The sequence below is a fragment of the Thalassoglobus neptunius genome, assembly GCF_007859735.1.
GTDB lineage: Bacteria > Planctomycetota > Planctomycetia > Planctomycetales > Planctomycetaceae > Thalassoglobus > Thalassoglobus neptunius.
Genome location: NZ_SIHI01000027.1, coordinates 1 through 45,016, shown reverse-complemented (window position 1 = coordinate 45,016; position 45,016 = coordinate 1). Strand labels below are relative to the sequence as shown.

The following is a 45,016-nucleotide window of genomic DNA, read 5'->3' as shown; positions in this document are numbered from 1 at the left end:
TGATGCGACATGCCCGGACTCCGTTCCGAGATGACAAAGGAACTTGTGTGACAACAATGCCTTACGTCATCACAACATTTCCATCAAGACGTCTTTTGATACAACACTAAAAAGGTTAACGGCGTTGCGGGCCACCCTGCGAATGCGGGAAGGGCTTTGGCTGGGCGATGACAAGCTGGCTCAGCCCGGCATGAGCAACATCAATCCGCTAGATCAGCCCAAAGCGAAGAGCGAGAAGCCCAAGCCCCGACCGTCACGCCCTTGAAAACGCTCAAGGCGAAGCCAGCGGCGAAGGCGAAAGCGTTGAAGGGAATGCCCGGCATCGCGAGAGCGACGCCGGGGGCGTGACGGTAGCTTCTTACGAATGGAAAATGTCTTCCTCAAGCGGCACCGCAAGTGACCAGTCGAACGGGAAAACTTCGTCCTTCGGCAGGTCCAGCTTTTCCAAGGCGTCGGGTTCGTCATGCCGATACCACTGATCGGCGATTTTCCAGAACACGGAAACGAGCGATCCGCCCGCATTCGTGTCCACTCGAAATACAGACTCCAATTTCCGTCCGCCATGAAGGGTAGTCTCACCAGCGACCCAATAAACGCCAGATTCCTTGGCAATCACGGATGGCGTCAAAACTTCGGCTTTGTCCTGCCCAGCAACTTCCTTGTAGACCCACGATTTCTGACCGCTGAGAAACTGCAAGTCTTGGCGTAGTTCGGTATCGGTAATCATTGAACGGTGTCCCATATACTTCACCATCAGTAGGGATTGAAGGTTCCGGGGCGTGGGTTGATCGACGGCACTCGCCCACCGGGTCGGTAGTAGCGATGTGTGTTCTTATGCAAATCCACACCCTGCAACACCATGTTGTCGATGGTGTCTGTGCCGCCATCGAACAACGCTTTCTTATGATGGATAGCGTAACCGGGAGGGACTTCACCCCGACTCAGCCATTGCTTCATTGACTTCGGGACGTTGGGGTTGTCAGCAAGTCCACGTAGAAATGCTCCCCTAGTCGCCGAATCACGAGCGACAGAAGGTCTTAGCCCTCTGACGAGTTGGCCGTTCTCAAGATGAAACGGCGGAAGATCAGCAGCACGACCGGGGTTTCGAGCGACATCAATCCGACCACCCACATCCCGGTAGTGGTAACCATCGGGAAGGTCGGGCAGATTTCTTGCTGGGGCAACAAAGTTTTCCGCTGCCCATCGTAAGCTAACTCACCGCAACTCCCGATGGCTTCACTGGCTTCCGCCGACATTTGCCGATGCAATCTCCCTTTCCTGAACCAAATCCCCTGATGCGTGTTTCTGTTTAAGTTTGCCCTTCGCCCTGATGCGGTTGCCATCGGCATCAGCGTCGGCTGAATGCGATGGCGAATCGCTCAAGGCGACCGCTGCGAGCAAACAAACAAAGGTCGGGCATGGTGCCCTGTTTTTTGTTCAAAGCTCACGATTCGCATTCTATCACGATTGCCCCTCGAAGGGGAGCGGAATGACCGGGTGTCTTGATTCGGTCCCATCGGTCCTGACAATGGTCCCCACCCGACCAGAACGAAAGGAGGGAAAACCGTGAGTGAACTGGAACTGAACGCCGAAGCGGACGACCAAAAACTATTGGCTCAAGTCATCGACTATTACCGCCGCACGCTCAAAGACTGCCCCGATGCGATGGAGTTCCTGCGAAAGCGGGGCATGGTCGCCAGCGAAGCCCTTGACCAGTTTCGGATTGGCTACGCCAACCGCACGCTGGGCTTGAAGCTGCCGGGAAAACATCTCAAGAGCGGCAAACAAATCCGGGGACGGCTGGAAGCGTTGAACATATTCCGCCCCAAGAGCGGACACGAACAGTTCAATGGCTGCGTCGTGTTCCCGATTCAGTCGCCCGATGGCACCGGTCGCATCGTGGACATCTACGGACGCAAAACCGGTTCGCATCTTCGCAAGGGGACGCCGCTCGATATGTTCATGGCGAGCGAACGCCAAGGCGTCTGGAACATCGAAGGCTTGGGCTTGAAGGATGAAACCATTCTGACCGCCAACCTATTCGATGCCCTCACGCTCTGGACGCACGGCTACTGCAATGTCACCTGCATGTTCGGTGATGACGCTCTGACCGAAGACCATTTCACGGCGTTTAGAGAATACGGCATCAAGCGAGTCATGACGACCAGCGAAGCGGTCAGCCCCAAGATTCTGGAAGCGGGGATGGACTGCTTTTTGCTCCGACTTCCGCACGGCTTCGATGCCTGCGGTTATGCAGCGAAGTTCGACGATCCCGCTGCGGCGTTGGGAGCGATGATCCGCAAAGCCGATTGGCTGGGCAAAGGCAAAAGAAGTAGCGTCCAACCAGCAAAGCCAGTGATACCCGAAACCGAAGTTGACGCTGGGTGGCCCGGCCGAGATCGGCTGGGTTGCGTAGCGACAAGATGCTTCACCGTCTGTTTTCCAACTCGATCCGACGACGAAATCATCATCCGTTTCCAGTCTCGGTGTCCGGGTGCCATGCTTTATCAATTGCGCCGGTTTTGCGGCATTGAGTCCGAAAGTCGACAAACCCGGTTGATCGACAATTTGCTTCCTGGAAAAGCGCGACGTATGATTGAACGACTGTCGATGCAGTCAGCTTGAGAAACAACCACTTCATGAATGTCACTCGAAGCAGCATTTATGGATGTGACTGAGATGCGTTGACGGAGTCATCATGGCACGTATTGCACTGATCACTGGATCTGCCGGATTGATTGGGGCGGAAGCGGTTCGCTTTTTCGCCGACCAGGGATTTCAGGTTGTCGGAATCGACAACAACCTTCGCAAGGAATTCTTCGGCGAAGATGCCTCCACGGACTGGAGCAGAAAAAGTCTTGAAGAAGAGATTCCGGGCTACGAGCATCACGATGTCGACATCCGTCATGCTGATCGACTCAGGCCGATTTTTGCCGACTTCGGAACTGACATCGAAGTTGTGATTCATACCGCTGCTCAACCTTCTCACGACTGGGCAGCCAGCGACCCGATGACCGACTTTTCGGTGAACGCAACAGGGACGCTCACCTTGCTGGAACTCGTTCGGCAATACACTCCTCAAGCATCGTTCGTTTTCACCTCGACAAACAAAGTGTACGGAGACACTCCGAACAGACTGCCGCTGCGAGAACTCGACACACGCTGGGAGCTTGAAGAAGAGCATCCGTTTTTTCCGCACGGGATCGACGAATGCATGTCCGTCGATCAGACCAAACACTCGCTGTTCGGAGTTTCAAAACTCGCTGCTGATTCATTGGTGCAGGAGTATGGCCGCTACTTCGGAATGAACACCGTTTGTTTTCGGGGAGGCTGCCTGACTGGACCGGGACATTCCGGAACGCAACTTCACGGCTTTCTGTCGTATCTCGCGAAGTGTTGTCTGACCGGAAAGCAATACACAATTTTCGGGTACAAAGGAAAACAGGTTCGAGACAACATCCACTCTCTCGATCTAGTGAAGATGTTCTGGGAATACCATCAGAATCCGATTCCAGGCGCCGTTTACAATGCCGGAGGAGGACGCTTCAGTAACTGTTCCATGCTGGAAGCGATTCACAAGTGTGAACAGATCGTTGATCGCAAAATGAACTTCGTTTACTCGGACGACAACCGCATCGGAGACCACATCTGGTACATCTCCGACACGCGAAGATTTCAAAGCGATTACCCCAACTGGCAACAACAATATTCAATTGATGACATCATCGAGGAGATCTGCGAAGCAGCGATGGTCAGTGTCGGGTAGCCTTTAATCCGCAGAATGTGCCATCGCTTCTAAACTCACTCACTGGTTCTGACGCACTCGCATGAACAGACAGAACTCAAGAATTCATCAACTCGTTTGAACGAGCGAACAGGATCGAGCAACTTGCTCCAGTAGTTTTCGACATGAAACTCTCCATCGTCATTCCGGCCTACAACGAAGAACAGAACATCGGTCGATGCCTCGAAGAATTGCAGGCGGTCGTCCGCGACAAGCATCAACTCGAATACGAAATCATTGTCGTCAACGACAACAGCACCGATGGAACTCCTGAAGCTGTTCAGGCTGCGATGCTCTCGGATCACAATATCCGTTTAGTCAATCGGACTCCTCCGGGAGGATTTGGACGAGCTGTCCGGTCGGGAATCGACGCGGTCACGGGTGAAGTTGTCGTCGTCTACATGGCCGATCTTTCGGATGACCCGGAAGACGTGATCGCTTATTACCGGAAAATAGAAGAAGGCTACGACTGCGTCTTCGGCTCCCGATTCATCAAAGGCGGATCTGTCGAGAAGTACCCGCGACTGAAACTCATTGTAAATCGCATCGTCAACACGTGCATTCGCATCCTGTTTCGAACGAAGTTCAACGACCTGACGAACGCATTCAAGGCGTATCACATTTCGGTGATCCGCGATTGCGGGCCGTATCGCGCCAGCCATTTCAACATCACACTCGAACTCTCGTTGTCTGCACTCATTCGAGAGTACCGGATCACACAGATTCCGATTCGCTGGTACGGGCGGACCTGGGGCTCGTCGAATCTCCGGCTTCAAGAGATGGGACGACGGTATCTTTGCACCGTGTTGACCTTCTTCTTCCAACGATTTCTCATCAAAGATGATCTGCTCGCGGAAAAGTGTCCCAAGTTGACTTCGGAAATGCGGCGCAGCTCAGACATCCCGCTCGATCTGATCCTTGGAACAATCTCCGAGGAACTTGCCAGCCGGACGACTTCCGTCGATCGAACCACTTCAACGACCGCAGCTTCGACTCCAACACTCGGTTGAAATTGTGTTCACGCGATCGATGCCGAAGCTGTGCGCGAGAGTTTCTGCGTCGGTAGTGCTGCGACGTCAACGTGAAGAAGCTTTAGCTCGAAGCGTCGAGTTCTTCAAAGACAGCTTTCATGAGCAGCGGCCAAACAGACGTGGCATCGCAATGGACTTCGGCAAATCGTCCTCCTTCTGACGGAGGCAAGAACTTGCCCCAACTGACACCTTCCGTATATGTGCACCCCGACAGACCTCCCCAGTGGACAGGTTCCGGGCAGATTCGAATCGCGGAGCGGAATCGCGGAGCTGGGAATTTCGTCCCGACCCGATCGTTGGTGATGTCGACATACGGAGCGACTTGTTGAGCCCAGTTCCGTGGCACACCTCCGCCGATTGTAAAAATCCCGAGACGTTTGGCTCTTCCTGCGAGGCGTGCATATTCCTGAAGGTCGAGAAACGGATTGAATATCGGAACCGAGTTGAATGCTTCTTCGTGCGAGAGTTGCGATGCATCACGATCAGCGAGAGCTTTGCGCATCGCCCAGGTTGACACATCCAGCCCGACTTCACTGTCGGTAAAGGCGGGAATGAAAACGGGCACCTCTTTTTGAAAGGCACTCCGCAGGATCCCACGTCCTTCACCCAAGGTGTCCAGCTTTCGCCCGAGTTCGCGACAGAGTCGAGCGGAAGACCAGCATCCCTCTGGCGGAGGCGTTTCGGTGAGCACAGCTCGGACGAGCCGTTCGACATCGTTGAGATTCGATTCCATCTCCAACGTGTCGTAAACCCTGTTGTAGCCTTGCTCAAAGAGCACGGTGTCGTTTTTCGTCGGATCGTATTCGTAATGACTCAGCCCGATTGATTCCGTGAGGCCGTGCGCCATCAGGGCTCCGGTCGAAACCACAGCGTCGACTAAACCCCGGTCGATCATCTCACAAATGACTGTCCCCATTTTGGCAACTGTCATCGCTCCCGAGAGTGTCATCACAACGACACAGTCTGGATCGCGGGCCATTTCCAGAAAGATATCGAGAGCGTGCCCAAGTTGACGCCCGGCGAAGGCAGTTTTCGACATTCCCCGGAGAAGGTCGGCAAAGCTGTCAACATTCCCTAAATCCAATGACTCCAGAGGTTTGAGTCCATCATCGCGTCCGTCGTGTAATTCTCGGTGACTCATGGCAGCGTAGCTCCAGGGATTGAACAAAGTGCAAACCTTGGGATTCCGGGCAAAGTTTGCGGATTTTCACGGATTGAACTCATGTATCGATGAGACGATGACGATCACAAGTGTGTGTCTGAACGGATTCCATTTCAAGGGTTTGTTCACACTCACTTCCGGAACGTCGCCTTGACAGTAAGTTGCTGTTGCACATACAGTTGAGTCATTATCAACCTGTATAGCCCAGCGATGAGCGTCATCGGTCAGCCGGGAGTGGAGAGTCGTGACAAAAAAAGAAATCGTCAAGACAATCTCTGAAGAGTGTGGTCTGACTCAACTGAAAACTAAAGAGATCGTTCAGAAGACTTTTGAAGCGATCATCGACACTCTCGTCACGGAGGGACGCATCGAACTGCGTAACTTCGGGGTGTTTGAGGTGAAAAAGCGTGCTGCACGAAAGGCACGTAATCCTCGATCCGGCGAGCGAGTAGATGTTCCCGAAAAGTTTGTCGTGACTTTCAAACCGGGAAAGGAGATGGAGGAGAGAGTCCTGTTGCTCCAGGAGCAATCGGCTCAAGCTGCACAACAGAGTTCCACACCAGAGAATTCCGCAGCTGAGCAAAACGCACCACAACAGCCTCAACTGAATCCTCCACCTGCACAACAGGGTCCTCCAGTTTCGCCGATTGAGAATTCACAGCCGACGCACACACCAACACATACTCAACCTTCGAATTCCTATCCTCCGCCTGGAGGTTAACTTCAGCATCGTTGCGACGATCCTGAGTTGATGGGAACTCGATTGATAGTGGCAGATTGAACCCTGCCAATTCCCGATGACGATGACAGGATTGTCGCCACCTCCCCCTCACTGGAGTTCGGTGTCGACAATTGGCACTCCCCGTAGCCTCAAGATGAGTCATGCGGAGTCAAGGAGGATACCGATGCGGAAACTATTACTGCTTCTTGCTTTAACGGCCACTTTGACGGCTTCGTCCGGCTGCGTCGTTCCGATCTGGAGTGCCACTCCAGACGTCAGAACGAAACAACTGATTTACCAATCAGAAAACTATCGTCACATCCCGAACATCTGGGAACGAATCTGGTTTCTTGATATGCCAGATACCGGCACCCCATACCGAACTCACGGCGGTGTGATCTAAAGCATTTGAATATGCTTTGCCTGCCCGCGAGGCGGATCGACAAGACGATTCTCAAATGTGCTCTTGAGCACTCCTGGAAGTCGCCCTTGCAGATTCTCGCTGGTCGTCAGGACGAAACTCAAAGCACACAGCTCGAGCCAACTCACCGGCGAGAGCAATCGGCTTGAGTTCTGACCTGCATGAACACCGCGACCTGGTTCATCCTCCTTGCTTCAAACTCACGTTGTTTCCGCGAGAGTGAAGCTTCGGCGATCCTGCGTACAACGGCCTCCGCCAGTCACAATGTGCACTGGCGAGGCCTTGTGGCTGCAGAATTTCTGTCATTCATCGAATGCGGCCAGAGGTCTCAAGCGCTCTGCTGCGCGACCACTTCTTCCTGACTCTCTTCTCTTCGGACGAGTCACTCAACGCTCAAGATCTCTTAGGGCCGTTCGGATCTCTTGCCCACCAACTCGGTGACTCCATGAGGGCAATCACTTACCCCGACCGACGCTGACACCGACGACCTTCGCGGAACATCATCTCATCTCTGAAGTCGTGAGACAGATCCCTGCTGGAAGGCATTCGCCGTATCGGGAAACGAGACTCTTCGATTCTTTACCGATCCTAGTTCGGTCTGACTCGAAGAGAATGTCTGCCGTCTTCATGGGCATCGCTGGAGATTCGTCGCTGAGTCCTGTACCCTCACAGTACAAACGCTGTAATTCGAGTGATCATTTCCCTATCCCCAGCTCTACTTCACATCAAAGAGAGAGACGATGATCAAGTTGCACTTGACCAGGAATGCGCTTGCACGGAACGCTCGCTTACTTCTCACAATTACCTCATTGGCAGTCTTCTTCGCAGGAAATCGCGAAGCGTCGGCGGAGCAGAATCTGACTTCTCTGCTGAGCAAGCTGCCTGATAGCACGAACTCAATTATCGCTGTTGACGCGGATCGACTGAGAAACAGTCCCCTCGGAAAACAGGAAAACTGGGAATCTGCCAACGAAGCGGCATATGTGAACTCTCCGTTCTTGATGCCGCCTGAGAGTGACCTGTTCATCCTCGCTTCGCAGATTAACCCGGATGCCGATTTCCGCCAGAACTGGGAAATCGCAATCATGAGCTTGAGCGAGCCAATCACGACTCGTTCAATTGCTCGCTCCGAAGGTGGACAAATTGATGACATTTCCGGTGTCCCTTCTGTTCTGGCCCCGAGCAACTCCTACTTTCTGAATTTCGCCGACGATCTCCTCGCTGTCGTTTCTCCAGCGAATCGTCAGTCTGTGAGCCGTTGGGCAGACGCGATCAAAGCGGGCACCACTGGTGATCTCAACTCGTATCTCACCGATTCCGCGAACCAATTGCTTGGAGATTCACAAATCGTCCTCGTGATGGACCTCGAAAACGCAGTCAATCCTTTCCGACTTAAGCAGAACCTTTCACAGTCAGAGTTTGTGAAAGGGAACGCAGAGAAAGAAGCGAAGTGGCAGCAACTGATTCAAACGCTCAAGGGAATCGCACTGACCGTCCAGGTAGACACTGCCATTCACGGTAAGCTGCACATCGACTTCGGGACCAGCCCTTCCGTTCTTGGAAGCGATGCCAAAGCCGCTGTTACGACTGCCTTGAACAACTTCGGACTCGGTCTCGAAAGCATGTCTGACTGGACTCTCGATCAGAGCGGAAATCAGCTTCGCCTCGAAGGAGAGCTGACGAAATCTGATCTGCGACAAATCATGAGTCTCATTGAGCACCCAAGTGCCAACTTCTCATTGTTGAAAGATGAGCAACCCGCCGGAGAAAACGAAGGCGACAAAGTTGCCGAAGCTTCCAAGCAGTACTTCCAATCGGTCGACACCTTGTTGAACGACCTTGAGCACGCGTTCCGCACGAATCGTGATGCACGTGACTCGTACCCTCGAACGTACATGCAGCGATACGCCAAGCGAATTGACAACCTGCCGATTCTGAACGTCGACAACGACCTGATCAACTATGGCTTGAAAGTCGCGGAAACTCTTCGCAGCGTTTCTGTCACACAGGGACGGGCCAATATCGAAGGTGGTGTTGCGACAAGTGGAGTCACTTCCGGATTCACCAGCAACGGCTACGGATACGGGGTCAGTTATAGTTCGGCCCGCTACGCACAGCAGAGAAAGAACTATCTCAACCGACAAGCTCAGGCTGGGGCCAAAGAAACCCGGTTCAGCTCATGGGCTGATATTCAGGACGCCACTGCCCAGATCCGCGTTGAGATGACAAAAAAGTACAAGACTGAGTTCTAGACCAGTTCGACACCTTCTCTACGAACCAGACAAGAGGTGTTCATGATTGGTTCCTCGTGCCCGTGATCGCACGTAAAGTGAGGCGAACTGAAATTCCAAATCGCAAAGAGCCCCGAACATCTCCATGTGTTCGTGGCTCTTTCTCACTTCCCGTTGGCGAATCGGGATGAATGCGTAGCGGCTGGCACAGCTCGACGCCGCTCACAGGAATCCGATTCGCGGAATCAACGCCCTCCTTTTCCATCTTCCTTCCGTCTTTCGTACTCACGTTCTGATACACACTCCGATGACACATCCTGATCTTTCGCAGAGTTTTGTTCAGAGTTCCGCGATTGCCCCCGGCCGAGTCGTTTGGGAATTCGTACCGCCACTGACATCGCCTTCAACTGCGGTCATCTTCCTCGATGGGGAAATCTACCTTCAAAGCGTCAACGCGGTTGAATCTGTCCGTCAGCTCCAGCTTGATTCAAATCTCCCGGATTTCGCGGCTTTCTTTGTATCCAATCATGGACAGACAGCTCGAAGCGAAGACTTTGTCTGCAACCCGGAATACGCAGCTTTTCTGACTCAGGATCTCATTCCTGACATCTTACAGCGACACGAGTCGATCGATCCGCAACAGTTAATTCTCGTCGGACTCAGCCTGTCAGGACTGGCGGCACTCCACACCAGTCTTCTGTATCCTGACTGGTTTCAGGCGACCGTTTGCCAATCGCCATCGATGTGGTGGAAGAACGAAGCGTTCCTCGAACGAATCACCCCGGCGACCAATCGGCACGGCAAATACTGGATCAGTGTGGGAGATCAGGAAACGCAGGAAGATGTTGATCACTCCTCAGCGAATCTCCACCAGATGTCCAGTCAGCTTGATAGCTGTCGTCGAACTGCTGACAAGCTGACGGAATTCGGCTACCGTGTTCACTTTGAGATTTTTTCCGGAGGACACGATGGCCCGAGTTGGTCCGAGGATCTGCTGCGAGCGCTTCCATGGGCATTGTCTGAGCCAGAATGACCCTCTGAACCGTTTTTTGCGGTGACGGGTCTCTCTTCAGTCAGATGAGTTGCGAATGGCCGCCCGAGACGCCAGTTTTGGTGGCTGTTGATTGCAACGCCGACACTCTTTAGAACTCGTCCCAGAACCTCCTTTGACTCGATGAACGTTCCTGACCGTCTCGGCGGTGACGTTCTCGGAAACTCGACCAGTATCGCCCCGGGGAACTCGTTGTCGCTGAACGATTTTTCGGTTGAAACATTGTCCTGAGCACCCGTTTGTCTTGCCCCGTGTGAGATCGCGAAGACCATTAAAAAAATTCCTATGTCTGAACTCCCAAAGCTTTACGATCCCCAATCCGCTCAGAACTCCTGGTTTCCTTACTGGGAGCAACGCGGCGACTTTAACGCTGATCCGACTCCGGACAAGGAATCGCACACAATCATGATTCCGCTTCCCAACGTCACGGGGGCGCTGCACATGGGACATGCATTGAACGGCACCTGTCAGGATCTCATCACACGATGGAGACGAATGCAGGGATTTGAAGCACTCTGGATGCCGGGCACCGATCATGCCGGGATCGCAACACAGGCTGTCGTCGAACGCAGAATGCTCGAAGAAGAAGGCCTCACCCGGCACGATGTCGGCCGCGAGGCACTTGTCAATCGCATCTGGCGTTGGAAAGACGCTTACGAGAAACGCATTATCTCGCAGCAGAAATCACTCGGGGCAAGCTGCGACTGGAGACGGCTGCGATTTACCCTCGACGAAGTCTGCGCGAAGGCAGTCCGACGAACATTCTTCAAGATGTTTCGCGATGGACTCATCTATCGCGGGAAGCGGCTCGTCAACTGGGACGTTCACCTTCAAACCGCTGTTGCCGATGATGAAGTCTTCGAAGAAGAGATCGACGGCTACTTCTGGACATTCAACTACCCTGTTGTCGATGCCCAAGGGAATCCAACCGGCGAGTTGATCCATTACTCGACGACCCGCCCCGAGACCATGCTCGGCGACACCGCTGTCTGTGTGCACCCGACCGATGAGCGGTACACGTCACTCATCGGGAAACACGTCAAAATTCCGCTCAATGGCCGCGTGATTCCAATCATCGCTGACGCACTTCTGGCGGACAAAGAGAAAGGAACCGGAGCGGTCAAAGTGACCCCCGCTCATGATCCCAACGACTACGCCTGTTACCTGCGGAATCCAGAAATCGGGGTGATCAACATCCTCAATTCCGACGGAACCCTCAATGAAAACGGCGGAGAGTGGGAAGGAATCGATCGGCTCGAAGCTCGTCATCACGTCATCGAACGGATGGGCGAACTCGGTCATTACGAAGGTGTTGAAGATCGCAAAATCCCTCTCAAGCACAGCGACCGATCCAAGACACCGGTTGAACCGTACCTGTCGGATCAGTGGTTCGTGCGGATGACCGACGATGAAGATGGCAAACCGGGACTGGCTCAAAAAGCCATCGACGCGGTTGAAGATGGACGCGTCCGCTTCTTCCCGTCTCGCTACACTAAAACATACACCGACTGGCTGGCCGAAAAGCGAGACTGGTGCATCAGCCGCCAATTGTGGTGGGGTCACCGTATCCCCGTCTGGTCGGCAGTTGAAACACCCGAGACTCGCGCGATTGTCGAGACGTTCGGAGAGTTTTCGGACGATGGCAACGTCCCACTCAAGAGTGAGTTTTCAGAGTTCCTTTACTGCGCCACTTTCACAGATGGAAATGATGGGACCAATCGTATTCTCTTCTGCGTCGATGAAGGTCATGAAGACATTGAACAAAAGCTTCAAGCAGCCGGTTTCGAACAGGACTCGGACGTTCTTGACACGTGGTTCTCGTCAGCGTTGTGGCCGCATGCGACTCTCGGATGGCCCGATCGGCAACACAATCCGCCGATGGATGAGAATGAAATCGCCAAGCAGACAAATTTAGCCCCGGATGAATCATCCGGGGTTAAATCCGAATCATCCGGGGCTAAACCTGAGTCATCCGGGGCCAACTCGAACGGGGGCAATAACGCTGTCCTCGACTACTTTTATCCGGGCAGTGTTCTCATCACGTCGCGAGATATCATCACGCTGTGGGTCGCGCGAATGGTTCTCACCGGCCTCTACAACATGGATGATATTCCGTTTCGCCATGTGCATGTTCATCCGAAAATCCTTGACGGATTCGGACAGACGATGTCCAAATCGAAGGGGAACGGTGTCGATCCGGTCGATCTCATCGGGAAGTACGGCGCCGATGCTGTTCGTTTCACCATCGCTTCGTTTGCTGGCGAAACGCAAGACGTTCGGCTGCCCATCAGCTATGAATGCCCGCACTGTGAAGAGATGATTTCTCCGAAGCAGTATCGTCTGGAGACGAGTTCTGTCGTTGTTCCGAGCACTCTTAAAGGAGAGTTTCCGGTCCCGCAGGGCGCTCCAAAACCGACGATGGTCTGCACCAACAAGAAGTGCAAGAAGCAAAGCCAGTTCACGACACCGCTGTACGATCCCGATCCCGATCCAGATGTTCCAGTCGCGAAGATGGTCAGCGAGCGTTTCGAATACGGCCGCAACTTCTGCAACAAGTTCTGGAACGCTGCTCGATTCGCAATCATGAATCTCGAAGCGAGTGACAACGGCCCAGCATACAGCCCGGCGGAAGTCACGGATGATCAGCTACAGCTTGAAGACCGTTGGGTTCTTTCGCGACTTTCCACGGTTGCGAATCAAATGGATGAATACCTCGGTCGCTATCAATTCGATGCTGCGACGCGTGCGATTCGTGACTTCACATGGAACGAGTTCTGCGACTGGTATCTCGAAATGATCAAGCCGCGACTTCGAAACGAAAACCAACGAGCTGTCGCTCAACGTGTTTTGCTCGTCGTACTCGATTCGCTCGTCCGACTTCTTCAACCATTCACTCCATTCATCTGTGAAGAACTCTGGCAACGACTTAAAGAAATCGCCCCCGAACGAGCACTGCCAGTCGGAGAGGAATCCGCAGACGGAAAAGTTCTCGAAGTCCGCCCGGTCGCTGATGCGTGTATTGTCGCATCATGGCCGAAGATTCCAACAACCTGGCAGGACGCAGCATTGGAGAAGCGTTTCGAACGGCTTCAAGAAACAATCGCTGCTGTGCGTAATGTCCGCGCGGTTTACAGCATCCCACCGGGGACATCTGTGAAACTGCGAATGCGAGCGAGTGCAGAAGTCGCCAGCGACATGGAGTCTGTTTCCTCTCAGTTCGACAACCTCGCCAAAGCTGTGTTGGAGGCGGCCGGCGCGGATGTCGAACGCCCCAAAGGAGCGGCCAGCTTCTCGCTGGGAGACGCCGACGGATTCATTCCTCTGGAAGGACTAATCGACACCGAGGAAGAACTGAAACGTCAACAGAAGAGAGCGGAAGAGATCCGCAAGCACATCAAAGGTGCAGAATCCAAGCTTGCGAACGAAAACTTTACCAGCCGTGCTCCTGAACAAGTCGTGAACGACGTTCGCGAAACGCTGGAAAGCAACAAGAAGCAACTGGAAAGCATCGAAGAGATCATTCGAGACTTGAGTTAGGTCGCTTCTCGATTCCGAAAAGTCGAAAACGAAAACTCGGGCTGATCTTTCGAGACCGGCCCGAGTTTTTTATTTCTCAACGCTCGTTGGGTGTTATTGACCAATCAACTTCAGCGATGCTTCTGCGAATCGCTTTCCGAGAATCTTGTAGCCTTCGGCGGAATAGTGGAGATCGTTCGTGATCGGTTTTCCGGCCCGGTTCACTCCGTCGTTGAGGTCGTCCGTATTGACCCAGGCAAAGTCGTCATCGGAATCAGCAACGGCGACCTGAATGTCGCGAATTTTTGTCCAGTCCGGGGCACGTGAGTTTTCGAGGTCGTTGTCACTCAGTCTTCCAATGACAAAGTGAATGTCGTCTCGACCCAGGTCTTCTTCAAGTTGCTGATGAAGCCCCAACAGGCTTTCGCGATACACATCGCCCCATCCCATTCGGGCATCCCGTTCCCCCTGCATCCAGATGAACGTGACGGAGGCCAATTCCTCGTTTTCGATGGCCGGTTTGACCTTGCCCATCAAGCGGTCATACAGATCACCCGTGGACTTCGGCGATTTGCCCTCCGGGGATTTCCATTTTCGGTACCACCTTTGAATGGGCTGTCCGCCCTGAGCATCCTGAACAACGATCACGTTCTCGGCTCCCAAGGCTTCCTCGACCGCTGGCGTGAACGCCTCATCAGGTCGATGTCCCTGCATGTTTGACTGTCCAGAAAGAATGAACAGGTGCTTTTCACCCGCTTGAGTGAGGTCAGCAACCGAAGTCAGGAATATGGGAATCAAAAGCAGGTGTGCGAAGATTTGTCTCATGAGCGCAGTTCTTTCGTTCAATGAATTCGATCGACGAAGAATTTTCCGGGCGGGATCATCCAGAATCTGTTTCAAAGACGCTGCTTCAATTACACGACTGAGCAGTCATTCCCGCATCCAGACGATCCGCGACTCAGATAAGATCGCATAATCGATCGCTGATTTCTGCGCTCAAGAGGCTCAGTTCAACCGGACAGAGTTGAAGAATTTGTCCTTTTCGGCTCCCGGAGTCGATCCGCGATTCGAATACATGAGCGTGTAGGCGGTCGGTCCATTCACGAATCCAATGTGCCGGGCTGTGATTCCGCGTTTTTCCATTGTGTACGCAACAGCAGATTTCCCCTGAAACGTCATGCGTTCAAGATTGCTGGCCCCTTGCATCCGCAAACCGGTTTCCAATGCATTAATGATCTGGTTCAAATCCATCCCCTGAATTTGTGGAGGAAGCGGTTCGACAATCACTGCACAGGCATAGCTGCTCTTCTGAACACCGTAAGTGGCGCCTCCTGCTGCGACTGTCGGCCCGGCGGTAATTCGTTTCGGTGTGCCGGGCATCTGCATCGTCAGGGCTCCATCGGGAGTGGTGTATTCTTCCCAACTGGTCGCAAATGCGGGAATCGGAAGGTTGCCGAGTGAGCTGACGAGCTTCACTCCCAGCCCGAACATGAACAGAAAACTGATCGCTCCGACAAACGTCTTGAGCGCCATCTTTGCGATTCCCCCAGCACCGCCGGACGATCGTCGCTTCTTCTTTTTCTTGGGTGGGGGCGGAGGAAGGTAGTCGTCCTCCTGGTCGTCGAAGCTTCCGAAGTCCGAGTCCCAGAGATCTTCTTCAGCTTCCTCTTCTTCGAGTACAGCGGGCTGTGGAACGGAGACCGGTTTCTGACACTGTTTGCACCGAAACTTTTTGCCAGCAAGTTCATCTCGAACGTTGTAGGACTTTCCGCATTCTCGGCAGGTGGCACGAATCGGCACGTCTTGTCTCCCGGCAGCGATGGGCAAAGTGGCAGCGACGGTTCCTCAAACTTACGAATGTAAGGATACCGTCTTTTCCACAAGACGCAAGAAGAGATTCGCCCAACTCAATTATGAGCGGCCGGCCTGTGATTCACCTATCAACCGTACTCTCGAAAATCTTCGCTGGTCGTCCCCGGACATTTCATGGAAACATCGAGAGGGTCAATTGAAAAAGCAACCATCCATTGCCGGTCTGGAACCGGACTACGGATGGTTGCTTGTCGAAGCACTTTCAACACAGATGAGAAGCAAGTGGGACGAGCAGAAACAGGGTCTACGAGGAAAACGAGTCCAATCGAGGACGGCAATCCGCTCAGCGCGTGACACTCGAGTGGATCGAGTTCACCGAGTTTGTTTATTCAAATGCGACTGAGACGAGCGGTGCTGTTTCACCTTCTTGACGCAGTTCTTCGCGGAATGCGATCTCGCCGCGAACGATCCTGACATTTTCCGGAGCGACGATTCCGAGCTTCACCCGTCCGTTACTCGTGGAGATCACTTTCACCGTGATTCCGCCGTCGATCACGATTTCTTCATTGGGTTTGCGTGTAATCACTAACATGGAGTTATTCCTTATCCAAGCAAAGTGCATCAGTGCTGCACTCCAAGATTGTGTTTGAATCAGTCTCAACTTAGCTGTTTGATGGCTCACAAATTGACCGGTTCTCTGGTTTCCGACCGGTCATGTGCGTTTCGGTGTTATGAAATACGCCTGAGTCACAGAAATCTTCGAAGGATTCTCGAAAGTCCGCTCGAACAACCGGCTCTGCTTGGAGTGTTCGCTCAAGGATCGATTTGACGAACGCCGGCGTTTTCGACATTTCGGATGTGAAAACGACACGCATCAACCCGAGAGCGTTCGCTTTGGCTCATCCCACGAGAGCGGTTCTGCAGCAACGATCCGGAAAACTCGTGCGTTCGAGGCCAGAATTTCCCCTGAAACACCGACTCGTGTGGAGCAGAGAGCCCCTCACGACTTCCCGATCCGGATTTACGAAACTCCGCTCGAACGACGTTGAAAAACTTCAGGCGTGCATATGTTCCGCCACAAGATCAGGAAGCCTTCGGTGGACCAGAAAGCAGGTGCGATGTTCCCTCAAATCGGCGAGTGAGCGACACAATCGAGGATTCGTCCGCCAGTTCGTATAAAGAGACGTTGCAGGTGCGGATCGATTCGTCTTCGCCTGGATCTCACTAAAGCTGGTTCGCCCCAGCTTCGTCGAATCGATCAGATGCCCCTGAAGTGAAATTTGATCACAATCGAGTCTGGCACTGTGAAATGGAACCCGACATCGTTGAGCGTTGCAGCTCAGAAACGTGCTCTGCACTGAGGCAGATTGACCTCTACCGGAAGTGTGAATGCAATTTGAAAGAGGAGTCTTCATAACTCACCTGAGCGACCATGCTCAATGATTCGAATCCGTCGAGTTGCGATCAAGAATTCAGCACTGAGCAGATAGTATACAAATGTTTCAAAACCGTCAAGAGGATTCCCTCGCAGATTCGACGCTTATCTCGCACGAAAGTTCCTCAAATTTCCCGAAGATCGTTTTCAAATTTCCCAGATCTCTCGATAAAAATCGTTTTCTGAAACCAAAATGACCGGGCAATCGCACACGAACCATGAAAATGTCCTGTTCAGACGCATTCTGGTGACAGATCAATTATGCTCTATTTGACTCCTTCGCGTCAGACCTCCCGAACAACGGTCTCGACGCTGACCATCCTTTATTTATGTTCGAAAGTGACCTCTATGAAAGTTTCTACGCTCAGTTATTGCGCCCTGCTTGCATCGTGTTGCTCATTCGTTCAGGCCGACGAATACCTCAATGGAATCGAATGGGAATCGCCCGCAATCGTTACTGTCGACGAAAATGGTATTCCGTCAGATGCAACGGTTCTGTTCGACGGGACCGACTTGTCCGCCTGGGAAGGCAGCGACAATTGGAAGATTGAAGACGGTGCGATGGTTTCCGGAGAAGGTGACGTCCGAACCAAAGAAGCATTCGGAGACTGCCAACTCCATATCGAGTGGTCTGCTCCAACTCCACCATCCGGAAGCGGACAAGGTCGTGGCAACAGCGGTGTGTTCCTCATGAACACCTACGAGATTCAGGTTCTCGATTCTTACGAGAATGAGACCTACCACGACGGTCAAGCCGGCGCGATCTACAAGCAGACTCCTCCACAGGTGAATGCGACCAAAGCTCCCGGAGACTGGAACGTTTACGACATCATCTGGACAGCCCCACGCTTCAACGACGACGGGTCACTCAAGTCCCCAGCGTATATCACTGCCCTGCACAATGGAGTTTTGATCCTCAATCACTTTGAACTCAAAGGTGACACTCCTTTCAACCGTCCTCCTCACTACCAACAGCATGCCGACCGACTTCCGATTCGCCTGCAGGATCACGGGAACCCAGTTCGGTTCCGCAATATCTGGATCCGCGGGATCAAAGACGCCGCTGGTGAGCAAACTCGCGATCCCTTCCTGAGAGACGGTCAAGGAAACGAAAAACCGATCGAGAAGTAATTGTCGCGACGGCCTCAACTGGCCAGACGGAAGAGTTTCCGGCCCAACTGTAATGCCATGTAGCAGGATTGAAACAGCAAGGGATTTCTTTTGCGTGACCTTCCTTCCAAACTGCAGGGACAGCTATCGATCAGACGTGCAGAACGGGCGCGTCTGATCGAAACGGGCCTCGTGCAACAGGGAATCAGCGATCCCGCTGTTCTTGCAGCTATCAATCAGGTTCCCCGGGAGTTCTTCGTTGACCCGGAATTCAAGGACAAAGCCTATCACAACCGGGCTCTTCCGATCGCATCCGGGCAGACGATTTCTCAACCCTACATTGTCGCCTTGATGGCCGAAGCATTGCAGCTGACGCCTCACTTCCGGTTACTCGAAATCGGCACCGGTTCCGGCTACGCAGCTGCAGTCTATGCCCAGCTTGTGGATCAGGTATTCACCATCGAGAGACACGACTTTCTGGTGAACCTGTCGCGTTCGCGTCTCGAAGAACTGCAAATCGAGAACGTTTCGGTTCGTTGCGGAGATGGCAGTTTCGGTTGGCCCGAGGCAGCTCCGTTTGATGCAATCTCGATCGCAGCTGCGACAGAAGACATTCCGAAGCAACTTCTGAATCAACTCACCATCGGCGGAAAACTGGTCGCTCCGATTGGAGATCAACAATCCAATCAGTCTTTAATCTGCTTCAAACGGACGGAAGGCGGATTTGAGAAGAAGGACCTTGGGAGCGTTCGCTTCGTTCCGCTCATCTCCGATGCCGACGAAGATCTGCCGAGCGACTGATTCGTTCCGCGATGAACGACTCGCTGTGAGTGTTCTCAGATGTCTCGACATTGTTCGCGCGAGTGAGTGCAAACGAACAGAGAAAACGCTCTAACCAGACTGGAGCAAATCGTTCATCAGAAAGTCGGCAGCTCCCTGAAAATGTGCGGCGATCGTTGGAGGAGCCGCATCAACGATCGTAACGAGAAACACGCCGATCAGGATCAATCCACCGACGAGGACTTTTCCGAAATCCTGTCCCTTGAGGCTTCCGAGTTGGTCGGGATCTTTCGAAAGGTAAGCGCTCGCTGCGAAAAACTCTTCCCCGATCAATGTGTAATCGCACGCAGCCACAAAGAACGGAAGCTGTGCGGGCTGAGCGGTTCCTGCAACCTGAATAGCACCGATTGCGTTTCCGGTTTCGGCCAGAATCAGAGATTCCGCAAAGAATGCTCCGAGATAAAAACACGCTGCCGGCTTCTCTCGAACCATTTTTCCGGTGAGAAATGAGACGTAAGCGAATTGCTCATCGGTCACGTAGTAGATGAGATCGTTGTTGTAGGCTTCCGGACGTCCCGCTTTCAGAAACGCGGTCGCGACGGTCTCACGCGCTGCGGTCATGACCAGCGACTTCGAAGTCGGAGTCTCCAGTGTGCAGTCGTATTCAGCAGCCTGTTCTGCGACACGCGAGAGAATCGTGAGTCCGGCGATCGTTTGAATGTCGTTCATGTCCTGAATGCCGGGAACGAACAAACACGACCTTCCCATTTCGGTCGCACGTCCGACAGCTTCTTCAATCGCCTCCAAACCGGCGATGGGCCGAATCTTCAGTTTGGTTCCACTTCGGGCCATCAAGATGAAGGCCACCACTGATCCACAGACCAATACGGTGATCACCGCCAGCCAGAAGCGATCGCCATCGTAAAACTGTTCCGACGAAATGGCCGGAGAATCGGCATCCATTCGGATGAATTCCGATTGAACTTCCTCACCGTCAACGTCTTCAACCACAGAAGCACGATACCAATAGGAATTTCCGGGAATGTTCTTTTGTGTTGTGACTTTCAGAATCCCTGATTCCAATTCGGATTCCGTTGCAGGACGACGCTCGACTTCGTGATAGAGACCATCAAACTCGCTGGCCTGTTCGATGACGTACACGAGATCCGGATCGACGTCAGAGAGTTCGACTTCGACATCAATTTCCGATCCATCGTCCCAAGGGTGATCGGATGCAGAAATTCCGGCAGGAGGTGCGGGCTGCGCGAAGACATCGTTCGCGGAAGAAGCAATCGCCACGATGATGCCAACGAGAATACACAAACGTCGATGATTCATCGTTATTGGTCTCCTACCAGTTCCACGTTTGCGCGGGGAACAGTGACCTGTCCGCCGGTCTCGCAATCGACAACAAGAACGCGTGCTTTTGAGCCGGAATCGAGAATGTGAGGTTCCGTGGGCAACTCAGCCACTCTTCCCAGTCGACCGAAATACGGGTCTCGGATCAAGCGGACGTGAGAACCAACCTCCAGAACTCCGCCACCAACTCGCTGTGCGGTCTCATCGGAATTCAGGGCTCCTTCCGTCGGAATCACGATCTCCGGTCGGAGGACTCCCGCACGAATCTGCGTTGCCCCATTGACTGATGTCAGTGCTCCGGCGTTGTGCTGAAGCAGACCGAACGTATGCTCGGCCATCGCAATTTCGCCGAAGCCTTCCGTAATAATAATCGTGAGGCCGATCGACTCGGACCCGGTAATCGCCACCCCGAGGTCATATCCCAGGACTTCCTTGAGATCGTGATCATCGATTCCGCCGCCGATAATCGCGTGGACTCCCATCTCCTGAGCTTGCTTGACTGCTTCACCCTGAATTCTGCGACCAGCGACGAGGATTGCACCACGGTGTTCCGGAAGAACAAGATCGGATGTCAAATCCTGATCCGCAGCCTCGGTGACGATCACCAGAGGACCTTGAATTTCTCCTCCAATCCCGAAGATACCCTGAACGAAGGCGGCTTTAGTCTCAATGTCGACACCTTCCTGGGGGAGGACTTCCACCACTTTCCCAGCGACGAAGGCGTCCACCTGAACTGGAATCGGTTCGCCCCGAATGATGACCTGTCCCGTCACATGAGAGATCGACTCGATGGTTCCTGTGTACGGCGAGTTTCGGGAATTCTTGAAGAACCCGAAGATGCCCTTAGAGGTCGCGAGCAGATCCCCTTCTTCAATCTTGTCACCCACCTGAAAATGCATGACGCCGGGGACTTCACTTGGTGAAACTCCAAGCTGATTGGCGAGATTGATCGGGAAGATGTCTCCGGGCTGTTCGGAGCGAGCGACAACAGTGTCCGCCGTGACTTCGTCACCCTCGCGGACCAGAACCTCACCCGGAATGGGGAGCAGTCGCTGGACCCGATAGAGGATCTCATCCTTCACCTGCAATCCAGGAGTGTACGCATGAGCCATAAGAGCGAATCCCTCACTGGTTCCGCATTAAGGTCGTTGATCGACCTGTATCAACTCTCTTCGAGGAGCGCTTCCACGAAATCGTCCGGTGAGAACAACTGCAGATCATCGAGTTGCTCTCCCACACCCACGTATTTGACAGGAATTCCCATCTTTTTGCGAATCGCAACGACAACTCCGCCCTTCGCGGTTCCATCGAGCTTCGCCAACACAATTCCGGTACATCCTGCGGCATCTGAAAACTTCGACGCTTGAGAAATGCCGTTTTGTCCCGTCGTGGCATCAAGCACCAACAGACTCTCGTGCGGGGCTCCCTCGATCCGCTTGTTGATCACTCGTCGAATCTTTTCGAGTTCCTGCATCAGGTTTTGCTGCGTCTGCAAGCGTCCCGCTGTATCAACAAGAACGACATCCGCTCCAATTTGAACGGCGTGATCGCATCCGGCGAATGCGACGCTCGCAGGGTCCGTTCCCGGATCTTTGCGAACGATTTCGCAACCGATTCGCTGACTCCACTTCGTCAACTGATCGACAGCAGCCGCCCGGAAAGTGTCGCCAGCTGCCAGAACGACTTTTTTCCCCGATTTCGTCAGGTAGTTGGCCAGTTTGGCAATCGACGTCGTCTTCCCAACTCCGTTGACTCCGGAGACGAGAATCACGGTCGGCCCTTCCGTTGCCATATTCAATGGCGAGAGGGGATTCTCGGGATCCCAATTCGTCGATCCATCCCCCTTCAGAATTTCTTTCAGCGTGTTTTTGACATTCTCCCAAACCGCATCGGGATCAACAGTCCGTCCGCCAAATTCTTCCCGAAGCGATTCAACAACTTCTTCGGAAGCTTCGACGCCCATGTCGGTCGTGATCAGACCGCGATGAAATTCTTCCAACTTGGCTTCGTCGAGAATTTCCCCAGACTTGAACAAGTCCCGAACATCAGTTCGCAGCAGGTCTTTGGTCTTCTTCAGTGCGGATTTGAGTTTACTAAACAGTGCCATGGGGTCTATTGAACCAGAGTAGAAAGTGAGAGATGATGAAGAATTCGAACAGACGCTGATCCACTGGGACGCACACGTTGTCAACAGTCCGAAGATGTGCAATATCCCCTAAGAACCATTAACGAGTTTGAGGTAGCGCGGATAGATCGTATTCCAGATCATTGTGGCATTCGGTTCGAACGTGGCAAGTTCGGAAGAATTCTGGACAACATTCCTCATCTCCTGAAGCGACCCAATTTCCCCGGAAGTGCGTGCCTGGACGAGGATATTTCCGAACGCGGTCGCTTCGATCGGGCCAGCGACAACCGGCACACCGCAGGCATCGGCTGTGAACTGATTGAGCAGTTCATTTTGGCACCCGCCACCCACAACGTGAATCACTTCCACAGGGGTTTCAGTCAGCTTTTCGATCCCCTTCAATACAGTGTGATATTTGAAAGCAAGGCTTTCGAGGGCACACCGGACGAGTTGGCCTTCGGTTTCCGGAACTGGTTCTCCGTGATCGCGACACCAGTTTTGAATGGTAGTTGCCATATCATCCGGGTTCAGGAAGACGGGATCGTTGGGATTGATAATCGATCGGAAGCCTTCTGCCTTGAGCGCGAGTTGAGTCAAGTCGTCGTAGCTGAGGGACTTGCCTTCCCGTTCGAAGGAACGTTTGCATTCCTGAACAAGCCACAATCCCATCACATTCTTCAACAGCCGATACGTTCCATCGACTCCGCCTTCGTTGGTCACGTTCTGGGCGAGTGCCTCCGGAGTGAGAATCGCTTCCGGGACTTCCACACCGATCAATGACCATGTTCCGGAACTGATGTACGCCCAGTTCGATTTCCCGGTCCGATCTGTCGGGACGGCCGCCACAGCAGAGCCGGTATCGTGAGTTGCCGGAGCAACGACTTCGATTTTCGGAAGCTTCGTTTGTGTGGCCACTTCCTGTCGAATTCGTCCCAACTTCGTCCCCGGAGGAACAACTTTCGGGAACATTTCCGTCGGAATATCGAATTTTCGAAGAAGCTCAATCGCCCAGTCTCGTCGATTCGGATGGAGGCACTGGGACGTGGTCGCGTTCGTAAACTCAACGACCTGACTGCCACACAAGAGCCAGTGGAAGAAGTCGGGAATCATCAGGAAATGCTCGGCCGCAGCCAGGAGATGCGGATCATTGAGCTGCATGGCGATCAACTGATACAGCGAGTTGATCTGAATGAACTGGATGCCCGTCTCTCCGAAGATTTCCTGTTTCGGAACGCGGGTACACGCCTGCTCGACCATGCCATCGGTCCGCGAGTCCCGATAGTTGTAAGGCTGGCCCAACAACTCGTTGTTCTTGGAAAGAAGCACATAGTCGACGCCCCAGGTATCGACGCCGACAGAAACAATCCGGTCGCCAAATTTTCGTGCAGAGAGTCGCAGCCCCTCGAGAATTTCTTTCCAGAGACCGATCAAATTCCACCGCCGCGTGCCTGCGACGGTGATCGGGCCGTTTTCAAATCGATGGACTTCTTCGAGTTCCACCTTCTGGCCATCGAAAACACCAGCGATGACGCGTCCACTTTCGGCACCCAGGTCAACTGCCAAATACACTCTGTCTGACATTTCCGCTCCACGATTCCCACGGTCTGTTCTTCATTCCGTTCGAGAATCATAGCGGTGACTCCAGTCCGATTCATCACCCCCACGACATTCGTTTCGCCATTTTTTGGCCCAATTTCACATGAAGACGTTCGAAACTGTGATCGAACGACAGACGGCCCACTCAGATGATCGAAATGCCGCGATTGGGAACCGATTAACGAGGTAATTGCCGAATCACCACCATCGTTCTCAATCGGAGGGCTGTTGCGTGTCGCTCGTTTGCTCGTACCGATACCCGACTCCGTGAACTGTCTGGATCAATTCAGGGGCTTTCGGGTCTCGTTCAATCCGCTTTCGCAGTTGTGAAACGTGTTGGTCCAGAGTTCTGCTGCTCGGAATGTATTCCTCGCCCCAGGCATGACGAAAAAGCGTCTGCCGATCGACGGGTTGCCCTTGTCGTCGATAAAGAAGTTCCAGAATCTGAACGTCCCGTAAACTCAATTCGATCGTCTCTCCATCGCGACGGGCTCGCAACTCTGCCGGAAGAATCTCCACCTCCCCCATTTGAAAAGGAGCGGGCGGTTCAACGCTCATCTGAAAACAACGCCGAGTGACAGCCCGAATTCGCGCCACCACTTCTCTGACACTAAATGGTTTCGAGATGAAATCATCCGCTCCGAGTTCAAACCCCACCAGCCTGTCAACTTCCTCAGACTTGGCGCTGATCAGAAGGATTGGAAGATTCGGAGAGGATTCACGGATCATGCGACAGACTTCATAGCCACTCTTTTCCGGCATCATGATATCGAGACACACACAATCCGGACGGCTCAACTCAAACATTCGAATCGCGGACTTTCCACAACTCGCGGTCACAACCTCGTAGCCTTCTGAACGAATCACATCGGCCAGTCCTTCACGAGTATGAAAATCATCTTCGGCAATTAAGACTTTCATCACGCCCCCTACGAGCAAGTTGCTCTTCCTTGTGCACTCACTTGGACAATCTCGAAATCGGCTGTGTTTTCACCATTTCATCCCTTCAAACTTCGGTCGCTTCACGAAGCTCCACAATAAAACTGGCCCCCGCATCGGAGTTGCCGATCGTTGCATCACCTCCGTGGAGCCGCGCGAGGCTGCGGACGATCGTCAATCCGATTCCCGTACCGGCTGCTTGTGAGATTTCATCGGTCCCTCGCCAGAACGGTTCGAATACGCGGCTCGCCCCATTGTCGGGAAGTCCCGGCCCCCGATCGGAAACGACCAACCTGAAGAGACGCTCATCGAGTACACCCGTTTCGATCCGCATCCACTGGCCGTTGGAGGCATATTTTTCGACGTTGCTAATCAAGTTCTCGAGAATTTGTTCCAGCAGATCCGGATCAATGGCCATCGATTGCTTCGCATTGAGAGCCAGAACGGTTTCAATTCCCATTCGATCGAGGACCGGACGAAACCGCTCGACCACTTCCAGGACGGTGTCGTCCGGAACAATCATCCTCGGGCAAACTCTGAGTGACTGCTTATCCTGCCGAGCGAAGGTCAATACATTCCCAATCAAGCGGCTCAGGCGATGTGATTCGTTTAGAATGACATTGAGCCTGCGAACAGAATCCGGTGATGGCGTGTCAACGTTCTCAAGATCCCGTTCCAGCAATTCCGCATACATGCGAATGTTCGTAAGTGGTGTTCTCAATTCATGCGAGACTTGATTCACGAAGCTGACGCGCTGCTCTGCCTGCCGAGCTTCTCGTCCATATTCGCGATCAATGAGAAATGCGAGACCGGACAGAGCGAGAGTGCTCAACACGAGTCCAGAGATCAGAACGTAGACTCCATTCTTTCCGGATGTCAGATAGCCGGCCGGGACGAACGTCTGAAGTTCCCAGGCCGTCAACGGAGCCGGAAGCTGAAGTTCCGCGGAAGGGGCAGTTCCTTTCGTCGGACGAAAGCCTCCCCATTTGTAAATCACCTTCGATCCGGACTCGACGATTTGTGACTGCGAGGGAGCGGCCTTCGGACTCTGCTCCGCAGCACTTGTATCGGGCAACTCCGCGATCAGGTCAGAGATCCATTTCGAACGGTCAAGCGCTGCTCCGACGAGATACCCATTCGGCCGACGCTGCCAGTAAATCAAATGGAATCCCGGTCCCCAGTACCAGACAAACCAACGTCCCGCAGTCGGAGGTTGCTTCTCTTCAGCCTGAACGAACTTACCCGGAGACGCTCCCAGAGTTAATAGATTCAGGCTGGTTGTTTTCTCTTCTTGTTTGGCGTCCGGAGGATCGGACTGAGTTTCCAAAGCTGACTTCTGTAGCAGTCGGTCATTGATGAGCGAAGAAGCATTCAGCAGAAATTCACGTTCGGTCTTATTCAACTGCGACCGGGGATCCGGATAAACCAGAAAGTCGTTTGGATCGATCACGAAGAGTTGGAAGAGCCGTGGATCGTTCCGGACAATTTCGCGGAGCGAGTCAACATCATACGAGTCAATGGAAGTGAGCTGTTCCATCTCGCTCGCTTTTGACTGCATCTCTGCAGCGAGAATTCTCTTTGTTTCAGTCAATCGGTCGGTTAACAACCCCCGGATATTTTCTTCGACCTGACGATCTTCCAGATTCAGAAGCTGCAAGCCCGCCCAGCCCAACAGCAGAAGCGGAAGGGTCACGAGCAGGATCAATAAAGTTTTGGGAGATCGTGTCACAAGTCGATTTTAGGTGGAAACGATGTTCAGAAAAAAGAAACACCGAACAACTTTTCTGTTCGGTGCTTCCGACTTCTCAGTGATCCGAAGTTCATCAACTTTCGGCAACAAGTCTTGTCTACTTTTTCACGGGTACTGGTTGCGCGGGAGCCGAATCGACAGGAACTTGAAGTTGAGAGTTGACGTCGATTGAATTGAGATCGATCGAGTTCTGCAAGTAACGCATATCTTTTCGAGCCCGTACCAGGTCTCGCTGCTGGACTGCTCTAAGCTGAAAACCATTGATATTCTGAAGTTCGATGAGGCGTTCACTGCCAAAAAGGTCCGCATTGGCTTTCAGATACAGATTGTTCTGCTCGAGTGTTTCCGCACATCGCACGAGGTCGCCGGCATCGAGGAAATCGGTGGCGAGTTTGTTTTGTTCGTTCGACACAAAGGCGACAACATCTTCCATCACTTTTCGATTGATTGAAGCGTCGACCTTTTCAACATCTCCGCTGAATTCAACAGCCACTGCTCCGCTGAGCTTGTCTGTTTCATGAGATTGCATATTGAGATACGTCGCGGAGACTTTAGCAAGCCGCTGGCGAGTTCCGGATTCTGCTTGAGGAACTTCGACTTCAATAACAATGTGCTTGTCCTGATGACTGTAAATCTGCACGAGGTCGACGAAAATCGTTTGTCCGCTGATTTCTGACTCGTTCCCCAAAACCCGCACCGGGCGGATTCCCTCGGGCATGGTCACTTTCAGCCGCACATTCTGGGCAACGACTGAGGTGACGTCCTGAAATTCCTGATTGAACACGTCGGCAAGTTCGGTAGCACGCTCGATGAAGAAGTGGTTCCCGCCACTCCGCGAAGCAAGCTTCGCCATCAAATCTTCGTTGTAGTCGAGACCGAGCCCGAGAGTGGAGACCGAGATTCCTTCCTTCTTCAAAGATCCTCCAAGCGACCCGAGTTCTGACGGCGAACTTGGTCCTTCATTGGCGAGACCGTCCGAGAGCAGGATGATCCGATTCACGCGTTCTTCGCTGAGGAACTTGCGAACCTCCGCTGCCCCTTTACTGACGCCGGCGAACAACGCGGTTCCGCCATTGGAGCGAATCTTCGAAATTGCTCGCTTGATCGATTCCTTGTCTGTCAGCTTCGTAGCAGGAACAAGAACATTGACGGTCGTGTCGTACGTGATGACCGAAACGATATCGTTCCTGCCCAGACGATCGATTGCGTCTTGAGCCGCAGCTTTGGCTCGCTCAATCTTTTCCCCGTTCATCGATCCCGATTTGTCCAGGACGATCGCAACATTAACCGGGGCACGCTCCTTGTCCGATTCCATTTCGAATCCGGTCAGCCCCACGCGAAGCCAGGTCGTCTGTTTCGTTTCGGACTTCAAGACTCCGTAAGCGGAAGCAACATCGAGTTCGACCTGCTCGGCCAAAAGTCTGGAACCGGTCGCCAGGACAACAAGCATTCCCCAGCCAAGTGCCACGTGCGTTGTGTTGAACATGATTCAAATCCTTCTGTGACGCGAAATAGGAAGTGTGAGGGTTTCCGTGATGAAGGATTAGACGCCGAAGCCCAAGACAAGTGGTCAGCGACTCGTCAAAATGATGTAAGAGTTTTGTAAGCAATCAAAGTCGAAACAGAGATAAATCGGAAATCGATCAACAATTGACCGGACGATTTCGACCTCGTTCGTCTCAATTTCAATGAAAACTGCTAAACTCGCAGCCAATCGATCCTTCCTGAAACATCCCCTGCCCCAACCATGAAAGTCAACGAGATGCCTCAGAACTTGTTGCAAAAGACGCCAGCAGCAGCCACACCATTCTCACTGACGCTGTCGATTGTCGGCCTGTCAATGATTGCCCTCGCTGTCATTGGATTGCCAAACAAGTTTGTTATCGCGGAAGAATCCAAACCCTTTTCCGAACGCCCGCAGAATTTTCAGGTCGACGAATTGGTGGCATGGTGCATCGTCCCGTTCGATGCCAGCCAACGCGGCCCGGCAGAGCGCGCTCAGATGATCGCCGATCTCGGGATGAGCAAAATTGCCTACGACTGGCGACAACAACATGTCTCGGAATTCGCCGCAGAGATCGAAGAATACAAGAAACGGCAACTTGAATTCTTCGCATTCTGGAGTTGGCATGACGACTTCGCCCAGCTCGCCTCAGAAAAGAACATTGCCCCGCAGTTCTGGATCACCAATCCCAGCCCAAATGGGGAAACCCAGGCTGAGCGTGTCGCAGCTGCCACTCAGCAACTGCTTCCATTAGTCCGCAAAGCTGAAGCGATCGGCGGACGGTTGGGACTCTACAATCATGGGGGATGGGGCGGAGAACCTGAGAATCTCGTGGCTGTCTGCAAGTCCCTGAGAGCTGAAACCCAGAATGACTCCGTCGGCATCGTCTACAACTTCCATCATGGGCATGAACACATCGATGACTTCGCCGACGCTCTCAACGCAATGCTTCCGTATCTGTTTTGCCTGAACCTGAACGGCATGGCAGACAGCGAAGACGTGAACGGGCTTGAGAATAAAATCCTTCCCATCGGCTCGGGAAAACACGAACGTAAGATGATCCAGGCAATTCTGGAGAGCGGATACGATGGCCCGATCGGAGTCCTCGACCACCGGTCCGAACTCGACGCACGAGAATCTCTTCAGCAAAACCTCGACGGTCTCGATGAACTCTTCTCGAAACAGTGAGGTCTGCCAGCTACTCTGATGATCGCATTCTCCTTTTGTGAAGAGCCCGACTGAGACGAGTCTGACCAGCGCCGGGACAAGGTCCGTTTTGTAAGAATGACAACTCTTAACTCGCAGATATTCACGCTGCATGAAGACTGCGATCCTTGATCGGCAGGAACAGCCAACTTCCTTCCGATGCGAGCCTGCGAACCGGATTTCTGTTCGACTCCCAAACGGCACGACGAGTAAGATGCGCTAGAACATTTTCTGTTTTGGTTTGCGATCACTCGCACGAGCAAACTCAACCTGTTGCCTGATGAAGAAGTTCAAGCGAGTGTACCGGAAAGAGCAACTTACACTCGGAAACGCTCGTCTCCTCGATTTCGTGTTCAATCAATGAACTCTTTCATCCCGGCAATGACTGATCAAGAGTCAAAGAATCGCATCAAGTCACCTGCAACGTCACGAGAAAACGGCCTCAAAACCCTCATTCTTGTGTGTTGTGGGCTGTTGTGGCTGTGTATTCGAATTCAGCCAGCCAGTGCCGAAGACGACTGCCTTCCCCCGCTTGTGCTGCCTCCGGTCGAGTCGTTCGGTGCGACGACAAATGAAGAGTCACTCTTCAGTCCGTTTCTCACTCATTGTGATCAGAGTGACTGGTGCTGGACTTTTTTGCCGCAGGGATTTCTGTACACGACCTATTGGGCCAGCTCGGCAGAACCGCGACTTTCGGTGAAAGTGATCGAAGAGGAAACGCTGGGATCGCTCCTCGATTCTTCGATTGCAGGCCGGGTGGGATTCGTCCGTTTCGGCTCTCGAAACCGGCTTGAAGGTTGGCAGTTTGATCTCCTCGCAGGAGTCAATCTCCGACAGGATCCCGAAAGCCATCTCGACATGCAGGCGACCGATTATCGGTATGATCTTCCGCTGACATACCGAAACGGTCCGCATGCGTTTAAGTTAGGATTTTATCACGTCAGCTCTCATCGCGGGGACGAGTATCTTGTTACCAACCAGACCCTCGAGAGATACAACTTTCTGCGTGATGTCTTTAACTTTGGCTATTCGTATTACCCCATTCCGGAATTGCGACTTTACGGAGAAATCGGCTACGGGTTTAACGTCGATGTTTCCGAGCCGCTCGAGTTTCAATTCGGCTTCGACTACGGACCGGCTCAAGCGACTCGAATTTATGGGGCTCCCTTCGCTGCGCTGAACGTTCATCTTCGCGAAGAACTCAACTATGGCGGAAACGTCGCGATGCAACTCGGTTGGGCATGGCGCGGATTCTCGAAAGCTTCGGGAATCCTTCGCTCCGGCTTGTATTACTACGACGGCGGCAGCTCTCAGTTTTCGTTCTACGACCAGCATGAATCCCAAATTGGATGGGGACTCTGGTACGACTTTTAAAGCAAGTTGCTTTCTCCAGTGCACTCGCTTGCGCGGTCTCACTTATTTAAAAGCTGTGTTTGCTTGTGCGAGTAGGATGCAGATCAATCCGAAAAGTGCTTCAGAACATCTCGCTTTCGTTCAAGGTGTCCGAAAAGATGTCGCGAATCTCGGATTCCCCGCTATCTGGACTCGTCTCTTCGTGGAGATCGGAAGCGGATTCACTCTCAGCACTTCGTGTCAGCGTGTAAGCGAGTGCTCCGAGAACCTGGCCGCGTCTGACATCGTGACACATCAGACAGTTGTTCGATGCCCGAAGCGAGCCGATCATTCGAATCTCTTGCGGTTGTTCCCGAACCACTAAGTCCGTTGAGTCAACAAGTTGAGAGAGAGCGTCCGCTTCCCATCCATCAACAGGGCGAGTCTCGAATGTGTCGAGTTCTTCGAGATTCGGCAGCGACTCGGACAAGTAAACGACGGGCTCATCGTTCCGCAATAATCCGACCAGTTCAATTCGTTCCAGTCGCCACTCCGCCAGTTCCGGAGTTTCTTCGTCAACAACGGGAACACGTGCGAACGCATGCGACTGAAAACCTGCGACGTGCTCGTGATCCTGAACATATCCGAACGTGTTGGGCCGCAGGAATTCAGACTCCGACGTTTCGTGAATTTTCATGCGAGGATCAGTGACAGTCTGAAGATACGCCTGGAATTCTCTTTCACCACTGTAAGACCAACCGTCGGACGATGAGTTCTTCGATTCTTCGATCGCTTTCGGACAATGCAGCTTCGATTGCGGAATCGGTTTCGGCTCGGGAAGTTCTACCATTCTCGGTTGAATTCGAACCATCCGCACGGGACCAAACCCCGCAGCCGTGACGAAGTCTTCGTAATACTCACTGTGAAGTCGTTTCAGAGTCGACGCTCTTGACCCTCGGTACATGTCGTCTTTCTTACTCAGACGCACGACGACCTGAGGAGCCAGATTCGACTCAGGCAGAGCGTTCAACTTCGCCGGATCGGGAAGTCGGTCAGCGAGAGACTCAAACGGATAAGCATCACGCATCTCGCGGACTTCCGCCCGAGCGGACGCTGACATCGAGTATCCCCAACCGACGACACTGACGATACCGACAAGCGATGCAAACGCGAAAACGCAAACGACCAGCGGGTTGAAACGCCACGATCGACCGGCCCAACCGACGAGAATCAAAGCGATTCCATGGAAGAACAACAAAATCGCCCCCAGAAAGAACGCAAACACTGTCAGGACAATTGGATAAGCCTTCGCCAAGAATCCAGTCGGCGACATCCAGTACATCAGTGCGAAGCCAGCAGTCAATATGGTGAGAAAAACAATCGTCGAAATCATCATCGCAAACCCCTTCCGCTTCGACATGCCAGAAGAGCATGCCCAACGCTCTGAGAAATGAGCAGGTGAATGGAACGAACTCAGCGTGTTTCGATCGAACACTGTTGATACGTTTCAATGGTCCAGTTTGTTGAAACGAAATTGAAGAATCTTCCACAACTGAAATTCTTCGCGTTCCAACAAGAAAACCAATGGCTTCTCCGCAGACAATCTGCAATCCAGCCTACCCGCCTTCACCAATGAGTGGCTGTTTCCCGAATCGCCCCAAAACCCGTCTTGCTGTAATTGCGAGATTGGACTAGAAGACCGTCGGCAAGACGCCAGAAAAACAGACCGATCGAAGGTCGCAGCAGGGACGCCGCCGATGCCGATCACAATCGATGCACTCGCACAACACGTTTCGGGAGAAGTTCTCGGAAACGGAGAGATTCTCATTTCAGACGTTGCCTCGCTGGAAACTGCAGGTTCTGACAACGTCTCCTATCTTGATTCCAGAAAACAACTTCGGCATGCGCTGAACAGTGCAGCTGGTGCGATGATCACCACTGCGAAACTCTCTGAAGAGTTTCAACGACGCGGTTCAAAATGCGCTCTGATTCTCGTCGACCAGCCCCAACAAGCCTTCATCGAGGCGATGCTGCATTTCCGCCCGCAAGCTCCGCGGACCCGTTGCGGCATTTCTTCGAACGCTCAGATCGACGAGTCAGCAGTTGTCGGAGAGGACTGTGACATCTACCCGAACGCCTGGATCGGCAAGAACGTCCGATTGGGTGACCGCTGTGAAATCGGCCCGGGAGCTGTCATCGCGGACAATGTGACCATCGGCGACGACTGCGTCATTCACGCGAATGCGGTGATTTATCACGATGTCGAAATCCATGACCGCGTGATCGTTCACGCCAATGCCGTGATTGGGGCTGACGGATTTGGATACCGCTTCGTCAACGGAGCTTTCGTTCGGATTCCACATACCGGATCGGTCATTGTTCAGAACGATGTCGAAATCGGAGCCTGCACGACGATCGATCGCGGGATGATTCATTCCACCGTGATTGGCGAAGGAACCAAGCTCGACAATCAGGTGATGATTGCACACAACTGCCAGATCGGAAAACACAACGCGTTTGCTTCGCAAGTCGGATTGGCAGGTTCCTGCACAACCGGCGACTATGTCCAAATGGGTGGACAGGTCGGCGTCGCAGATCATGTGAATATCGGACCGGGAACAAAATTCGGCGGGAAGTCGGGAGTCATCTGGGACATGCCAGCTGGCGGAACGTTCCACGGAATCCCTGCCATCAATGAGAAAGACTGTATTCGAAATCACTTCTCGATTCAGAAACTTCCCGAACTTCGCGACCAAGTCAAACAGCTTTCTGAACAACTCGCCGAACTCAAGGCGCAGTTGGCAGATTCATCTCAGTCCGATCAGAGCTCTCAACGATCGGCTGCTTGAACTCACCTCAACTTTCAGAACCTTTCAATTCCAATGTCGGATCCAATGTCGGACTCGCACCGAGCACGCATCCTACCCATGCCAACACAGCAACACCGGATCGGCCTTCTGGCCGGTTGGGGCCGTTTTCCTGTGCACTTTGCCCAAGCCGCTCAGGAACAGGGCTACTCCGTGCAGTGCATGGGAATCGAAGGCATGGTCTCCGAAGAACTCGCAGAGGTTTGCGATGACTTCCGGACAGCTCCTCTGGCTCGCATCGGCAACGCGATTCGCTACTTCCATCGCCGCAAAGTCGAAAACGCAGTGATGGCAGGAAAAGTTGAGAAGCGGGTTTTATTCGACCCGTTCCGACTGTGGCGACTCTGGCCGGACTTGCGAACAATTAACATGTGGCTTCGTCACTGTACCAATAAAAAGGATGACACCCTGTTATTGGCGGTGATTCGGGAATTTGAGCGGGACGGCATTCACTTTCGGTCCGCGTTGGATTTTTGCCCGGAGATTCTTGTGAAACATGGATTTCTTACTCAACGTCATCCGTCTGCTTCCCAGTGGAAGGACATTCACTTCGGTTGGGAACTCGCCAAGCGGATGGGAGATCTCGACATCGGCCAGACTGTGGTCGTGAACGACACAGCCGTCATTGCCGTCGAAGCCATCGAGGGAACGGACGAGTGCATCCGACGAGCCGGATCACTTTGCCGTCGCGGAGGAATGACGGTCGTCAAAGTCGCCAAGCCGAATCAGGATCTTCGATTCGATGTTCCGACGATCGGTCTGCAAACTATTCAAACGATGCGAGAGTCTGGCGCACGCATTCTCGCAATCGAATCCGGGATGACGATTCTCCTTGATGAAAAGGAAGTCCTGAGCCTCGCGAACAAGCTCGGAATCGCCATCGTTTCGGTCAAAGGTGAAGAACTTCGACTGCGTGCCGCCGCCTGATCGACGCGTCTGACCAACGCACCCAATCTGTCTATTCGCTTGACCAACGCGAGCGAACTGACGAATCGACGACGATTCAACTCGCTGGTGTTTCCACAATCACGGTTCGATATTCGTCCGGAATACGAATCGACTCGAGCGTTCCTTCGATTCCGCAAATGCAGCAGGCGGTCTTCATTCTTCCATGAGCGAGACGCTTGTCGCCTCGAAAGAACTCTGCGTAGAACGTTAGCGACTTATATCCGATTCTCTCAACGCGCAATCGGATCTCCAGTTCATCCTCATGAAATGCTGGAGCTTCGAAGTGGCACGACGCGGAAACACGCGGCCAGCCGATGTAGCTACCATCTGGACGTTTCTGCATGATCGTCAGCCCGAGCGACCGAAAATATTCATGCTCCGCCTCTTCCATCCATCGATAGAAGTTGGAGAAATGAACAATTCCGGCCATATCGGTATTGGCGAATTCCACTCGCCTGCGTGCAATAAATTCCGCCATCAGCGTTCTTTCGATTGGCGTCCCAAACGCGATTGTTGACACGTTCTCTGACTCGGGACAGTGTTCTAAATTCTGAATTTCGGTTCTCTTCAATTCATTGAAGACAAGCGTAGCCGATTCACTCGATCATTGAGAGGATTGCAGTGCGGGTTGAGGCGGCTTCACAGTAAAAACAGAGTCGTCAAAAACAGAGTCGTTTGCGAACCCGGTTGGTCGTCACGTCCTCCGTAAGTTGATAGTTTAGACAGGCTGTCACAAAACACGAATCCACCTGTTGAAATGTGTACGACTTCGCATGAATTCTGGTCGCAACGAATCTGAAATCCGCCAACTTCTGGAATCCCTTCTTGCAGGTGAACAGTCGATTGACGCTGCCGCCCGGCAATTGGCACAACAATCCTCGACGACCACTTCCATAGACTCCGACGCTGAAGTACGTCTCGATGTCGGTCGACAAACTCGTAGCGGTTTCCCGGAAGTTGTCTATGCTCCCGGGAAGACGAACGAGCAAATCGTCAGTGCATTCCGAATGCTGCAAGCTGCCGACCAGAATTGCCTCGCGACACGTTGCGAGACGGAACAGGCAGAGGCAATTCTTTCGGAATTTCCGGAAGCCATTCATCATCCCGCAGCCCGAACAGTCCGAATTCAGCGACACTTTGAACAGACAGGCAGAGTCGCCGTCGTGACCGCTGGAACATCCGATCGTCCAGTGGCACTCGAAGCGATCGAAACGCTCACCTGGATGAACATTCAAAACGATCTATTCATTGATGTCGGTGTCGCCGGTCCTCAGCGTTTTCTGGCAGTCAAAGATGAACTTGCTGATTGCGATGCTGTCGTCGTCGTCGCAGGGATGGAAGGGGCACTCCCGTCGATGGTCGCGGGATGGCTAAGCTGCCCTGTTGTCGCTGTCCCCACAAGTGTCGGATACGGAGCATCTTTCTCAGGCGTCGCGGCACTGCTGTCCATGCTGAACAGCTGCGCTTCGAACGTCACAGTGGTCAACATCGACGCAGGATTCAAAGGGGGCTTCGTCGCTGGGCTGATTGCTTCGAATTGCCATCGCGCATCGTCAGACTAACGGTTCTCAAGGTAACTGTTCGAATCGGTGAGTCTGTTTTGTCCTGATTTGGCAACATGCGTCGGGCTTCAAATCAAAGTTTCTTATTGAATCAATTCCACTCAGCGACTAACTTCTAACTTGAAGCTGCCTCGCGAATGTTTTGAATCGGATGAATGGTCCGATTCGAGATTCGATTCAAACGTTGCGAGGACACTTCGAGAAGTTGTCGGGACTGGGCTCTGTGAGTTGCCACTGTTGGGAAGAGATCGATGGAACTGTGGAAGGTGGTCTTATACGCATTCACAATTGTCTTCGGGGTCATTTTTGTCGTCGCGGTGAATATCGAGAAAGAAGACAACGGTCCTCGTACAATTGACACCTCGAGGGCGGAATCTCAGTCGGGCACTCCGCTGCTCAACGAACAGACCGACAACGTTCTCAGCGAATCAACTTCTGAGATCGTCAACGAAAACACTGACGTCAACGACACGACCAACGAATCCACCGAGACAATGGCTGGAAGCCTGACGCTTGGGGCTGCAGGATTCAATTCCATTCCAGCTTCAACTCCACCGGCTGTCAAAGATTCTCCAAAGACATTGGCCGCTACAGAAGTCGTTGAGAATCCCACAAAATCCGAGGGCTCCGAAAATCCATCAATCGATAAGGAACACTTGCTGCCGGTCTCGTCCGTCGAAGTGGTCGATACTCTTCTGACGACTGCTTACAACTCGTTCACCAGTCGCGACTCCGTTCAGGTCCGTCATTCGTGGAAGAATGTCGGCGAACATTCCATTCGAGCGATTGACGTTCGATACACCTTTCGGGACGCGAATGGACAGTCAATCGAAATTCAGGAACATCGCCCATACGTCGCAAAACTGGGGACACCGGGTATTCCACCCGGTCAAACCGAAGTGACTCCCAAAGGCGAAGGCTTCACACTTGCTTCATTCGATCGTTTTCCCAAATCGGTCGACGTTGAGGTCCTTGGTGTTTATCGCCGATGGCACCCGGACGACGATTTGGCCGATCTGGCCGCCGAGAAGTTAGCGGCTGCCAAAGAAGAAGAGAGAATGCAGCAGCAAATCAAAGAGGCGGAAGCAGCCAAAGCCGCGAAGGCCGAGTCCGATCGTCGTGCAGAGAACAAGCTCAAATTGACTCGGAAAGTCATCCGGGAACATCCCGAATTGGCGAAAGAATGGTTGGAAAAACTGATCGCCGAATTTCCCGATTCGCCAGCCGCCCAAGAAGCTCGCACTCTCCTCGGGAACGCCAGCGACTAGAGCTTCTTTGCCCGTGTGAACAGCACTTCTTCGCCCGTGCGAGTTCAGCAATTCACGCGAGCAAACGCAGCGAGCACTTATCGCGAATGGTCATCCTCGGCTCGGATTCCGGTTTCGATTCCATCCAGATAGCAGGTCATGGAATGATCCGCGAGGAGATCGAACTCCCCTTTCTTCAATCCTGCCCAGAACCCGTTCCAGCAGTCTTGAGCATACTGGGCTTTGGACACGCGGCCGTATTGCCCATTCGAGTCGATATACATCAGCTTTCCGGTATGCCGATACCCAAGCCACATGGGCGGCACACGCGTGACCAGATCGTTGTTGTTGACCCAACGGTAGTGAGTGATCGGGACCGAATTGACAAAGCGTTTGTTCCCAACTCGTGGACTTCCGAACGTATGCAACTCGGTTGGAACAGGATCTAATTTCGCTTGATAGCATCGTCCCGCGCAAATCGTGGCCATCGCTCCGCCCAGCGAGTGCCCGGTGAACCATAACGTCTTGCGGTTTGCTTCGAGTTCTTTGAAGAGTTGCGGCCAAAGGTCGTCGACCTCCTGCTTGAAACCGCGATGCACCCGGCCGACTGTCCCTGCAACAGCCATTGTCGCGTTCACATCCGCCTTCAAATCATTCCACTCGGTCGGTTCCGTTCCCCGACAGGCGACGATGCAGTCCCATTCGGTTTTGAAGACGTATGCCTGTGCTCCATCCTCTTCGACGAACAAGGTTTCCAGAAGCTGAAGAGGACGCACTGTTGATTGAGCGCTGTCTTCGTCCAGATACGCGATATAGGCCAGTTCACCCAGGACCAAAGAACGCTGCAATTCAGAGCGATCCATAAGTGGCCCAGTCAACGGCGCCGATCGAAAGTGATAATCCGGCTCCGACGAACTCATCTCCACCCCATTTCATCAATGGACAGGTCATCCAGGGAAAACTTCAATTGATCAAGTGCTGATCGTACCCCTCCGATGACAGATGTCCATCATTCGTACGGAGAAACACTGATGAAAAAACTGAGAAAAATCAGCCGATTGCAAACAGAAAAGGCCCGTAATTCCCAATCAGTCTTCCCATTCAGTGACCGCGAACCGCAAGTTCGTCGGTCATCGAAGCCCAAGCGGCGCAGGTGATTGACTCAGAGCAGAGTTGCCAACGAAGCTCGATGATGAAGCCTCGAATCCTCCCGGAAACTGCGAAAGCCTCACCGGGATGGCACGGCGAGGCTTTCTCTAGGATCAACACTTGGCATTCAATCGAGTTGTGAGATGAGTGGTCCTCCTTTCTTTTCGCAGAACGGAAGAGTTGCAGGATAGATAAAACGACTGACTGAATTCGAATTGTTACTGACCACTCGCAACGTGTTGCGATTTGGTCAATCCTGAATGGTTACCGACTCTCGACATACGTCACCATCAATCACTCACCTGAGTGTGGCAGTGAACGAGATCAGCGCATTTTCCGTTTTGGTGTGCACTCACTCACACGAGCAAACTCAGCCTTTTACCCGATGAAAAAGTTCAAGCGAGTGCACAGGCGAGTGCAACTTGCTCTAGTCAATGATGGTTTCCGGCTCTCCCTCTTTTTGTTTGGTTTGCTCATTTGAAACCATCGACTGTTTCGGCTGCGGGACTTCTTTCTGAACTTGAGGAGACGTCGCTTTAGGCTGTGTGACAACAGGTTGACTCTTCACCGGCTGCGTCACAATCGTTCGAGTTCTCACGTTCTGATTTGGGGTGATGACATAGTTTCGATTCCAGAAGAAGTTACGACTGGGGGCAATCATCTGTTGCGGCTGAGTCACTGTTCGACTGGAACGAGTGGTGGTCTGGCCGGGGATCGATGATCGCTGCCAGAAACCATGTCCCGGTCGCTGACGACGTTCCGCGATAGATCGTGTTCGTCCCTGAGCTTCAGCAATATCAGCAGCGACGAACAGAGCCAACATCAACGCAGATAGAGTCAACATAGTGAAACGGTTCATTGAACAATCCTCTCTTAATTTTCCGGACTGATCATCAACGTGTCAGGCTGCGGGCGACAACGCCTGAGGACAATACGCCGGAAGTTTTGTGTTCCATCCAGCCCGAACATTCGTCTGGACGGCGATGATCTGAAGAACCAGAGTTTGCGAACTGCGTGCCAGCAGCGCTCCAGTCGGGACCGGATTCGAGTTCAAAAATTCCGACGGAATTGACCAAAGCGAAAAACTTCTTTTCTCATTTGAACTTAGATTGCGCGACAGACGCCCTTCTCTCGACGAGCAAAAATGGAAATGATGTTTCTCATCCGTACGATGTAAAATGCCACACCAACAAGAAGAAGAAAGCCGCGATCAGCTGTCAGCCTGCATCGACAGTGTCGCCAACCAGAGACAAACTTGTGACAACGATTGGCGACACCGTCGTAAAACAAAGGATTTCAAGCACTGTTCGAAATCCTCGTGGCAGATTCCTCAGCGCAGATCCGGGGTCATTGAAGACACCGAGGCCGAGTAATTTCAAAGGAATGATAAGAGAACCGTTTAGAGAGTTTTCTGGTTTGTTTGGCACTCGCTCGCACGAGCAAACTCAGCTTTTGATCTGATGAAACAGCGCAAGCGAGTGCACAGGCAAGAGCACCTTGCTTTAGTTCAACCAGCGAGGATAGGCCATCGCTGCGACGACCCCCAACACTGCCGGAAGAACAGTCACTACGATAAACCAGACAACCATCCGGAAGATCTTCCGGTTTTCGCTGTCGCACGATTCACCGTAACTTCGATGCCTCTTGCGACGGTAGTCTTCTCGCGAAACACTCGATAGATGATCGAAGTCCGTATGACGTCCATGCGGCCACACCGCCGTCTTCAGTGGTGTATTGTCCCTGCCAACTTTCGGAACCATTCTCGCAATCATGATTCAGCTCCTTGAGTTGTGCGAACGGGGTTGAGTTATCCAACGCAATCGCTGTTCGCGTCCAGAATAATCAGGTCGACACTCCTCAAGAGAAAGAGTGAGGACTTGAACACTCTCAGACGGTAACGCAAAACTGACTCCAAGCGGGAAAATTGCCCTCAACTGTCAACTGTACGCGACAGTCTGCGATCAATCCTGTTTTTTCTCGACGCGATTCCGAAACTCAGCAGCTCGAAGATTGTGCTTGTTGAGGAGCTTGTGCAATCCCTGACGAGACAAATTCGCCTGACGCGCTGCTTCGGAAACGTTCCCGGAACATGCTTTGAGAAGTCCGACAAGATACTGATACTCTGCCTGTTCGATCGCTTCTTCGCGTGTGGGAACTTCTGCCGATTCGCTTTCGGATTCAACGGGAACGATCGAAGCTTCTGGCCCCTGCTCAGCATTGAGAACCACAGACTCAGTTTGCTCCTGGCTGCGAAGTCGTTCGGGAAGATCAGCGAGAGTGACTTCTTCAGTGGTACAAAGCGCGATGGCACGATCCATCACATTCCGCAGTTCGCGAATATTTCCGGGCCATGAATACGTCATCAGCGCATTTTGTGATTCTTCAGTCATTCGAAGCGGAGACGAATCTTCGGGACGGAGCTCTTCGAGAAAGTGATTGGCCAATAGCAAAACGTCGTCGCCTCGATCACGAAGCGGTGGCAACTCAAGGTGAATGACTCCCAACCGGTAATACAAATCGCGTCGAAATCTTCCGGAAGCAACCTCAAGTTCGAGATCGCGATTTGTCGCACAGACGAAACGGGTATTCACTGTCACAGGCGTATGACTTCCCACCGGAGTAAACGTTTGCTCCTGCACCGCTCGCAAAAGTTTTGCCTGCAACGGGGCTGGCAGTTCTCCGAGTTCGTCGAAGAAAGCAGTCCCCCCATCGCACTGTTTCAACAGCCCTTCAGCATCGCTGACCGCGCCGGTGAAAGCCCCCTTCTTGTGCCCGAACAACATCGATTCGAAGAGTGCTTCGAGAACGGAAGTGCAGTCAATCACCTGAAACTTACCCCCGCTCCGATGGCTGCGATCATGAATTTCTCGCGCGATGACCTCTTTCCCCGTTCCGCTTTCACCAGTGATGAGAACATTCGCATCGGTCGTCGCAATACGATTGATAATCTCGAGAAGTTCGCGCAGCTGCGAACACTCACCGATAATGCGATTCGACTTCTCTGCCGTCTTTGCCCGACCTCTTGAGCTTCTGGTTTGAGTCCGCCGACTGTTGGCCAGGGCCTTCTTCACGCTGTTCAGAAGGTCCTCAAACTTCACAGGCTTCACCAGATAATCGGCGATTCCGAGCCGAACGCTCTCAATCGCCGACGGCAAGGTCGGAACGCCAGTGATCACAATGAGTGGAATTTCTGGCTGAAGGTCACTGTGCTTTCTGAGCAGCTCCAACTTCAAATTTCCGGGCATGTTCAAATCGGAGAGAACAAGATCGAAATCCCCCGTCTCCAACTCGGCCATGGCTGACTTCGCATCAGGCACACATACACATTCGAACCCCGATTTTCGCAGCAGTTCTCCAGTCGTCCGAAGAAACAGCGGTTCATCATCAGCGATGAGAATTCTCTCGGTCTTCTTGTACTCGTCTGAAGCAGCCATAAACCACACTTCGCTTTCGCATGTGCAGGAATCGAAACTTAAGCCGCTCACTCGAACAGCTAAAAGCCAGCACCGGACCTCACCCTACCTCTCATCATGCCGACGAATCAAAGGGCCCTCAGTTCGCACCATCGAATCTGAGATTCCTCACGAGAGATCCTCGGCTGTGACTGTCGGAAGGACAACTCGAAACGTGCTTCCTTTTCCGATTTCTGTTTCCACATCCAATGTGCCTCCCATCGTTTCCACGAGAGTTCTTGAGACAGCGAGTCCTAACCCCATCCCTTCTTTCAACTCCCCTTTTGTCGTGAAGAAGGGTTCAAAAATGTGAGGCAGCACCTTTTCGTCGATCCCGCTTCCGTGATCAATCACCCGGATTTCAACCGATTCCGGATCTGAAGAGACCACGATCGTCACGACCGAATTCACAGGGGATGCTTGAATCGCATTCCTCACCAGATTGATCAAGACCTGCTTCACTTCTCCTTCCGGAAGACGCAGTATTTCTGTGACATTGGGCGGGCTGACATTCAGGTCCACTTTCCGACGACCAGCTACCGGTTCAAGCAAACAAAGCACATCCCGGATCGTATTCGCGAGAGAGAAGTCCACCGGCTGTTGCGGATTCCGGCGATACAGCTGATACATCTGATGGACAATCGAACTGATGCGTTCGATTTCCCGATCGACCATATCCAGAAGATCGAAGTGCTCGTGTTCGGGATCAATGCTGGAGCGAAAGAGCGCAAACGCATTCCGAATTCCGGCGAGCGGATTGTTCACTTCGTGGGCGACTCCGGCAGCGAGTTCTCCAAGGGCAGCCAGCTTCTCCATCTGCTGCCGGTGTTTCTCCAACGTCGCGATCCGAGCAGTCCGTTCTTCGACCAGCTGTTCCAGATGCTCCGCATAGAGCCTCAACTGTTCTCGAAGATTTGCCGCTCCGTGATATTTCGAACGCTTGTTCGAAAGCCGAGGTCCTGTCCATCGTCGGCATGCATCGGCTGCCACGAAACAGCCATCCACCGGACCTCTCCCCCAGCTGTACGAATCCGAAACTCGACATCATTTCGAGACTCCCCTGCCACGGCAGCCCGCAACATTTCTTCGACTTTTGAACGATCGTCATCAACCACAATTGGAAGCGGATAATCTTCCATCTGAAGGCATTCGCTGGGCGTGAAGCCCGTCATCCGCTTGACGGCATCGTTCACCCAAACGAGTTTTCCATCGGGGTCGTGCCAGCTTTCCCAGTCATAGGTAAAGTTGGCAACGGCTCGAAAATAAACATCGTTCAACGAACGATCTCGAAATGATGAATAGGGCATCTTCAGTCTTCTGGAACTTATCCTGGCTGTTTCTGAATCGACGAGTCCGTCGCGAAACCATTTCACAAGCAGGTTTCACACCACTTCGCTGGTATTTCCACACTCGCCGGAAATCGGCCCATTTGATGAATTTTGCATTTGCACACGTGAACTCTCGCAAATCACTTCAAAATGGAAACTCATGCTCAAACGGAAACGAGTTTCCCATACGCTGACTCTCCGCCAATCATTTCTGACACCATGATCGGTGAAACCGCATCGTCGAAGATCTCCGTTCACCTTCGCTGCAAGCAGAGGAAAAAATCAATCATCAGCACAAAATTTCCGACCCCGAAACACGACTTTCTGAAGACGCCCCACGAACCAACAACACGAAAAGGGATTTCAAAGCAGCGGACATCCACAGCGATGACTCGAATGAATGATAGACTAATTCCAGCGACGCAATTTATGGTGACAAAGAAAACGTTTGGCTCGACGCCGATTTCCCAGACAGAAGAGACAAGATGACTGAGCGAATTCGATCCATGAACCGCGCGGAACTTGACCTCTTGATCAACTGGGCTGAGGAGGAAGGTTGGAATCCCGGAATTCATGATTCAGAGATGTTCTGGAATCTCGATCCAAATGGGTATCTTGCCCTCGATATCGATGGAGAGCTAAGCGGAGGCGGGGCAATTGTTCGGCATAATTCTCATTTCGGGTTCATGGGACTGTTTGTCGTTACGCCGAAACATCGCGGAAAACAACATGGCCGGAAACTCTGGTACGCGCGGCGCGACCAACTTTTGGAACGCCTCGATGACAATGCGACCATTGGATTAGACGGCGTTGATGCCATGGTCGGTTTTTATGAACAGGGAGGCTTTGTGCCGTTCACCCGTCATCGTCGATTCACAACTTCTGGCCCAAGCCGAATCAACGGGACCGCCCCAAATCTTGTTCCGCTCCGCCAAGTCGATTTCCAACTCGTTAAAGCTTTTGACGCACAGTGCTTTCCCGGGGATCGTCATCTATTTCTGAAAGACTGGATCGAGCAGCCGCAGGCGATTTCCATCGCATCGATGGAGAGCGAAAAACTTGAGGGATTCGCGGTGATGCGAAAATGCCGCTCCGGATGGAAGATCGGTCCCCTCTTCGCCGAAGATCTATCGACTGCTGACAGACTCTTCGTGGCACTTCTTCAACAAAGCCAAGGGCAACCTGTGTTTCTCGATGTGCCGGACAATAATCCCGACGCCGTTCAACTTTGCCATTCTCATGGAATGTCCGAGGTGTTCGGCTGCACACGCATGTACCTTGGTCCGCCCCCTGAACTGGCCCATCACAAAATCTTCGGCGTCACCACTCTCGAAGTCGGTTAGTCCACTTTCCAGGTATGGATCGATCGACCGTTCATTGAATGCGGTAATCCATTCGTTCATACGAACTTTCGAAGAGCGTGATCGGTGCGGGAGTAGATTGAGCCCGGAGAAGAAGACAGAAGAGAAGAGAGTCGCCGGAAAAGAGAGAGTGCGCAAACGAAAACAGCCCGGTGATCGTGGGATCACCGGACTGTTGTTCTGGTGAACTCGTTGCCGAGTTCGTATATGCATGGTTGGTGGCGTCAGGAATTCAAC

The 45,016-nt window shown here is 52.8% G+C and carries 38 protein-coding genes; 17 read left to right on the top strand and 21 right to left on the bottom strand.

All coding sequences use genetic code 11. The features are described 5' to 3' along the window. Nucleotides 1-358: 358 nt before the first annotated feature. Together KOR42_RS20475 and KOR42_RS20470 are read right to left on the bottom strand one after the other, a co-directional pair. Nucleotides 359-742: a hypothetical protein gene (locus tag KOR42_RS20475; RefSeq protein ID WP_146511700.1), complete on the bottom strand. Its 384-nt coding sequence runs from the start codon at nucleotides 740-742 to the stop codon at nucleotides 359-361. Between the two features lie 11 nt (nucleotides 743-753). After that, complete coding sequence (locus KOR42_RS20470) at nucleotides 754-1,131, bottom strand: HNH endonuclease signature motif containing protein (RefSeq protein ID WP_146511699.1); 378 nt, start codon at nucleotides 1,129-1,131, stop codon at nucleotides 754-756. Between the two features lie 435 nt (nucleotides 1,132-1,566). Here KOR42_RS20470 and KOR42_RS20465 point away from each other — a divergent pair, with 435 nt between their 5' ends. From KOR42_RS20465 to KOR42_RS20455, 3 genes are all read left to right on the top strand, one after another. Beyond that, complete coding sequence (locus KOR42_RS20465; protein WP_197441394.1) at nucleotides 1,567-2,625, top strand: hypothetical protein; 1,059 nt, start codon at nucleotides 1,567-1,569, stop codon at nucleotides 2,623-2,625. A gap of 73 nt (nucleotides 2,626-2,698) precedes the next feature. Further along, a complete protein-coding gene (locus KOR42_RS20460) occupies nucleotides 2,699-3,766 on the top strand; it encodes an NAD-dependent epimerase/dehydratase family protein (RefSeq protein WP_146511697.1) in 1,068 nt (355 codons plus the stop codon). A 143-nt stretch (nucleotides 3,767-3,909) separates the two neighbouring features. Continuing rightward, complete coding sequence (locus tag KOR42_RS20455) at nucleotides 3,910-4,794, top strand: glycosyltransferase family 2 protein (RefSeq protein WP_146511696.1); 885 nt, start codon at nucleotides 3,910-3,912, stop codon at nucleotides 4,792-4,794. A gap of 82 nt (nucleotides 4,795-4,876) precedes the next feature. Here the strand turns inward: KOR42_RS20455 and KOR42_RS20450 are convergent, their stop codons facing one another. Continuing rightward, nucleotides 4,877-5,956, bottom strand: a complete 1,080-nt coding sequence (locus tag KOR42_RS20450) for a deoxyhypusine synthase family protein (RefSeq protein WP_146511695.1) — start codon at nucleotides 5,954-5,956, stop codon at nucleotides 4,877-4,879. Nucleotides 5,957-6,221: 265 nt separating this feature from the next. On the opposite strand from KOR42_RS20450, the gene KOR42_RS20445 reads away from it, so the two are divergent. From KOR42_RS20445 to KOR42_RS20425, 5 genes are all read left to right on the top strand, one after another. Beyond that, a complete protein-coding gene (locus KOR42_RS20445; RefSeq protein ID WP_146511694.1) occupies nucleotides 6,222-6,698 on the top strand; it encodes an HU family DNA-binding protein in 477 nt (158 codons plus the stop codon). A gap of 184 nt (nucleotides 6,699-6,882) precedes the next feature. Next, nucleotides 6,883-7,101, top strand: coding sequence for a hypothetical protein (locus KOR42_RS20440; RefSeq protein WP_197441393.1), 219 nt, complete (start codon nucleotides 6,883-6,885; stop codon nucleotides 7,099-7,101). Nucleotides 7,102-7,859: 758 nt separating this feature from the next. After that, nucleotides 7,860-9,371: a hypothetical protein gene (locus KOR42_RS20435; RefSeq protein ID WP_146511693.1), complete on the top strand. Its 1,512-nt coding sequence runs from the start codon at nucleotides 7,860-7,862 to the stop codon at nucleotides 9,369-9,371. Nucleotides 9,372-9,657: 286 nt separating this feature from the next. Continuing rightward, nucleotides 9,658-10,383, top strand: coding sequence for an alpha/beta hydrolase (locus KOR42_RS20430; RefSeq protein WP_146511692.1), 726 nt, complete (start codon nucleotides 9,658-9,660; stop codon nucleotides 10,381-10,383). 303 nt (nucleotides 10,384-10,686) lie between these two features. Beyond that, complete coding sequence (locus KOR42_RS20425) at nucleotides 10,687-13,938, top strand: valine--tRNA ligase (protein ID WP_146511691.1); 3,252 nt, start codon at nucleotides 10,687-10,689, stop codon at nucleotides 13,936-13,938. A 93-nt stretch (nucleotides 13,939-14,031) separates the two neighbouring features. Here the strand turns inward: KOR42_RS20425 and KOR42_RS20420 are convergent, their stop codons facing one another. The 3 genes from KOR42_RS20420 to KOR42_RS20410 form a co-directional block, all read right to left on the bottom strand. Beyond that, nucleotides 14,032-14,742: a sialate O-acetylesterase gene (locus KOR42_RS20420; RefSeq protein ID WP_146511690.1), complete on the bottom strand. Its 711-nt coding sequence runs from the start codon at nucleotides 14,740-14,742 to the stop codon at nucleotides 14,032-14,034. A 180-nt stretch (nucleotides 14,743-14,922) separates the two neighbouring features. Continuing rightward, on the bottom strand, nucleotides 14,923-15,717 hold the full coding sequence (locus KOR42_RS20415; RefSeq protein ID WP_146511689.1) for a hypothetical protein: 795 nt from the start codon (nucleotides 15,715-15,717) through the stop codon (nucleotides 14,923-14,925). 397 nt (nucleotides 15,718-16,114) lie between these two features. After that, on the bottom strand, nucleotides 16,115-16,321 hold the full coding sequence (locus KOR42_RS20410) for a carbon storage regulator (RefSeq protein ID WP_146511688.1): 207 nt from the start codon (nucleotides 16,319-16,321) through the stop codon (nucleotides 16,115-16,117). Between the two features lie 1,191 nt (nucleotides 16,322-17,512). Here KOR42_RS20410 and KOR42_RS20405 point away from each other — a divergent pair. Next, nucleotides 17,513-18,295, top strand: coding sequence for a 3-keto-disaccharide hydrolase (locus KOR42_RS20405; RefSeq protein WP_146511687.1), 783 nt, complete (start codon nucleotides 17,513-17,515; stop codon nucleotides 18,293-18,295). 90 nt (nucleotides 18,296-18,385) lie between these two features. Further along, nucleotides 18,386-19,075 carry a protein-L-isoaspartate(D-aspartate) O-methyltransferase gene (locus KOR42_RS20400; RefSeq protein ID WP_261342062.1) on the top strand — a complete coding sequence of 230 codons (690 nt, stop codon included), beginning with the start codon at nucleotides 18,386-18,388 and terminating at the stop codon, nucleotides 19,073-19,075. A 90-nt stretch (nucleotides 19,076-19,165) separates the two neighbouring features. Here the strand turns inward: KOR42_RS20400 and KOR42_RS20395 are convergent, their stop codons facing one another. The 7 genes from KOR42_RS20395 to KOR42_RS20365 all read right to left on the bottom strand — a co-directional run bounded on the left by KOR42_RS20395 (nucleotide 19,166) and on the right by KOR42_RS20365 (nucleotide 28,309). Then, on the bottom strand, nucleotides 19,166-20,392 hold the full coding sequence (locus tag KOR42_RS20395) for a DUF6754 domain-containing protein (RefSeq protein WP_146511686.1): 1,227 nt from the start codon (nucleotides 20,390-20,392) through the stop codon (nucleotides 19,166-19,168). A 2-nt stretch (nucleotides 20,393-20,394) separates the two neighbouring features. Then, nucleotides 20,395-21,525, bottom strand: a complete 1,131-nt coding sequence (locus tag KOR42_RS20390) for a hypothetical protein (RefSeq protein WP_146511685.1) — start codon at nucleotides 21,523-21,525, stop codon at nucleotides 20,395-20,397. A 50-nt stretch (nucleotides 21,526-21,575) separates the two neighbouring features. After that, nucleotides 21,576-22,520: a signal recognition particle-docking protein FtsY gene (gene ftsY / locus KOR42_RS20385; RefSeq protein WP_146511684.1), complete on the bottom strand. Its 945-nt coding sequence runs from the start codon at nucleotides 22,518-22,520 to the stop codon at nucleotides 21,576-21,578. A gap of 108 nt (nucleotides 22,521-22,628) precedes the next feature. Further along, nucleotides 22,629-24,119: a rhamnulokinase gene (rhaB, locus tag KOR42_RS20380; protein ID WP_146511683.1), complete on the bottom strand. Its 1,491-nt coding sequence runs from the start codon at nucleotides 24,117-24,119 to the stop codon at nucleotides 22,629-22,631. A gap of 228 nt (nucleotides 24,120-24,347) precedes the next feature. Then, nucleotides 24,348-25,055 (bottom strand): response regulator transcription factor, encoded by a 708-nt coding sequence (locus KOR42_RS20375; protein ID WP_197441392.1) that lies wholly within the window; start codon nucleotides 25,053-25,055, stop codon nucleotides 24,348-24,350. An 85-nt stretch (nucleotides 25,056-25,140) separates the two neighbouring features. Further along, nucleotides 25,141-26,766 carry a sensor histidine kinase gene (locus KOR42_RS20370; protein WP_231741032.1) on the bottom strand — a complete coding sequence of 542 codons (1,626 nt, stop codon included), beginning with the start codon at nucleotides 26,764-26,766 and terminating at the stop codon, nucleotides 25,141-25,143. 154 nt (nucleotides 26,767-26,920) lie between these two features. Beyond that, the gene (locus KOR42_RS20365) at nucleotides 26,921-28,309 is read right to left on the bottom strand and encodes a vWA domain-containing protein (RefSeq protein ID WP_146511681.1); all 1,389 of its coding nucleotides are present in this window, start codon (nucleotides 28,307-28,309) and stop codon (nucleotides 26,921-26,923) included. Nucleotides 28,310-28,585: 276 nt separating this feature from the next. Between KOR42_RS20365 and KOR42_RS20360 the strand changes: the two genes are divergently transcribed. Both KOR42_RS20360 and KOR42_RS20355 read left to right on the top strand, forming a co-directional pair. Further along, on the top strand, nucleotides 28,586-29,515 hold the full coding sequence (locus KOR42_RS20360; RefSeq protein ID WP_197441391.1) for a sugar phosphate isomerase/epimerase family protein: 930 nt from the start codon (nucleotides 28,586-28,588) through the stop codon (nucleotides 29,513-29,515). A 378-nt stretch (nucleotides 29,516-29,893) separates the two neighbouring features. Next, entirely contained in the window at nucleotides 29,894-30,907 is a 1,014-nt protein-coding gene (locus tag KOR42_RS20355; RefSeq protein ID WP_146511679.1) for a DUF1207 domain-containing protein, read from the top strand. A gap of 100 nt (nucleotides 30,908-31,007) precedes the next feature. Here KOR42_RS20355 and KOR42_RS20350 read toward each other — a convergent pair whose 3' ends face one another. Next, entirely contained in the window at nucleotides 31,008-32,285 is a 1,278-nt protein-coding gene (locus tag KOR42_RS20350) for a hypothetical protein (RefSeq protein ID WP_146511678.1), read from the bottom strand. Nucleotides 32,286-32,622: 337 nt separating this feature from the next. Between KOR42_RS20350 and lpxD the strand changes: the two genes are divergently transcribed. Next, the gene (lpxD, locus tag KOR42_RS20345) at nucleotides 32,623-33,714 is read left to right on the top strand and encodes a UDP-3-O-(3-hydroxymyristoyl)glucosamine N-acyltransferase (RefSeq protein WP_146511677.1); all 1,092 of its coding nucleotides are present in this window, start codon (nucleotides 32,623-32,625) and stop codon (nucleotides 33,712-33,714) included. 78 nt (nucleotides 33,715-33,792) lie between these two features. After that, nucleotides 33,793-34,659 carry an LpxI family protein gene (locus KOR42_RS20340; RefSeq protein WP_231741031.1) on the top strand — a complete coding sequence of 289 codons (867 nt, stop codon included), beginning with the start codon at nucleotides 33,793-33,795 and terminating at the stop codon, nucleotides 34,657-34,659. Between the two features lie 76 nt (nucleotides 34,660-34,735). Here KOR42_RS20340 and KOR42_RS20335 read toward each other — a convergent pair whose 3' ends face one another. Then, entirely contained in the window at nucleotides 34,736-35,158 is a 423-nt protein-coding gene (locus tag KOR42_RS20335; RefSeq protein ID WP_146511675.1) for an acyl-CoA thioesterase, read from the bottom strand. Between the two features lie 295 nt (nucleotides 35,159-35,453). Here KOR42_RS20335 and larB point away from each other — a divergent pair, with 295 nt between their 5' ends. Next, nucleotides 35,454-36,242, top strand: coding sequence for a nickel pincer cofactor biosynthesis protein LarB (gene larB, locus KOR42_RS20330; RefSeq protein WP_146511674.1), 789 nt, complete (start codon nucleotides 35,454-35,456; stop codon nucleotides 36,240-36,242). Between the two features lie 251 nt (nucleotides 36,243-36,493). Next, nucleotides 36,494-37,510, top strand: coding sequence for a tetratricopeptide repeat protein (locus KOR42_RS20325; RefSeq protein WP_146511673.1), 1,017 nt, complete (start codon nucleotides 36,494-36,496; stop codon nucleotides 37,508-37,510). 77 nt (nucleotides 37,511-37,587) lie between these two features. On the opposite strand, the gene KOR42_RS20320 is transcribed toward KOR42_RS20325, so the two are convergent. The 6 genes from KOR42_RS20320 to KOR42_RS27450 all read right to left on the bottom strand — a co-directional run bounded on the left by KOR42_RS20320 (nucleotide 37,588) and on the right by KOR42_RS27450 (nucleotide 43,397). Beyond that, nucleotides 37,588-38,337 carry a lipase family protein gene (locus KOR42_RS20320; RefSeq protein ID WP_231741030.1) on the bottom strand — a complete coding sequence of 250 codons (750 nt, stop codon included), beginning with the start codon at nucleotides 38,335-38,337 and terminating at the stop codon, nucleotides 37,588-37,590. Nucleotides 38,338-39,065: 728 nt separating this feature from the next. Continuing rightward, nucleotides 39,066-39,497: a hypothetical protein gene (locus KOR42_RS20315; protein WP_146511671.1), complete on the bottom strand. Its 432-nt coding sequence runs from the start codon at nucleotides 39,495-39,497 to the stop codon at nucleotides 39,066-39,068. 643 nt (nucleotides 39,498-40,140) lie between these two features. Beyond that, complete coding sequence (locus tag KOR42_RS20310) at nucleotides 40,141-40,410, bottom strand: hypothetical protein (RefSeq protein WP_146511670.1); 270 nt, start codon at nucleotides 40,408-40,410, stop codon at nucleotides 40,141-40,143. Between the two features lie 189 nt (nucleotides 40,411-40,599). Then, nucleotides 40,600-42,072, bottom strand: a complete 1,473-nt coding sequence (locus tag KOR42_RS20305; RefSeq protein WP_146511669.1) for a sigma-54-dependent transcriptional regulator — start codon at nucleotides 42,070-42,072, stop codon at nucleotides 40,600-40,602. 147 nt (nucleotides 42,073-42,219) lie between these two features. Continuing rightward, entirely contained in the window at nucleotides 42,220-42,990 is a 771-nt protein-coding gene (locus KOR42_RS20300) for a sensor histidine kinase (RefSeq protein WP_231741029.1), read from the bottom strand. Further along, nucleotides 42,987-43,397, bottom strand: a complete 411-nt coding sequence (locus KOR42_RS27450) for a PAS domain-containing protein (protein WP_231741028.1) — start codon at nucleotides 43,395-43,397, stop codon at nucleotides 42,987-42,989. The genes KOR42_RS20300 and KOR42_RS27450 overlap by 4 nt, the downstream gene beginning before the upstream one ends. A 506-nt stretch (nucleotides 43,398-43,903) precedes the next feature. Between KOR42_RS27450 and KOR42_RS20295 the strand changes: the two genes are divergently transcribed. Next, nucleotides 43,904-44,761, top strand: coding sequence for a GNAT family N-acetyltransferase (locus KOR42_RS20295; protein ID WP_146511668.1), 858 nt, complete (start codon nucleotides 43,904-43,906; stop codon nucleotides 44,759-44,761). Nucleotides 44,762-45,016 lie beyond the last annotated feature (255 nt).

Excerpts from the sequence above, each read along its gene's own strand:
- KOR42_RS20475 (WP_146511700.1), bottom strand. The coding sequence starts at position 742 with ATGGGACACCGTTCAATGATTACCGATACCGAACTACGCCAAGACTTG.
- KOR42_RS20460 (WP_146511697.1), top strand. The coding sequence starts at position 2,699 with ATGGCACGTATTGCACTGATCACTGGATCTGCCGGATTGATTGGGGCG.
- KOR42_RS20455 (WP_146511696.1), top strand. The coding sequence starts at position 3,910 with ATGAAACTCTCCATCGTCATTCCGGCCTACAACGAAGAACAGAACATC.
- KOR42_RS20450 (WP_146511695.1), bottom strand. The coding sequence starts at position 5,956 with ATGAGTCACCGAGAATTACACGACGGACGCGATGATGGACTCAAACCT.
- KOR42_RS20440 (WP_197441393.1), top strand. The coding sequence starts at position 6,883 with ATGCGGAAACTATTACTGCTTCTTGCTTTAACGGCCACTTTGACGGCT.
- KOR42_RS20435 (WP_146511693.1), top strand. The coding sequence starts at position 7,860 with ATGATCAAGTTGCACTTGACCAGGAATGCGCTTGCACGGAACGCTCGC.
- KOR42_RS20430 (WP_146511692.1), top strand. The coding sequence starts at position 9,658 with ATGACACATCCTGATCTTTCGCAGAGTTTTGTTCAGAGTTCCGCGATT.
- KOR42_RS20425 (WP_146511691.1), top strand. The coding sequence starts at position 10,687 with ATGTCTGAACTCCCAAAGCTTTACGATCCCCAATCCGCTCAGAACTCC.
- KOR42_RS20420 (WP_146511690.1), bottom strand. The coding sequence starts at position 14,742 with ATGAGACAAATCTTCGCACACCTGCTTTTGATTCCCATATTCCTGACT.
- KOR42_RS20410 (WP_146511688.1), bottom strand. The coding sequence starts at position 16,321 with ATGTTAGTGATTACACGCAAACCCAATGAAGAAATCGTGATCGACGGC.
- KOR42_RS20405 (WP_146511687.1), top strand. The coding sequence starts at position 17,513 with ATGAAAGTTTCTACGCTCAGTTATTGCGCCCTGCTTGCATCGTGTTGC.
- KOR42_RS20395 (WP_146511686.1), bottom strand. The coding sequence starts at position 20,392 with ATGAATCATCGACGTTTGTGTATTCTCGTTGGCATCATCGTGGCGATT.
- KOR42_RS20390 (WP_146511685.1), bottom strand. The coding sequence starts at position 21,525 with ATGGCTCATGCGTACACTCCTGGATTGCAGGTGAAGGATGAGATCCTC.
- ftsY (WP_146511684.1), bottom strand. The coding sequence starts at position 22,520 with ATGGCACTGTTTAGTAAACTCAAATCCGCACTGAAGAAGACCAAAGAC.
- rhaB (WP_146511683.1), bottom strand. The coding sequence starts at position 24,119 with ATGTCAGACAGAGTGTATTTGGCAGTTGACCTGGGTGCCGAAAGTGGA.
- KOR42_RS20375 (WP_197441392.1), bottom strand. The coding sequence starts at position 25,055 with ATGAAAGTCTTAATTGCCGAAGATGATTTTCATACTCGTGAAGGACTG.
- KOR42_RS20365 (WP_146511681.1), bottom strand. The coding sequence starts at position 28,309 with ATGTTCAACACAACGCACGTGGCACTTGGCTGGGGAATGCTTGTTGTC.
- KOR42_RS20360 (WP_197441391.1), top strand. The coding sequence starts at position 28,586 with ATGCCTCAGAACTTGTTGCAAAAGACGCCAGCAGCAGCCACACCATTC.
- KOR42_RS20355 (WP_146511679.1), top strand. The coding sequence starts at position 29,894 with ATGAACTCTTTCATCCCGGCAATGACTGATCAAGAGTCAAAGAATCGC.
- KOR42_RS20350 (WP_146511678.1), bottom strand. The coding sequence starts at position 32,285 with ATGTCGAAGCGGAAGGGGTTTGCGATGATGATTTCGACGATTGTTTTT.
- lpxD (WP_146511677.1), top strand. The coding sequence starts at position 32,623 with ATGCCGATCACAATCGATGCACTCGCACAACACGTTTCGGGAGAAGTT.
- KOR42_RS20340 (WP_231741031.1), top strand. The coding sequence starts at position 33,793 with ATGCCAACACAGCAACACCGGATCGGCCTTCTGGCCGGTTGGGGCCGT.
- KOR42_RS20335 (WP_146511675.1), bottom strand. The coding sequence starts at position 35,158 with ATGGCGGAATTTATTGCACGCAGGCGAGTGGAATTCGCCAATACCGAT.
- larB (WP_146511674.1), top strand. The coding sequence starts at position 35,454 with ATGAATTCTGGTCGCAACGAATCTGAAATCCGCCAACTTCTGGAATCC.
- KOR42_RS20325 (WP_146511673.1), top strand. The coding sequence starts at position 36,494 with ATGGAACTGTGGAAGGTGGTCTTATACGCATTCACAATTGTCTTCGGG.
- KOR42_RS20315 (WP_146511671.1), bottom strand. The coding sequence starts at position 39,497 with ATGAACCGTTTCACTATGTTGACTCTATCTGCGTTGATGTTGGCTCTG.
- KOR42_RS20310 (WP_146511670.1), bottom strand. The coding sequence starts at position 40,410 with ATGATTGCGAGAATGGTTCCGAAAGTTGGCAGGGACAATACACCACTG.
- KOR42_RS20305 (WP_146511669.1), bottom strand. The coding sequence starts at position 42,072 with ATGGCTGCTTCAGACGAGTACAAGAAGACCGAGAGAATTCTCATCGCT.
- KOR42_RS27450 (WP_231741028.1), bottom strand. The coding sequence starts at position 43,397 with ATGCCCTATTCATCATTTCGAGATCGTTCGTTGAACGATGTTTATTTT.
- KOR42_RS20295 (WP_146511668.1), top strand. The coding sequence starts at position 43,904 with ATGACTGAGCGAATTCGATCCATGAACCGCGCGGAACTTGACCTCTTG.